This window comes from Nocardioides sp. (genome assembly GCF_030019515.1).
GTDB lineage: Bacteria > Actinomycetota > Actinomycetes > Propionibacteriales > Nocardioidaceae > Nocardioides.
Map to the genome: position 1 here is coordinate 108,490 of NZ_JASEEQ010000012.1, position 52,975 is coordinate 161,464.

The window sequence follows — 52,975 nt, forward strand, 5'->3', positions numbered from 1 at the left end:
CCGGCTCGACGCACCGAAGGTCCCGGCCGGCCTCCCGCGGCCGTTCACCCGCGACCAGTTCCACCAGCTCCTCACCACCCTCGAGAACGACATGCGCCGCGCGGTCGCGCTCGGCGGGTACGGAGGCCTCCGGGTCTCCGAGGCCGCGACCGCCGACTGGGGCAACTACGACGCCGAGCACCGCCGGCTCCTGGTTCGCGGCAAGGGCCAGAAGGAACGCCTCATCACTGTCGGCCCGATCCTGATGGACGCGATCGGCCCACCCGGGACCGGGAACATCGTCACCGCCGGCGAGAAGGCCTACAGCGAGGACGCACTCCAGCGGAAGGTCAATCGGGCGATCCAGCGCGCCGGCGTCGACGGCACGTTCCACCAGCTGCGGCACCGATGGATCACCGTGGGGCTCGCGGAGACCGGGAACCTCCTCGGCGTCTCCCGGGCGGCCGGTCACGCGTCGGTCACCACCACCACCCGGTACGCCGCCACCAGCGACGACGTGCTCGACCAGATCTCCGCAGCGGCTGAACGATGACCATTCGGACGGGCGCTAGACGATGACCACGCCAAGCTCTTCGGAGGCTCCGCGGAAGAGGGGCCGAAGGCGAAGGGGCGACACAAACTGGGGTGGTTCCAAGGTTCCGCTGAGTGACGTCAGACGGAGCGATTTGCGTGCGGATCCGCCACCAGGTGGGCCATCATCTGTCGGGACTATCACACGTGCAGGGGAGGTTCTCGGTGCCGGACTATGAGGTCGAGCCGATCCCGGTCTCGAGCGTGCTGCTGAACCCGAAGAACTATCGTCATCGCCCCGTGACCTCGCAGGACGAGTGCTTCCTGGCGCTGTTCAGCGAGCCGAAGGACCGCGACTACATGCTCAACCTGGCGACCGACATCGCCACTCGCGGTCTCGACCCGTCGAGCCTCCCGATCGTTCAGCCGGAAGGTGCCCGGTGGAGGGTGCTCGAAGGCAACCGCCGCATGGCCGCCTTGAAGGCGATGACCAACCCCGACGTGATTCCCGAGCTTCCTGGTGCGAGCGACCGTCAGATGAAGGCGTACCGGGGCCGCTGGGCCAAGCTCGGCGGCGTGGCGCCCATTCCTCGCACCGTGGACTGCGTCGTGACCTCGGACGTCGAGGCGAGCGATCACTGGATCACGATGAAGCATACGAACGTCGGCTTCCACAAAGGCGCCGGAACGATCGAGTGGGACGCCGAAGGCAAGGCCCGTCACGAGGCAGGTGGTGCGACCGGCGACGGGCGGGTCGCTGGCCGGCGCGCATCCAGCGAGCAATCCGGCCGCGCCGTCGACCTCCTCGATGCGCTCCGCCAGCAGTTCGCGGACGACGACGAGATGCTCGCCCTTGTCGACCGAGCCTTCAAGAAGGGGATCACCACGCTTGGCCGGGTGCTGATCCGGCCCGAGAACCGTCTCCGGCTGGGTATGCAGATCGATGGCCGAAGCGTCCGGTGGACGGTCTCGGACAATGCCCTTCGAGCAGCGATGCACCGGCTACTCTCCGATCTGGGCACCCCTGAGCTCAACAGCCGAAGCATCAACGTCGCAGACGACGTCGTCGGCTACCTCGACGCCATTGCGAGCGACCTTCCCACCAGCGACGACCGGGTAGAGGCGGCCCACCCCGCCGTCGGCGCCCCCGTCGGCGCGAGCGAGCGCAGCACCCGATCACGGCGCCGGAAGGCTCCCCAGCCCGCTCGGCGGCCCTACGGTTCCCTCCAGCTGACCCACGGGAGCGGCAAGACGCGCGCCGTCCTCGCTGAAATGAAGACCCTCGCGTACAAGGACTACGCCTACACCTGCGCGATCCTCAACCGCGTGCTCCTCGATCTCTACAGCTTCGATGTGCTCGACGCACTCGGGAAGAAGACGGGCGGCGGGTGCAACGCCCGAGTCCAGCGGTGCCTCCACCTGCTGGACCCCCATAACACCAAGCCGACGGACCGACGGTTCCCCCACATCTGGGACGCACTTGCCTCCGGCACCGGCGAGCTCTCGGTGGACTCCATGCACTTCTTCGTTCATCGGCATGACTACCGAGCACACCCCGACATCGCACGCACCCAGTGCGAGGCACACGAGCCGTTCCTGCGCGCTCTCGACGACCTGGTCGAAGACACCCTTCGTGGATCGTAAACACGCCGCGCTTGGGCTGGCCATCACGCCCGCGGACTGCCACGATGACGGCCATGCCCACCGGTGACAATGCCCCGACCAAGCCGGCTCTCGGGTACTACAGCCCCCTCCGCTATCCCGGTGGGAAGGCGCGACTCGCGAGATACATCGCCGACCTCATCCGAGCCCAGGATCCACGGCCACTCGCCTACGCAGAGCCATTTGCAGGAGGCGCGGGTGCAGCGCTCAAGCTGCTAGCCGAGGGCGTGGTCGACGAGATCCACGTCAACGACCTCGACCCAGGCATTGCTGCGTTCTGGCGCTGTGTGTACCACCGAACCGACGAACTGGTTCGGTCCATCGAGCACGCCGACGTCAGCATCGACACGTGGCACGAGCAACGAACCATCTACTCCGCGCCGGCCGACCGTGATGACCTCGAGCTCGGATTCGCGACCTTCTTCCTGAACCGCTGCAACCGATCCGGGATCTTGACGGCTCGACCGATCGGCGGCCTGGAGCAGACGGGACAGTGGCTCATTGACGCGCGTTTCAACCGCACGGACCTTGTCGATCGGATCCGCTATATCGCCGAGTTCCGCCACCGTGTCCACCTGACTGAGCTCGACGCCCGCGACTTCATCAGCTCCCTGGCAGAGGCTCCCGACGTGATGTTGTACGTCGATCCGCCATACATCGTGCAGGGCGACGCGCTCTACCTAGACAAACTGTCTTACGACGACCATCGCGGCGTCGCCGAGGTCCTTCGTGGGACCGACCTGCGGTGGTTCATGACCTACGACTGCGACGCCCGAATCACGGACGAGCTCTACCCAGACCTGCGATGTGCGCGGTTCAACATCAAGCACACCGCCCAGCACCAGCACGTCGGCAGCGAATACGCCATCTTCAGCGACCGCCTCGTCGTGCCGCACATCGGCATTCTCCCGAAGGACGAAGCAGACTGGGTCGTCGTCTAACCGATCGCCTGGGGAGCCGAGCCCGTTCCTACCGGGTGTGGCCGCGCTCGCGCTGCTCGGCTCGTGCGCGGGCTGCTCCCGGTCCATGACGCGGGACTGCCAGACCCGGATCGATTGGGCCGTCCCGGAAGCCCCACCGGCGTCCTTGGCCGCGCTCGCCCGGGAGCGAGACCTCTGGACGCAGCTGGCGGCCGAGCTCGAGTGCTACCTCGGCGCCGACGAGCGACCGGCCCTGTTCTAGCCTCCGGCCGCACTCGGTCGCCCTATGCTCCGGCACATGGACGACCCCGCCTCACCGCCTGTGCCCGCCGGCTCGGCCCCGCGAGCTCGCGTGGACCCGACGTTCGCGTGGACCGCGGCCACCTTGCCGCTCGCCTACGTCCCGATCGCGTACTTCGCGCCGGCCGCAGCGGTGGCCACCGGCGGCGTCCTGGCCCTGGCGGCCGCGGTCAGCTGCGTCCTGGACCACCGCCGGGTCCGGGCCGCCGTCGACGGCAGCGGCCGCGACTTCCCGCCCGTCAGCGTGCTGATCCCGTTCCTCTACCTGGTCCTCCGCACGATCAGGATCAAGTCGACGCCGGCGATCCCGGTTGTGGGGGTCGCCGCGATCGGGCTGGTGATCCTCGGCCAGCTGACGTTCGCGCAGATCGTCCAGTTCCAGGGCGACTCCATCGAGGCCGACATCGCGAAGTGGGCACGCGAACAGGGCGCCACCAGTGCCCACGTGGAGTGCCCGAACAAGATGATCCGCGCCGATCAGGAGGTCACCTGCATCGTCTCCGCCGGCGGCCAGCAGGCACCCGTGACCGTCAAGATCGGCGACGACGGCTACTACTGGTGGAACTGGGCGTAACCGCACCCGCCAGAGCGAACGCGCCCCGCTCAGCCGTCGCCGTTGTGGTCGTCCCCGAACTGGCGGATGTACCGCTCGAGCGCACGGATCACGACCGCGGTCACGTTCTCGCCGCGGTCGGCCGCGATGCGCCGTGCCTCCTGCCAGATCTCGTCGGGGATCCGCAGCGTCCTGTTCGGCGTCGCGGGCTGGTTCGGCACTCACCGGACGCTAGGACCAGGTGTATTTGCACCCGGTCGTGACGACACCCACCGCGGCCGCTCAGGCGGCGCGGCGCCGGGCCGGCCGGCCGGCCGTGGCGAGTGGGGGAGACGGGCCGGAGGCTCCGTTGACGATCCCGCGGAGTCGGTCGTTCTTGACCTTCGTGTAGAGCCGCGTGGTCGCCGGCGACGCGTGTCCGAGGAGCTCCTGGACACCGAAGATGTCGTGTCCGGAGGTCTCCTCCCAGATCGTCGCCGCACGGTGCCGCAGCTTGTGGATCGTCCAGTCGTCGGCCAGCAGCCGGTTGACCAGCTTCCCGACCCACCGCGGCGAGAGGTGGCCGTGGTCATCACCCGGGAACACCCACCCCGGCGGGAGGGACTGCAGGGTGGCGGCGACGTCGTCGAGCAGCGGGAGGATCCGCTCCTTCCCACCCTTGCCGTGCACGACCAGCGACCAGCCGTCCAGGTCCTCGAGCAGGTCACGCGAGTGCACGAGCGCGATCTCCCCGCGCCGCATCCCGTGGTCGGCGGCGAGCCGCAGCATGAGCCGCTCCCGCGGCCGCGCCGCGGCGAGCGCCGGCAGGTACACGGAGTCCGGCGCCGGCCGCGGGTTCGGCAGCCCGGGCTTCACCTTCGGCAGCGCCAGGGCCGGCGAGGACCCGATGTGACCGGACTCGGCGCCCCACCGGTAGAAGCCGCGCAGCGTGGTCCGGTACGCCCGACGGGTCTCGTTCGCCCACTGCTGCGACGCGAACCACGACAGCAGCTCGGGGCCGGTGACCTCCCAGGGGCTCTCGATCCCGATGCTGCGGGCGGTGCGCTGCAGATGCTGGCGCCGGGTGTAGGCGGTCTGGGACGAGTTCCCCTGCGCGAGGTTCCAGAGGATCCAGGCATCGATCGCGGCCAGCCACGCCGCGGAAACGTGAGCGCTCATCCTTCGGACGGTAGTGGTCCCTATCACAGTCGGAGAGGGCAGCCCCCAGGAGGTAGCGCCGGGGGCTCTGCTCACGCGGCGGCTGGGCGGCTCGCGGCCGCCGCCCGGACCCGCGCGGGGCTGGGTCGGCCCTCGCGGTGCGCGGCGAGCTCGCAGTGCTCGGGGCACTCCCCGCAGATGTGGTCCTCGGCCCGCCGGTTCTCCGCCCCGCACCAGCAGGTCTCAGGCAGGATCCGTCGCACCGGATAGATCTCGTTGAACTCGTTGATGGTCACCTTCACACCCCCAGCAGCCGGTTTCGGATCTCGCGGCGTAGGCCCTCGCGCTCAGCGACCAGGTCCTCGAACTCCTCGACCGAGAGGCTCGGGTCCTTCGTGCCACGCTCGACTGCCGACACAGCTTCCAGGAACGCCGTCACGATGTCCGGGCCCCGGGTCGTGCTCGTGGTCGTCATGCAGACTCCTCGGAACGGTGGGAACGGAAGGCGAGGACGAGGCCCGGCCCGTGGCCGTGCACTGCGGGCTCGTGCGAGCACCCCGGCCGGGCCTCGCCCGTGGATCCGAGGCGACGGCGCGCGGGCATGGGGATGACAACGCCCATCCGGCCGGCGGTCTCGGACGCCGCGGCAGTGGCGGCCGCGGGCGTCTCGGCGAGCGCGGGAACCACGCTCAGCGGGTACATATCAGAAGGTTTGGGGTTCGAATCCCTACGGGCGCGCCGAGTACGACCGGATCCGACACGGCTCCCGGACGGCGAATCCGCCGGCCAGGGGCCGTTCGTCATTCCCCGCCCTGCCCGGTCCGTCCCTCTCGTCACTCCGCTGCCGTCGGCTCGTTGCCAGCGGCATGGGGTCTCGACCGTCGCTGCCTGCCGTCCTCCTGGCCGTCCTGCTCGCGCTGTCCACGACCGTCCCGGCGGACGCGTCGTCCGCCGCGAGCCAGCCGGCGTCGAGGTCCCAGGCCGGCGACGGGGCGAGCGATCCCACCAGCCTCGTCAACGTCTTCACCGGCACCCTGTCCGGCCAGCCCGACTTCGGCACCGGTGGTGGCGCCGGCAACACCTTCCCCGGCGCCGTCGCCCCCTTCGGGATGCTCCAGTGGAGCCCCGACACGGTGCCGTCGCTGGACAACTTCACCGGTCGGTACACCTACTCCGACTCGCGGATCCGCGGCTTCAGCCTCACCCACCTGAGCGGTGCCGGCTGCGCCGCCTTCGGCGACGTCCCGATCCTGCCGGTGGCCGGGACGATCGACTCCTCGCCGGTCAGTGGCCTGTCCGCCGACTACCGCGCGGACCTGCTGCCGACGTTCAGCCACGAGCACGAGCACGCCGGCCCCGGGCGGTACGCCGTGACCCTCGACCCCGGGACCGACCGCGCGGTGGATGTCGAGCTCGCCGCGCGCACGCGCGCCGGTGCCGGGCGCTTCCACTTCGCCGGTGACCGCGGCACCTTCCTCGTCAACGCCGGCGGCAGCTCGATGGCCGACACTCTCGCCGAGGTCGACGTCGACCCCGGCCGTCGTACCGTCAGCGGCACCAGCGGCAGCGGCGCCTTCTGCTACCAGGACAGCCGCTACACCCTGCACTTCGCGATCACCTTCGACCGGCCCTTCGACTCCTACGGCACCTGGACCAAGGCGGTCCTGTCCCCCGGGTCCACGAGTGCCCGGGACCTCGGCGCCGACCCGCGGCTGAAGTACCAACAGCTCCAAGGACTGCCCAAGCAGCTGCCCGGCGACCCGTCCGGCACCGCCCAGGCCGGCGCGTACGTCGGCTTCGACACGGCCGCGGACCACGAGGTCCGGGCCAAGGTCGCGGTCTCCTTCGTCAGCGTCGACGGCGCCCGCCGGAACCTCGAGCGCGAGATCGGCGAACGCGGCTTCGGCGAGGTCCGCGCGCTGGCCGGCGCCGCGTGGCGCCGGGCGCTCTCCCGGATCGCGGTCCGCGGCAACACCCGCGAGGAGCGCCGTACCTTCTACACCGCGCTGTACCACGCGCTCATCCACCCCAGCACGTTCGACGACGTCGACGGCTCCTACCTGGGCATGGACGGCGAGGTCCACCACACCTCCCGGACCAAGTACGCCAACTTCTCCGGGTGGGACGTCTACCGCAGCCAGGTGCCGCTCCTGGCCATGGTCTGGCCGCGCCGCGCGGCCGACCTGGCGCAGTCCCTGGTGCTGGACGCCCGCCAGAGCGGCTGGCTGCCGAAGTGGCCGGTCGCGGCCGCCCACACCGGGATGATGGTCGGTGACCCGGCACCCATCAGCCTGGCCGGCATCAGCGCACTGGGCGCGACCGGCTTCGACCGGCGCGCGGCCCTCGACGCCATGGTGAAGGCCGCCACGGCCCAGGGCAGCAGCGCGAACTCGCGGTACGTCGAGCGGCCCGGGCAGGACGACTACCTGGCACGCGGCTACATCCCCTACGAGCGCGACACCGGCGTCTACTCGACCTTCATCGACCCGGGCCTGGTGTGGGGGCCGACCGCCACGACGCTCGAGTACGCCGTCGCCGACTTCGCCATCGCGCGGTTCGCGGCCGAGCTGTGCCGACGCGACGGCGACTGCCGGCCCGAGAGGCGGGCCATCGCCCGCCGGTCGGCCTCCTGGCGCAACGTCGTCAACCCCGACACCGGGGTGGCGCAGTCGCGCTCGGTGACCGGCGACTGGGTGGACCAGGACCCCGCCGACGGGACCGGGTTCGTGGAGGGCAACGGCGCGCAGTACACCTGGCTGGTGCCGCAGGACCCCGCCGGTCTCTTCGAGCGCATCGGCGGGCCGGTCGCGGCCCGCCGCGAGCTGGACCGCTTCTTCGCGAGGCTCAACGCCGGCCCGACCGCGCCGCACGCGTTCCTCGGCAACGAGCCGACCTCCGGTGCGCCCCACCTGTTCCACTGGCTCGGGCGCCCGGCCACGACCCAGCGCATCATCGACCGAGCCCTCTCCGACCTGTTCGGCGCGACCGTCGACGGACTTCCCGGGAACGACGACCTCGGGCAGATGTCGGCGTGGTACGTGCTGAACGCGATCGGCCTCTATCCGGCCGTGCCGGGCACCGACGTGCTCACCGTGCTCGCGCCCCGGTTCCGCCGCGTGACGCTCGACCTGCCCGGCGCCGACCTGACGATCCGGCTCACTCCCGGCTCTCCGGTCCGCGGGACCGGCCGCGCGGTGCGTGTGGTGCGGCTCGACGGGCACGAGTCACAGCGCTCGTGGTTGCCGTACGCGGAGCTGAGGTGCGGCGGTCGACTCGACGTCGCCGTCGGCGAGGCCAACGGCTGGGGACGCGCCGTGCGGAACCGCCCACCGTCCTTCGGGCCGGACGACATCGGCCGGATGCTGCCCCGCCGCCCGGCCTGCAGCTGACACCAGCACCTAGCTTCGCTAGGGGGACCGTCGCCCGGGACCGCGTCTCGGCGCATCGTGACCTTCGTCCCTGCCCACGGCCCGGCCGGGTGACCAGAGTGGACCCGGCATGACCATGGTGCTGCACCCGACGTTCCACCGCGACCGGGACGAGTCCTGCGTGGTCGCGGCCGACGTGGCAGTGGCCGCGCGGCTGGCGGTGCCGCTCGGCAATCTGCGCGGCACCGCCCGCGTTCTACGTCGTCGAGTGCGTCAGCGTGGCCAGCGACCAATGGTGGGGCGTGCGTGCCGATCCCGACCATTCGGCGGTGGCCTCGATGAGTGCCGTGCCCGGAGGCCTGGCCGTGGCCGCGCTCGCCGCCGTACCGTTGCTCTGGCTGCTGGCCCGCCTCCACGGCGCCGCCCGAGCCACCGGCTGAGCCAGGCGCCCGGCGCTCAGGTCAGGTCGGATCGGACCCGGCCGATGGGCCCCCCGCGACGAGCGTGGATCGGGCGACGGCCGAGTTGGCGAGCGGGCTGACAGGGGTGGATGCCATGGACCAGAGCGAGCGCCTGCGCCGCGCGTTGCGTCCCTTCGCCTGGGTGGATGGCGATCCGGACCCGCGCGGCCTGCAGGCGGGCTTCGTGCTGCTGGTGGTCCTGGACCGGCTGCTCCGTCGGGCCGGCGGCGTCCCTCTGGGTGACGGGAACTGGCCGTTGCGCGGGGCGGCGCTGGCGCTCCTGATCCTGCTCGTGGTGATGGTCCTCCCGAGGTCGTGGCGTCGTACGCCGGTGATCGCGGCGCTCGCCGTCGCCGATCTCGGCGTCGTCGGTGTCAGCTCGCTCGGGCCACAGGACGGCGGCACGTCCCTGCTGGTGGTGCTGCCCGCCCTCTGGCTGGGCAACCGGCTGCGGATGCCCGGGGCGCTGATCACGGTGGCCGGATCCCTGCTGCTGATCACCCTCCCGTCCCTGGCGGTCCACGGTCTCGAAGGCGAAGGGTTGTCCCGCGCGGTCCCGATGCCGGTCGCCGCCGGCCTGGTTGCGCTGGCGCTGGCCGCCGGCTTGGACCTTGCCGAGCTGGCCCGTCGTCAGGCCGAGGAGGGCGAGCAGCGGTTGCAGCGGACCCTCGAGACCCTCGAGGCGGAACGCCAGACCTCCCAGGAGGTGTTCGACGGTGCCGACGTCGGCCTGATGCTCCTCGACGAGCGCGGTCGGCTGGTGGGCATGAACCGTCGCTACGAGGAGTTCATCAGGCTCTCCCTCCCCGGCGACGACCTGCCCTGGCCGGGCGACACCTTCGCCGCCGACGGGACCACCCGGCTCACGGCGGACCAGCTGCCCAGTGCCCGGGCGGCGCGCGGCGAGGAGTTCGAGGACTACCGGATGTGGTCCGGCGCCGACCCCGCGACCCGGCGGGCGGTCTCGGTGTCGGGTCGCCGCTCCGTCAGCCCGGCCGGCAACGTCGTGGGGGCGGTGGTGGCGGCGACCGACATCACCGAGCTGATGCGGGCGCTGGCCGTCAAGGAGGAGTTCGTCGCCACCGTCTCCCACGAGCTGCGCACGCCCCTGACCTCGATCGTCGGCTATGTCGCCATCCTGCTCGAGGACGACACCCTGTCGGCCCAGGCGGTCGCGCAGCTGCGGGTGGTCGAACGCAACGCGGCGCGGCTCACCGCCCTGGTCGAGGCGCTCCTGCAGGAGGCACACCACGCGGGCGGGCCCGTGCCCCTCGAGCGCGAGGAGGTCGACCTCGCCCGGATCGCGATCGCGAGCGTCGACGCCGCGGCCCCGATGGCCCTGGCGGAGGGCGTCGAGATCGAGTGCGACCTGCGCGGCCCCGTCCTGGTCGTGGCGGACCCGCAACTGCTCGCACAGGTCGTCGACAACCTGGTGTCCAACGCGATCAAGTACACACCGCGCGGCGGTCGGGCGCGCGTCAGCGTGCGCCGGGACGGCGAGCGCGTCGAGCTGACGGTCGCCGACAACGGCATCGGCATCTCCGAGGCCGAGCGCGGCCAGCTGTTCACGAGATTCTTCCGGACCCGGGCCGCCACCGAGTCCGCGATCCAGGGGGTGGGGCTCGGGTTGAGCATCGCCAAGGCGATCGTGGAGAGCCACGGCGGCCGGATCGAGGTCGACAGCGAGTGCGGACGCGGCAGTGTGTTCCGGGTGTCGTTGCCGGTGGGCACCGAGGCCGGCTGAGCCTAGGCTGGCGGGATGAAGACCCGGCTGACCTGTCCGTGCGGCACGACCATCACCGGCGCCGACGAGGACGAGCTCGTCGAGCTGACCCAGCAGCACCTCGCCGCCGAGCACCCCGGGATGGAGTACGGACGCGACGAGATCCTGTTCATCGCGACCTGACCGCCCGGCTCGATCGGGGCGCTCAGCCCGGCGGGGCCGTGCTCTCCCGCACGACGAGCGCGGTGGGCAGCACGACGGGCTCCGGCCGGCCGCCCGAGAGCAGCTCCGCGATCGCGGCGACGGCCGCCCGGCCCTTGTCCGGCACCTCCTGGTGGATCGTCGTGAGAGGCGGGCGGCTGGCGGTCGCGAGCACGCTGTCGTCGAAGCCGACGACCGAGAGGTCCACGGGCACCCGGAGGCCGAGAGACTCGGCCGCCCGGATCGTCGCGAACGCGAACTCGTCGGAGAAGCAGGCCACGCCGGTGGGTCGGTCGGCTCGGTCGAGCAGTGACACTGCCGCGTCGTACGCCGCCGAGGGAGGCGCATACGGCGTCGTCACCAACGTCGGCTCCACCCCGGCCGGGTCGAGTGCATCGTGCCAGCCGAGCATCCGCTCGTGGGCTGGATAGTTGACGGCGCCCGGGTCGGTCGCGAGGGTGACCAGCCCGATCCGGCGGTGACCGAGATCGACGAGGTGCTGCGCGGCGAGCCGCGCGCCGCCGCGGTCGTCGACGTTGACCGACGCGATCGCGCCGCGGGTGTCGTGGTCGACGACGACCATCGGGATCCGGCGCCGCTCGAGCCAGCCGATGTCGGGCGAGGTCGGGTCGCAGACGTAGACCAGCGCACCGTCGACCGCGACGTCGCGCGCGGGGACGAACCGATCGTCCGACGAGGCGGGCAGCAGCGTGAGCGCCAGCCCGCGACTGGCGAGCTCGTCGGAGACCGAGGCGAGGAAGACCGCCGAGACGGCGTCCTCGAAAGCCTCGCTGAGGCTGCCGTTGATCAGCAGGCCGACGGACCCGGTGCGGCCCCGGGCCAGCGCCCGGGCGGCGGGATCGGGCCCGACGTACCCGAGCTCGTCGGCGGCGGCGAGGATCCGCTCGCGCAGCTCGGCCGAAAGCTGGTCCGGGCGCGAGAACGCGTTGGACACCGTCATCCGGCTGACGCCGACTCGGTCGGCGATCGACTGCAGGGTCACCTTGGCCATGGCGGACCCAGTATCGCCGCTCCGCCCGGCGGGCGCGGGCCTCACCCGGACCGTCAGCTCGGCTGGCAGGTCCCGACGGGCCGGGGCTCGACCCAGCCGGCGACCGTGCGCAGCTCGCTCGCGATCCGGGCCCGGACCGCGCGGGTCGCGGCCGGGCGCCGAGCGGGCTCGGTCACGACCGGGGCGTCCGGGCGGGCGCTGGACACGTGCAGGGTGGTGAGCCGGGTGGCGAGGCCGGCGGCCAGGACGTCGTTCATGACGCATCACTTTCATTCTGTACCAGTCAAGCTCTGTACCGATACAGTAGCGCCCTCTGCTTTACCGGTCAAGTCAGACCCTCGGGGTACTCCCTGACGAAGGGGCCCGCGAGATGGCCGATCGGGGGCCCGACCGTCGGGGAGCACCTCAGCCGGCGGGGGCCACCGAGGGCTCGTGGGTGACCTGGTCCCAGGTGAACACGTAGGACCCGCCACCGGTGGGGACGCTCAGCGGCAGGTTGCTGCCGCCCGCCGCGCCTCCGGCGCCGTAGTTGACGTCCCAGGAGTCGTCGATGGCGACCTTCCACTCGTAGTCGCCTGCCGGCAGCGTGAACGTGCCGTGCCAGCGCCCGTCGGTGCGGTCGAAGGCGAGGTGGGTGGCGGCGCAGTCGGGCTGCCAGTCACCGGGACAGCCGAGCTCGTCTTGGAGGCTGCCCGCCACGGTGACCGAGTCGACGGCGGGCGATGGCTCGGCGGTCGTCACCGTAACCGGGGCACTGGTGCGCTGCACGACCCGCTGCTCGCTCAGGGTGGCGCGGTAGCGCACCGTCGTGCCGAGCGGCAGGCCGGAGACGTCGTCGGTGATCAGGTAGACCGGCGCGGAGCTGTCGGTGCCGAGACTGGTCCAGGGGCCGCCGGCCACGCTGCGCTCGAACTCCACCGCCTGCAAGGACCGCTCCGGGTCGACGGTGGCGGTGATCGTGACCGGGTCGATGCTGCTCACGGTGCCGCCGTCGGCGGGCGCGGTCACGGTGACCTGCGTTCGAGGCACCCGCAACGTACGCACGGCCGAACCGCGGTGGTGGCCGGCGTTGTCGAGCACGGCAGCGCGATACTGCACCGGCAGGCCCGGCGGCAGCGCCGTGACTTCGTGGAAGACCTGGTACGGCGCGGAGTCGTCGACGCCGATGGTCCGCCACTTCCCGTGGCCGTCGAGCCGGCGCTGGAAGGTCACCTCGGCGAACGCGGACCCGGAGACCCGCGCGCGCACGTGCACCCGTCCCCACGAGACCGGGGACGGCGACGGCCGGGTGAGCGAGATCCGGGGAGCCGCCGCAGATCGCGGCATCGGGTCGGTGGCGACGTACACCGCGGAGGAGAGCCCGGGCAGGGCGAGGTGCAGGCTGCGGTCGGCCCGGCTGGTGAGGGTCGAGGGCCCGGACCCGTAGACCTTGCGGAACCCGCCGGAGCGCAGGTACGTCGGGACCGCCGCGCTCGCCCGGTCCTCGCTGTTGTTGAGCGCGACGACGTACTCCCGGTCGTGCCTGCGGTCGACCCGTGAGAACGCGAAGATCCCCGGGCCGTCCGAGGCGTAGCGGACCTGCTGGGCGCCGTTGCGCAGCGCGGGGTGCCGCGCGGTGAGCGTGGCGAGCCGGCTGATCGACCGGTACATCGGGGAGTCGGTGACGAAGTTGTCGTCGGCGCCGGTGCGGTCGGTGCCGATCTGGTCGTCGTCCTGGTACTCGGGCACCTGGCTGGCGAACATCGTCTGTCGCGCGAGCTGGTCGCCGCCGTCACCGGTGAAGCCCTGCTCGTCGCCGTAGTAGACGACCGGGTTGCCCCGCGAGAAGTACATGAGCTCGTGGGCGAGCCGGTCGCGGGAGAGCAGCTCGGCGTCGTCGGCGCCGGGGTTGTCGGCCTTCAGGAAGTGGCCGATCCGGCCCATGTCGTGGTTGCCGAGGAACGTCGGCAGGGAGTAGGCGTTCGAGTTGTAGTCGGTGTACCAGTCGTCGTTGGCGAAGAACCGGGCCAGACCCTGGTTGTCGGCACTGCGAGACGCAAAGCCGCGCGCGGCGTCCTGGAACGGGAAGTCGAGGACGGCCTGCATCCGGTCGAAGGTCGTGTAGTGCGAGGTGAACGCCTTGGCTGCCGCGTCGCTGCCGTCGAGCGCCACCTCGCCGAACATGAAGAAGCCCGGGTTCCCGTCGACCGCGGCGAGCTGCTGGATCCGGGTCCCGAACCGCTGCCAGAACACGTCGTCGACGTGCTTCATCGTGTCGATGCGGAAGCCGTCGATGTCGAAGTCCCTCACCCAGGTGCGGTAGATGTCGATCATGCCGGTCACCACCTCCGGCTTCTCGGTGAACAGGTCGTCGAGGCCGAAGAAGTCGCCGTACTGGCTGTCCTCGCCGGTGAACGTCGTGTTGCCCCGGTTGTGGTAGTTCGTGACGTCGTTGAGCCAGGCGGGGACCTTGAGGTCCTGCTCGTCGGGGTCGAGCACGGGGGTGTAGGGGAACGACGTGGCGGGGTCGAGGGCGGGGAACGGGTCGCCGATCTGGGCGGGGTCGCGGTCGTCGAACGGATCGCCGTCGGCGTCGCGGTAGGGGACGGCGTCCTTCGACACGTAGGCCGTCCGGTCGCCCTCCTCGTAGCCGATCACGTCCGCGGTGTGGTTGGTGATGATGTCGAAGTAGACCTTCATCCCGCGCTCGTGGGCGTCGGCGACCAGCGAGGCGAGGTCCTCGTTGGTGCCGAGATGGGGGTCGACGGTGGTGAAGTCCGTGATCCAGTAGCCGTGGTAGCCCGCGGACGGCCCGTCCTCGAGCTGGACCGCCTTGTTCTTGAAGATGGGCGTCAGCCAGATCGCGTCGGTGCCGAGCCCCTCGATGTAGTCCAGGTGGGATCGCAGGCCCTCGAGGTCACCGCCGTTGTAGAAGCCCTTCGCCGTGGGGTCGAAGCCGGTGGTGAGCCGGTCGCCGGTCAGGCCGCCCTCGTCGTTGGTGGCGTCGCCGTTCGCGAACCGGTCGCCCATCACGAAGTAGAAGTCCTCGTCGGTCACGCCCGGGCGTGGGGCGTGCTGGGCGTAGCCGGCGGGGTGCCGGCCGACCGCCCCCGGGCTCTCGGTCGCGCCGGCCGCACCGGACGGGACGGCGAGGGCGAGACCGAGGACGGCGACGACCGGTGCGGAGAGCAGGATGCGCATGGGGTCCCTCCCGAGGACGTGAACCAGATCACAGGTGGGAGCAACCTAGGCCGATCCCGACGGAGCGGCAAGGGACCCCGGGCCGGGCCGCGCGACCGGCGGCGAGACGGTCCAGGCCGGGCGCACCGGGGCGCTGATCTTCTCGGTCCCGCGCGGCATCGCCGCGCTCTCGCAGGTCCTTCGGCCCCCGACCGGCGCGCCCTGGCCCGTTCGGGCCAGGGGCGGAGACCGCGGAAGGTGGCCGCTGCGGGCGACGCGCGGCCCGCACGCCTGCGCGAGCGTTGCTCCAGGCGCCCACCGGGGGTGCCGGGACCGAGAGGGAACGTCATGCCACTGATCCAGGTCAAGGTGATCGAGAACGTCTTCACCGACGAGCAGAAGCAGGAGATCGTCCGCAGCGGCTGGGCGAGCCGGACGTGTCGAGGCGCCGGCGCCAGCGGGAGGCCGCGCTCGCCGCGCAGGCGGAGGAGATGTCCCACGTGGTCGACCACCTGATCGCGACCGACGACTCCGAGATGCGCGTGATATCGATGCTGCGGGTCGAGGACCTGCAGGGCGCGCTGGTCGACGAGGACGCCGTCTCGAGGCCCGACCCGGACCTGCTGGCCGGGCCGTTCGCGCACGTCGTGGTGGACGAGGCCCAGGAGCTGACCGACGCGGAGTGGCAGATGCTGCTGCTGCGCTGCCCCTCGCGCAGCCTCACGATCGTCGGGGACCGCGCCCAGGCCCGGCACGGGTTCGCGGAGTCCTGGGCGGAGCGGCTGCACCGGATCGGGCTCGATCGGGTCGAGCTGGCCTCGCTGAGCATCAACTACCGGACGCCGGAGGAGGTGATGGCCGAGGCGGAGCCGGTGATCCGCGCGGCCCTGCCCGACGCCAACGTCCCCGTGTCGGTCCGGAGCACCGGCGTGCCGGTCCAGCACGGCCCGGCGGCGGACCTGGCCACGGTCCTCGGCTCCTGGCTCGCCGCGCACGCCGAGGGCATCGCCGCCGTCATCGCCGCGCCCGCGGTCGAGGGGCTCGGCCCGACCGGGCGGGTCCGTTCGCTGACCCCGGAGCTCGCCAAGGGCCTCGAGTTCGACCTCGTCGTGCTCGTCGACCCCGACACCTTCGGCGCCGGCGTCGAGGGCGCCGTCGACCGGTACGTCGCGATGACCCGCACCACCCAGCGACTCGTCGTCCTCACCAGCGCACCGCCACCGGGCTCGACGGGCTGGAGCCCGAGCGGTCACTGATCGCTCCGGACGATTTCCCACCCGTCGGGGTGGGTCCCCGTAGCATCGGCCGCGTGCAGGTACCGGCGCCGATCGAGTACGAGCGCGCGACCAGCGTCGAGCATGCGATCGGGCTGCTGACGCGGCTCGGCGACGAGGCGCGGCTGATCGCCGGCGGGCACAGCCTGCTGCCGATGATGAAGCTGCGGCTGGCCAACCCCGAGTACCTCATCGACATCAACGACCTGCACGGCCAGCTGAGCTACATCGACATCGGCGCGACCCGGGTGCGGATCGGTGCGATGACCCGGCACCGGGAGCTGCTCGAGTCGGTCGCGCTCGCGGAGGTCTGCCCGATCTTCCGCGACGCCGAGCGGGTGATCGCCGACCCGCCGGTCCGCAACCGGGGCACGCTCGGCGGTGCGCTCTGCCAGGCCGACCCCTCCGAGGACCTCTCCTCGGTCTGCACGACGCTCGACGCCAGCTGCGTGATCCGCGGCCGCGACGGCGAGCGGGTGGTGTCCATGGACGACTTCCACCGCGGGCCGTACGAGACGGCGGTCCGGCACGACGAGATGCTGATCGAGGTGCGCATCCCGATGCGCCCGCACGGCAGCAGTGCCTACGCGAAGGTCGACCGCCGGGCCGGTGACTGGGCGGTCGCCGCGGCCGGCGCCGCGCTCTGGCTCGACGAGCACGGCACGATCGCCGACGCCCGGGTCGGCCTCGCCGCGGTCGGACCCAACACCACCGGGATCCCTGCGATCTCGGAGGCGCTGCGCGGGCGGGCGCCGGGCGAGGACGCCTGGACCGAGGCCGCGGCGATCGCGGAGGCCGCCTGCCGGCCGGTCACCGACAGTCGGGGGAGCGCGGACTACAAGCGCCACCTGGCCGGCGAGCTCACCCGGCGTACCCTCCGCACGGCCTGGGAGCGGGTGGTCGCGTGGAGGTGACGTTGAGCGTCAACGGCGAGCCCGTCACCCGCGACGTCGAGGCGCGGCTGCTGCTGGTGCACTTCCTGCGCGACGAGCTCGGCCTGACCGGCACGCACTGGGGCTGCGACACGAGCAACTGCGGCAGCTGCGTCGTCCTGTACGACGACGAGCCGGTCAAGTCGTGCACGGTGCTCACCGCGATGGCCGGGGGGCACGACGTCCGCACCGTCGAGGACCTCGAACAGGACGAGGTTCTCGACCCGGTGCAGCAGGGCTTCATGGAGTGCCACGGCCTGCAGTGCGGGTTCTGCACCCCGGGGATGCTTATGTCGGCTCGGGCGCTGCTCGACCGCGACCCGGACCCGAGCGAGGACGTGATCCGCGAGGCGATCTCCGGGCAGATCTGCCGGTGCACCGGCTACGCGTCCATCGTTCGGTCGGTGCGCTGGGCCGCCGTGCACCCGGAGGGGAGGAGCGAGGCATGACGACGGTCGACCGGGGCCCGGTCGGGCACGGCCGGATGCTCCGCAAGGAGGACCGGCGGTTCGTGCGCGGCCGCGGGAAGTTCCTCGACGACATCGCGCTGCCGGGCATGCTGCACCTCGCCGTGCTCCGGTCGCCGGTCGCGCACGCCCGGATCGTCTCCGTCGACACCCTGGCCGCCGAGGCGCACCCGAAGGTCAAGGCGGTCGTCACCGGCGCGATGCTCGAGGAGCGCGGTCTGGCCTGGATGCCCACGCTCTCCGGCGACCGGCAGGCCGTGCTGGCCACCGACAAGGTGCGGTTCCAGGGCCAGGAGGTCGCGTTCGTCGTCGCCGAGGACCGGTACTCCGCGCGCGACGCGCTCGAGCTGATCGACGTCGAGTACGACGTGCTCCCGCCGGTCGTGGACGCCCGCCGCGCGCTCGACCCGGACGCGCCACTCATCCGCGATGACGTCGCGGGCAAGGCCGACAACCACTGCTTCGACTGGGAGACCGGCGACGCGGCCGCAACCGCGGCGGTGTTCGACCGGGCCGAGGTCGTCGTCCGCCAGGAGATGGTGTTCCCACGCGTGCACCCGGCGCCGCTGGAGACCTGCGGGGCGGTCGCCGACTACGACCGGGTCGAGGAGAAGCTCGTCCTCTGGGCGACCACCCAGGCGCCGCACGCGCACCGCACGCTGTACTCGATGTTCGCCGGCATCCCCGAGCACCGGATCCGGGTGATCTCGCCGGACATCGGTGGCGGCTTCGGCAACAAGGTGCCGATCTACCCCGGCTACGTCTGCGCGATCGTCGGCTCGATGCTCACCGGCAGGCCGGTGAAGTGGACCGAGGACCGCACCGAGAACCTGATCGCGTCCGGCTTCGCCCGCGACTACGTCATGCAGGGCGAGATCGCCGCGACCCGCGACGGGCGGATCCTCGCGCTGCGCAGCCACGTGCTCGCGGACCACGGCGCGTTCAACGGCACTGCCGCGCCGCGGAAGTTCCCCGGTGGGTTCTTCGGCGTGTTCACCGGCAGCTACGACATCGAGGCGGCGTACTGCTCGATGACCGCGGTGCACACGAACAAGGCGCCGGGCGGGGTCGCGTACGCCTGCTCGTTCCGCATCGCCGAGGCCGTCTACCTCGTCGAGCGGATGGTCGACCTGCTCGCCGACGAGCTGGGCGTCGACCCGGTCGAGCTCCGGCTGCGCAACTTCATCCGCAGCGATCAGTTCCCGTACACCTCCCGCACCGGGTGGGTGTACGACTCGGGCGACTACGCGACGACGATGCAGGAGGCGCTGCGGATCGCCGGGTACGACGAGCTCCGCGCCGAGCAGGCCGCGCGGCGGGAGCACGCCGGAGACGGCCAGAGCCTGATGGGGATCGGTGTCTCCTTCTTCACCGAGGCCGTCGGCGCCGGGCCGCGCAAGGACATGGACATGCTCGGCCTCGGCATGGCCGACGGTTGCGAGCTGCGGGTGCACCCGACCGGGTCGGCGGTGCTGCGGATCTCGGTGCAGACCCAGGGGCAGGGGCACGAGACGACGTTCGCCCAGCTGGTCGCCGAGGAGCTCGGCATCCACCCCGAGAACGTCGACGTCGTGCACGGCGACACCGACAACACGCCGTACGGGCTGGGGACCTACGGGTCCCGGTCGACCCCGGTGTCCGGGGCGGCGGCGGTGATCGCGTCGCGGCGGGTGCGCGAGAAGGCGCGGCTGATCGCGGCCGGGATGCTCGAGGTGGCGCCGGAGGACCTGGAGTGGACCAAGGACAGCTCTGGGGGACGGTTCGACGTGCGCGGCGTGCCGGACTCCGGGGTCACGATCGAGCAGGTCGCGATGCGCGCGCACGGCGCCGGCGACCTGCCCGAGGGCGTCGAGGGCGGGCTGGACGCGCAGGTGTCCTACAACCCCGACAGCCTCACCTACCCCTACGGCGCCTACATCTGCGTCGTCGACATCGACCCCGGCACCGCGGTCGTGAAGGTACGGCGGTTCATCGCCGTCGACGACTGCGGCACCCGCATCAACGAGATGATCGTGGAGGGCCAGATCCACGGCGGCCTGACCGACGGCGTCGGCATGGCCCTGATGCAGTTCATCGGCTACGACGAGCACGGCAACTGCCTCGGCGGCTCGCTCATGGACTACCTGATCCCGACCGCCAAGGAGGTGCCCGACTGGGAGACCGGGATGACGGTCACCCCGTCACCGCACCACCCGATCGGCGCCAAGGGCGTCGGCGAGTCCGCGACCGTCGGCTCGCCGCCGGCGGTCGTCAACGCGGTGATCGACGCGCTCGCGCCGTACGGTGTGCGGCACGCCGACATGCCGCTCACCCCGTCGCGAGTCTGGGAGGCGATGCAGGGCCGTGCCACGCCTCCTCAGTGACGTCACCGCGCTCGTGCTGGCGGCCGGTGGCTCGTCCCGTCTCGGCCGGCCCAAGCAGCTCCTGCCGCTCGGCGACGCGACGCTGCTCGACGCGACGCTGTCGGTCGTGCGCCGGTGCGGGTTCGGCCAGGTCGTCGTCGCCCTGGGCGGCGCGGCCGACGACGTCGCCGCGACCGTCGACCTCACGGGCGTGGACGTGGTGCGCAACCCGGACTTCGGCGCCGGCTGCTCGTCCTCGATCGGGGCGGCGCTGCCTGCCGTCAGCTCGGCCGCGGGCTTCGTGCTGATGCTCGGCGACCAGCCGGAGATCTCCGAGTCCGCGGTGCGGGCGGTGGCCGCTGTCGACGCGGACCTCGCGGTGTGCCGGTACGACGACGGTCTCGGCCACCCGTTCTGGCTGGGGCGCGCCCTGTTCGGCGAGCTGGCGAGCCTCCACGGCGACAAGGCTGTGTGGCGGCTCGTGGACGCCGCCGGACCCTCGCTCGTGACCGTGGACGTCGATGGGCCTGTCCCCGCCGACGTCGACATCGAGGCCGAGTACGAGGCGCTGCTGGCGAGGTGGGCCCGGTGACCCCGACCCAGCTCCGCGCGTTCGCGACCGTCGTACGGCTCGGCTCGGTGAAGGCGGCGGCAGCCGAGCTCGAGGTGTCCGAGGCCGCGGTCTCGCTGCATGTCGGCCAGCTGCGCAAGGAGCTCGGCGACCAGCTCTTCAGCCGCACCGCGTCCGGCCTCGCGTTCACACCCGGCGGGCTCCGGCTCGCCAGCCGCGCGGTCGAGCTGCTCGGCCTCCAGGACCGCACCGTGCTCGAGGTGCGCGAGGCCGGCGTCGGCCGCCGGATGTTGCGGCTGGGCACCACCGCGCTGTTCGCGGAGTACGCCGCGCCGGGGCTGATCGGCCTGTTCGCCGACCGCGCCCACGACCTCGACGTCGAGCTCAGCGTCCACCGCGCCCGGGACTTCGAGCAGCTCCTCCTCACCCGCACCGTCGACGCGACCGTCGGCCCGCGCCCGGCCACCGGCGACCCGGCGCTGACCAGCAAGCTGTTCCTCAACTACCAGGTGCTCGCGGTCGTGAGCCCCGAGCACCCGATCACGCGTGGCCAGCCCGGCATCGCCATGCTGCGCGACCAGACCTGGCTGGTCGGACCGTCGGCGGCCGACGACTCCGGAGTGATCCCGGGGCTGTTGCAGCGGATCGGCGTACCCGAGGAGCGACAGCAGATCTTCCAGTCCCACGCCGCGGCGCTCGAGGAGGCCAAGCGCGGCGCGGGGATCACCCTCGCGGTGGCGTTCGCGGTCGCCCAGGACCTCGCCGCCGGCGCGCTGGTCCGCGTGCCCGGCCGCCCGGTCCAGGGCCAGGGCACCTGGAACATCTCGATCCTCGGCGGCGAGCGGGCCACGCCGGCCGCTGCGGAGATGGCGCGCTTCGTCACCACGCCCCGCGCCACCCAGGCGATGCTGCGCGGCCGCGGCGTCACCCACGGCCGGTTCAAGCCCGCCGTGCACGTGACGCTCTGGAGCTGAGGCCGCGCCCCCGCGCCCCGCCGGGACGTCATACGGACAGTGTGTCCCCCTCCACCCTCCGTATGACGTCCCGGGGAGGCGAGGGGAGCGCGAGCCCGGTCGGCGTCCACAGCCGCGGCGGGGTGCAGGGACATCCACCGTGAACGTCGCGCGGCGAGCGCGATGTCGCACCGACGGTCCACGGTGGTGCGACATGACTCGAGGACCCTCGTACGACGACGACCGCTTCGCCGCCGCCCGCGAGCTGGCGGAGCGGCAGGGCGGTGTGCTCTCCCGGCCGCAGCTCTACGCGCTCGGGATCACCCGCTGGGAGATCTCGGGGCAGGTACGAGCTCGGCGCTGGCAGCTGATTGGTGACCAGTCCGTGCAGTTGCACAACTCCGAGCTGTCCGGCGAGGGCGAGAGGTGGGCCGCGGTCTTCCAGGGCGGGCCGCGGGCCTGCCTCGACGGCGGGTCCGCACTCGTCGCGGCAGGCCTCGAGCGCTACGAGCTCCATCCCGTCCGGGTATCGGTGCCGCGCGGCGCACGAGTCCGGCGCAACCGGCGCTTCAACATCCGGCAGACCCGCCGTTGGGAGGCAGCCGACATCGTCGGCGACGGGATCCCGCGGACCCGCGTCGAGACCGCGACGATCCGGGCCGCGCTGTGGGCGCGCACCGACCGGGAGGCGACCTACGTGCTCACGATCACCGTGCAGCAGGGGCTGGCACCGCCGACGACGCTCGGCGAGGAGATGCTGCGGATCAGGCGGGACAAGCGCCGGCTCCTGCTCCACGAGATCCTCAACGAGCTGCTCGACGGAGCCCGGTCGTTGGGCGAGATCGACGTGGCGCGTGAGCTGCGCAGGCGGGGACTCCCGACTCCCGCGCGCCAGGTGCTGCGCCGAGACGGGCGGAACCGCTACTACCTCGACCTGTACTGGCCCGAGTTCGGCCTGGTGCTCGAGATCGACGGCATCCACCACACCTGGGCCGAGAACGTCGTCGGTGATGCGCTGCGACAGAACGCCGTGGTGCTCCAGGGCGAGACGTTCCTGCGGCTGCCGTTGCTGGGGCTCCGCCTCCGGCCGGCCGAGTTCTTCGCACAGGTCGAGCAGGGCCTCCGGGACGGCGGCTGGCGGCCGGCCGCCGCCTGACCCACCCCGCCCCCGCCTCCCCGCCGCCCGCACCCCGCCGGGACGTCATACGGACAGTGTGTCCCCCTCCACCCTCCGTATGACGTCCCGCAGGCAGCAGCACGCGGGGGCCACCTAAGCGAACCCTTGATCCGCTGTAGACGCCCCCTGTGACGGGGAGCACAGTGACGCCACCACTCACCCCGAGGAGGCGGCCTGTGCCTGTCGAGTCCGATGGTCACAGCCGGGGTAACCCCCGGATGTACGAGCTGATCGCCAACGCGCCCAAGACCGGCAAGAGCCCGACCGTGTGGGCCTTCCCCGAGTTCGTCGAGTTCCTCAAGGTCGCCGGGCAGCCGGTGCAGGGGCCGTGGCCGCCGCACCAGCACCCGCGCCCCGACCCCACGGACGTCGAGTCGCTGCCGGTCGCGATCCCGGACCCGACGGCGCCGCAGCACCGACAGGAGGGGGACTGATGTACCCCTCCCGGTTCCGGTACGAGGCGCCGCGCACGATCGACGAGGCGATCCAGCTCCTCCACGAGGGCGGCGCGGAGGCCAAGGTCCTGGCCGGCGGCCAAAGCCTGGTCCCGCTGATGAAGCTGCGCTTCGCGGCGCCCGAGCTGCTCGTCGACATCAACAACCTGCCCGGCCTCGACCACCTGGACGTCGCAGCCGACGGGGGCATCCGGGTCGGCGCGCTGTGCCGGCACCGCGACCTCGAGCGGTCGCTCGACGTCGCGCAGGCCCAGCCGGTGATGGCCGCCGCCGCTCCGCTGATCGCCGATCCGGTCGTACGCACCCGCGGCACCCTGGTCGGCTCGCTGTGCCACGCGGATCCCCAAGGTGACTGGGCCGCGGTGGTCACCGCCCTCGGCGGTCACGTCGTCGCGCAGGGCCCGGGCGGTCGGCGGGACATCGCGATCACCGACTTCGTGACCGGGCCGTTCCAGAACGTCCTCGCGTACGACGAGGTCGCGGTCGAGGCCGTCCTCCCGCCGCCCCGCGCCCGGGTCGCCGGCGGCTTCCTCAAGCTCGAGCGCCGGGTCGGCGACTTCGCCACCGCCGGGACCGCCGTCGCGCTGGAGATCGACGGCGATCGGGTCGTCCGGGCCGGTATCGCCCTCACCGGGGTCGGCAGCCGCACCGTCGACGCCCGCGCCGCCGCCGACTCGCTCGTCGGGCAGGGCCTGACGGGCGAGGCGATCATGCGGGCCGCCGACCTCGCGGCCGAGGCGGCGCAGCCGACGTCCGACCACCGCGGCAGCGCGGCGTACAAGCGGCACGTCATCCACACGTTCGTGACCCGGATCCTGACCCGGGTGTCCCAGACCAGCGAGGCGGCAGCATGACGAGCCTGTACGAAGAGATCCCCCAGGCCGCAGCCGAGGACGTGCCGGTACGCCGGATCACGGTCAGCGTCAACGGCCAGCGGCGTACCGCAGACGTCGAGCCGCGGCTGCTGCTCGCGCACCTGCTTCGCCAGGGGTTCAAGCTCACCGGCACCCACACCGGCTGCGACACCACGAACTGCGGCGCCTGCACCGTGCTGGTCGACGGGCTGCCGGCGAAGAGCTGCACGATGCTCGCGGTGCAGGCCGACGGCCACGAGGTGACCACGGTCGAGGGGCTGGCCGGACCGAGCGAGCTGCACCCGCTGCAGGAGGGCTTCAAGGACGAGCACGGCCTGCAGTGCGGCTTCTGCACCCCGGGCATGATGCTGGCCGCGAAGGCGCTGCTCGAGGAGAACCCCGACCCGACCGAGGACGAGGTGCGGTTCGCGCTGTCTGGCAACCTGTGCCGTTGCACCGGCTACCAGAACATCGTGAAGTCGGTGCTCTGGGCCGCCCAGAAGATGAACACCGCGAAGACGCAGGGCGGTGAGAGCGAGTGACCGCCACCGAGCCCGCACCGACGACCAGCCGGGCCCTGGACGAGATCAAGATCGGCGGGATGGGCGCGAGCCGCAAGCGCGTCGAGGACAACCGCTTCCTCCGCGGCCGGGGCCACTACGTCGACGACGTGGTGCTGCCCGGAATGCTGCACATGGAGATCCTGCGCAGCCCCGTCGCGCACGCCAGGATCGTCTCCATCGACGCCAGCAGGGCGTGGGACATCCCCGGCGTACGCCTGGTGCTCACCGGCGAGATGATGGCGACCCGCAACCTGGCCTGGATGCCGACGCTGAGCTACGACACGCAGGCCGTGCTGGCCACCGACAAGGTGCGCTTCCAGGGCCAGGAGGTCGCCTGCGTGATCGCCGACGACCCGTACATCGCCAAGGACGCCTGCGAGGCGATCGAGGTCGAGTACGAGCAGCTGCCGGTGATCGTGAACCCGACCCAGGCGACGGCCCCCGACGCCCCGATCATCCGGGACGACAAGGAGGGCCAGGCCGACAACGTCATCTTCGACTGGGAGGTCGGCGACCGGGCCGGCACCGACCGTGCGTTCGCGGAGGCCGACCACGTCTCGACGATCCGGATGCACTACCCGCGCTCGCACCCGTCGCCGCTGGAGTGCTGCGGATCGGTCGCCGACTTCGACCGCGCCACCGGCAAGCTGACCGTCTACATGACCACCCAGGCGCCGCACATCGTGCGGGCCGCGGTCGCGCTGATCGCCGAGCTCCCCGAGCACTTGATCCGGATCGTCTCGCCGGACCTCGGCGGCGGCTTCGGCAACAAGGTGCCGGTCTACCCGGGCTACGTGATGTCGATCCTCGCGTCGATCCTGCTGGAGCGGCCGGTCAAGTGGATCGAGGACCGCAGCGGCAACCTGATCTCCACCGGGTTCGGCCGCGACGTCTACCTCGAGGGTGAGATGGCGCTGCGCCGCGACGGCAAGATCCTCGCCGTCCGGATGCACACCGACTCCGACCACGGCGCGTTCTTCGGCGACGCCCAGCCGAGCAAGTTCAAGATCGGCCTGCTGCACTCGACGTTCTCCTGCTACGACATCCCGACCGCGCACCTGACCGCGCGCGGCGTCTACACGAACAAGGCGCCGGGCGGCGTCGCGTACCGGTGCTCGTTCCGCGTCACCGAGGCGATGTTCTTCCAGGAGCGGATGATGCAGGCGGCCGCCGACGAGCTGGGCATCGACCAGGCGGAGTTCCGCCGGATGAACTTCGTCCGCGACGACGACTTCCCGCACCGCACCCCGTTCGGCTTCCTCACCGACTCCGGCCAGTACGCCAAGTGCCTCCAGGTCGGCCTCGACGCGATCGACTACGAGGGCTTCCGGCGCGAGCAGGCCGAGGCCGCGAAGCAGGGGCGGCTGCTCGGGATCGGCATCTCCTGCATGACCGAGCCGCTCGGCGCCGGCAACAGCCGCGAGTACGACATCCTCGGCATCAAGATGTTCGACTCCGCCGAGCTGCGGGTCCACATGACCGGCAAGGCGATCCTGCGCACCGGCGCGAAGTCCCAGGGCCAGGGCCACGAGACCACGTGGGCGCAGATCGTCGCGCACGAGCTGGGCATCCCGGCCGAGGACATCGTCGTCGAGGAGGGCGACACCGACACCGCGCCGTTCGGCATGGGCACCTACGCCTCGCGCAGCACGCCGGTCGCCGGCGCGGCGGTCGCGATGGTGTCGCGCAAGATCCGGGCCAAGGCGCGCAAGCTCGCCGCCCACCTGCTCGAGGTGTCCGAGGAGGACGTCGAGTGGGAGCTCGGCCGGTTCTACGTCCGGTCCGCGCCGGACCGTGGCGTCACGATCCAGGAGTGCGCGATGGCGGCGTACTCCAACATGCCCGACGGCCTCGAGCCCGGGCTGGAGGCCAACGCCTACTACGACCCGCCCAACCTGACCTGGCCGTTCGGCTGCTACATCGTCACGGTCGAGGTCGACCCGATGACGGGCGTGTGGGACGTGCTCCGCGTGGTGGCCGTCGACGACTGCGGGGTGCGCATCAACCCGATGATCGTCGAGGGCCAGATCATGGGCGGCCTCACCGAGGCGTACGCCATGTCGTCCATGCAGTTCATCACCTTCGACGCCGACGGCAACTGCATCGGCTCGAACTTCATGGACTACCTGCTCCCGACCGCGTGGGAGACGCCCGGCTACGAGCTGCACGAGGTCGTCACGCCGTGCCCGCACCACCCGATCGGCGCCAAGGGCATCGGCGAGTGCGCGACGGTCGGCGGCCCGGCGGCGTTCGTCAACGCCGTCATGGACGCGGTCAAGCAGTACGGCGTGCGGAACGTCGACATGCCGCTGCTGCCCGACCGCGTCTACGAGGCGATCACCCAGCGCCACGACGTGTCCGGCGCTCCTCCGATCAGGACCGACGCATGAACGAGCCCGACATCTCCGCCGACCTCGGAGGCCAGGAGTACGCCGTCGCCACGGTCGTCTGGCGGCAGGCGCCGTCGTCCGGCCAGATCGGGTCGCGCGCCTACGTCACCGCCGACGGCCAGGTGCACGGCTGGATCGGTGGGGCGTGCGCCGAGCCGACCGTCATCCGCGAGGCGCAGCGGGTGATCCGCGAGGGCGAGCCGCGGCTGCTGTACCTCGGCGCGAGTGACGAGCTGGTGCTGCCCGAGGGGATGACCGCGATCCCGATGTCCTGCCAGAGCGAGGGTGCGTTGCAGATCTACATCGAGCCCGTCCACCCGCCCGTGCACCTGGTCGTCGTCGGCCGCTCGCCGATGGCCCAGACGCTGGCGCAGCTGGCCCGGGCCCTCGGCTGGCGGACCGAGCTCATCGACGGCTCGGACTTCGTCGGTGCCGAGGTCGACCAGCGCTCGGTCGTCGTGGTCGCCACCCAGGGGCACGGCGACGAGGACGTGGTCCGTCACGCGGCCTCGGCGATGCCGGCGTACCTCGGCCTGGTCGCCTCGCACAAGCGCGGGGAGGCGGTGCTGGGCTACCTCGGCGAGCGCGGCGTCCCGCAGCACCTGCTGGAGCGGGTGCGCACTCCGGTCGGCCTCGACCTCGGCCGCACCACCCACCAGGAGATCGCGGTGTCGATCCTCGCCGAGCTGGTCCAGGTGCGCGCTGCCGGAGGCTTCGCCGTCGAGCCGGTACGCCGGGCGCTCCCCCTGCTCACCGTGGCGGACGTGGTCGACCCGGTGTGCGGGATGACCGTGCCGGCCGACGCCGCGCACTTCCCGGCCGAGGTCGACGGCACGACCTACCACTTCTGCTGCGTCGGCTGCCGCGACGCGTTCCTCGCGAAGGCGGAGGCCTGACATGCTGCTGCGCAACGACTTCGAGGTCGGCCAGCCGATCGAGAAGGTGTGGGCGTTCTTCGGCGACGTGCCGCAGGTCGCCGCCTGCCTGCCCGGGGCCGAGCTCACCGAGGACCTCGGTGACGACACGTACGGCGGCGGCGTCGGGGTCCGGATGGGCCCGGTGAAGCTCGAGTTCGACGGCAAGGCGCGCATCGTCGAGCGTCACGACGCCGCGAAGCGGATGGTCATCGACGCGTCCGGCGCCGACAAGAAGGGCCGTGGCCAGGCGTCGATGACGGTGACCGCCGTGCTCACCTCCGAGGGGCGCGGCACCAAGGTGTATCTCGAGCAGGACCTCCAGCTCTCCGGCGCCGCGGCGCAGTACGGCCGCGGCATGATCTCGGACGTCACGGCCGTGCTGATGGGCCAGTTCGCGGCCAACGCGCAGCAGCGCATCGACGCGCTGGAGCGTGGCGAGACCGTGGCCGCGACGGCGAAGCCCGCCAGCGGGTTCGCGATCGGGCTGCAGGCCGCCCGGATGGCGCTGATGCGCGTCTTCCGCCGCTTCTTCCTCCCCTACCGACCCGAGCTGAGGAGCCGCTGATGCTGTGGTGGATCGGCAACATCGTCCTGCTGGTCGCGGTCGTGCCCGTGCTGGTGGCGCTGCTCAACCGCGTCCTCGCCGCGCTCGAGCGGATCCGGGGCGCGGCCGACGACATCCTCGCGGGGGGCGGCGCGCTCGCCGCCGACCTCGAGGAGGTCCCCGAGACGCTGGCGACCACCGGCGCGACCGTCGCGGCGGTCTCGCAGGGTGCGGTCAGGTACGCCGGCTCCGTCGCGAAACTGTTGAACTGAGCCTGTTGGGGTGATGTGAGATGCCATTGGTTGCCTGGGTGACGGTCGTCCTCGCCGTCCTGATCATCGCCGCCGCGGCGCTCGGCCTGATCCGCGTGATCGGCCACCTGATGGCGGTCACGAGGACCCTCGACGGCGTGCTCGCCGGCGTGGGCGTCGTCGCCGACCGGACCGCGACCGTGCCCGCCTCCGTGGCGGCCGTCAACGCCAGCCTGAAGCCGGTCCGCGACTTCTGCGAGGCGGTGTAGCGATGACCGTGATGGCGGAGACCGGATGGACGATCGGCTACACGGTCGGCATCGTCGTCGTACTCGTCGTGGTGGCGCTGGTCGTGCCGATCCTGCTGCTCGCGCACAAGATCGGGAAGCAGGCGGCGGCGATCGATGCCTCGCTGCGACGGTCGGTGACCAACACCGCCGGGCTGGCCGGGCTGAACACCACGATCGAGAGCGCCGGAACCATCGTCGCGGGCCTGAACCGCGGCCGGAAGCGCCTGGGAGGCTGACGGATGAATGGCATGGTCGCGATGCTGACCGACACCCAGGAGAACCTGTGGTGGGGGGCCGTGATCGGGGGCTTCGTCGTCGTCCTCGCGGTCGCGGCGCTGCTGACGATCCTGGTGGTCGAGGTGCGCACCATCGACACCCGGGTCGCGTCGGTGAAGGCGACGCTGCTCGAGGCGGAGACCAACACGAACGACACGGCACTGATCGCCACCACCGCGGCCGGGGTGGACGCGGTGCTCGCGGAGGGTCTCGAGCACCACCTGTTCCTCGGCCGGGTCCTCGGAAAGGTGCGGATGTGACCACGCTCGTCGTTCTCTCCGTCGTCGACATCCTGCTGCTGATCGCGGGGCTCGCGTTCTACCTGTACGTCGTCGGCACCCAGCTGATGCGGATCGCGGTGAACCTCGAGGAGTGCGCCGAGATCGTGCACCGCATCGAGGCGAACGCGCAGCCGATCCTCGGCGGGCTCGAGCACATCAACCGCACCGGCGGCGTGGTCGCCGGCGCGCTGCCGCTGCTGTACGGCATGGCCGAGGGCATCGTCGCCGGCGCGACGTACCAGCCGTCGACGACCGCCCGCCCGCCCGCCGCACCCGCGTCGGGCCACCGACGGTCGCGGCTGCACGACACCGTCGGCTACGAGCCGGTCGGGGGCTGACGCCCGCGGCGGGCGGTGACCTGCCCGCCTTCCCCGGTCAGGATCCGGGGGAGGAGTCGCCGCCGCCCGGGGAGCGCCGCGTCGTGAGGGGACCGGTGGTCGGCGCCCGGTACGTGCCGATCCACTCCTCGCGCCAGGTGGCGTCGAACTGCCGGTCGTTGCACTGCGGCCGGTAGATCGACACCAGCTCCTCGGCGAGCTGGGCCCGGTGCCCGGGCAAGCCGCCCGGGATCTCGTACGTCGCGACGTGCACGCCGAACCGCCCGCCTGCGCGCTCCACCCAGCACGGCGCCGCCGGGTGGCGGAACGGGAATCCCTCCGCGGACAGGTCCTCGCTGTGCCCGACGTAGATGACGGCGTACTGCTCCCTGCCGGTGTCGGGCCGGTAGAGGACCGCGTAGACCGCGGCGACCGCGGGCGGCGCCCAGCCCGCCAGCACCCGCGGGCCGTCGAACGGGTAGCCGGCCAGTGAGCCGAGCCTGATCATGACGCAGTCACGCCAGGCTCCTGGCGAACTCCTCGAGGTCCGCCAGGCTGCGGGCGGTCAGGATGTCGTCGACGTACGGCGCAGCGACCGCCATGCCGAGCGAGGCCGGCTCGGTGCCGTGCGGGTTGAGCCAGACCACCCGGTGGGCGAGCCGGGAGAGCCGCTGCATCGCGGACTCCAGCAGCGCCGGGTCGCCGCGGTCCAGGCCGTCGGAGCAGATCACCACGATCCCGCCGCGGCCGGTGCCACGCCGCCCGAAGTCGCGGACGAACGCGTCGAGGGACGCGCCGATCCGGGTGCCGCCCTCCCAGTCGACGACCGCGCGGGCAGCGCGGTCGAGCGCCTGGTCGGGCCGGCGGTGCTCGAGCTCGCGGGTGATCCGCGTGAGCCGGGTGCCGAAGCAGAACACCTCGACCCTGCTGGTGGCGCGTGAGGTGACGTGGGCGTACTGCAGCAGCGCCCGCGAGTGGTCCGCCATCGACCCGGACACATCGAGCACCAGCACCAGCGGCCGCGGCCGCTCCCGCCGCCGGCGCCAACGCAGCGTGGCCGGGTCACCGTGGGTGCGCATCGCCTCCCGGACCGTGCGCCGCAGGTCGGGTCGCGGCCCGGTCGCCGCGGGCGCAGTGCGCCGCGAGCGGCGGCGGGGCGGGGTCAGCCGCACGGTGCGCATGATGCGGCGCAGCGCGACCAGCTCCTCCGGCGTACAGGACGCGAACGCCTTGTGCTTCAGCGCGGACACGTCCGAGGCCATCAGCCCGAGGATCGCCTCCTCGTCCTCCCGCTCCTCACCGCGCTTCTCGGTCTCGGGCAGCTGGAGCGCACTGCGTGCCTCCTCGCGCTGCGGGACCGTGAACGGCCGGGCCTCGTCGGGCTGGGGCGCCGGGTGGTCGAGGAAGTAGCGCAGGAACGTCTCGTGGTACGTCGGGATCTGCTCGCGGCGGCTCACCAGCGACGCCCGGCCGCCCCAGTACAGGTCCATCAGGTCGGTCGGGTCGAGCGGCTCCATCGCGGCGCAGAACGTCACCACGTCGCCGGTCCCCACCGGCAGCCCGGCGGCCCGGAGCTCGCGGCCGAAGCCGACGAGGGTCTCGACGAACGCTCCCCCCGAGTCCGGGTCAGCCACCGGGGGCCAGCTCGTGGACGTGGCGACGCACGACGTCGAGGTCGTCGCGCTCCTTCACCACCGCGCCCAGGGTGTCCTCGATGGTCTGCGAGTCGAGGTCGTCTGCGCCGACCACCTCCAGCGTCCGCACCCAGTCGATGGTCTCCGCGACGCCGGGCGCCTTCGCCAGGTCGAGCTGGCGCAGCCGCTGCACGGCGGCGACCACCTTGCGGGCCAGCGACTCGGCGACGCCGGGGACCCGCACCAGCACGATCTCCAGCTCGCGCTCGGCGTCGGGGTAGTCGACCCAGTGGTAGAGACAGCGCCGCTTCAGCGCGTCGTGCAGCTCGCGAGTCCGGTTCGAGGTGAGCACGACGAGCGGCGGCCGCTCGGCCACGATCGTCCCGATCTCGGGGATGGTGATCTGGAAGTCCGACAGCAGCTCGAGCAGGAACGCCTCGAACTCGTCGTCCGCGCGGTCCACCTCGTCGACCAGCAGGACGGCGCCGTCGCCCGCGCGCACGGCGTCGAGCAGCGGCCGTTCCAGCAGGAACTTCGGCCCGAACAGTGCGTCCACCGCGGCCTCGTCGTCGAGGCTCCGCTCGGACAGCGCCCGGATCTGGAGGAGCTGGCGGGCGTAGTCCCACTCGTACAGCGCCTGGTTGGTGTCGATCCCCTCGTAGCACTGGAGCCGGATCAGGCGCCGGCCGAGCACCCGGGACAGCGCCTTGGCGATCTCGGTCTTGCCGGTGCCGACCTCGCCCTCGAGGAGCAGCGGGCGGTCGAGCGAGAGGGCGACGTACGTCGCCGTGGACAGGCCACGATCGGCGAGGTACCCGTCACCGCGGAGCGCGTCGGTCAGCTCGGCGACGCCCCCCGGTTTGCTCATGCACGTACTCGCTTCGCTCCGTGCGCGCATGAGGCACATCCGGCGCTGTGTTGAACGATGAGCTCGCTGCGCTCGCTCATGCACGTACTCGCTTCGCTCCGTGCGCGCATGAGGCACGTCCGGCGCTGTGTTGAACGATGAGCTCGCTGCGCCCGCTCATGCGTCGCGGCCGAGCACCAGGTCGCGGATCGTCTCGCCGGTGCCGAGCTTGCCCTCACGGGCCAGCCGGTCGCGCCACGCCTCACGCAGGTCCGTGCCGGGCTCGGCGAAGCCGTCGAAGGTCATGCCCTGCGTGCGCTTGCAGACCTTCGCCGGGGCGGCGTGCTCGAGCTCGACGGCGGCCTGGGTCGCCTCGTCGACGTCCCAGAGCGCCCGCAGCACCTCGGTCGGCTCGGCCATGTCCCCCACTGTAGGTCGGGGCGCCGTCCTCGGCGAGGGCCGATTAAGCGAACCCTGAGGTGCGCGTCGACCCCGGCCGGGCGGCCGCTGCCGCGGCCGTGCGTGGCCGGCTCGCCTCGCGGTGTGACCGCGACCTTCGGGTGGGAGCTCGGCCCGGGCTCCTCAGGGCGCGACGGTGAGACCTCCCGCGTCCCCGCGGTCCAGGGCGCGCGCGATCACCATCCGCTGGATCTGGTTGGTGCCCTCGAAGATCTGCATCACCTTCGCCTCGCGCATGTAGCGCTCGACGGGGAAGTCGCGCGTGTAGCCGTAGCCGCCGAGCACCTGGACGGCGTCGGTGGTCACCCGCATCGCGTTGTCGGTCGCCACCAGCTTGGCGATCGAGGCCTCGCGCCCGTAGGGCAGGCCGGCGTCCTTGAGCCGCGCCGCGTGCAGGGTGGTGGCGCGGGCCGACTGCACCGCCGCCTCCATGTCGGCCAGCACGAAGGCCAGGCCCTGGTGGTCGATGATCCGCCGGCCGAAGGTCTCGCGCTCCTGGGCGTAGGCGACGGCCCGGTCCAGCGCGCCCTGAGCGAGCCCGGTCGCGACCGCGGCGATGCCGAGCCGGCCCGCGTCCAGCCCGGCCAGCGCGATCTTGAGGCCGTCGCCCTCCGCGCCCAGGAGCCGCTCGGCCGGCACCCGGACGTCGTCGAAGCGCATCGTCGCGGTCGCCGACCCGGTCAGGCCCATCTTGTGCTCCGGCGGGTCGGCGGACAGCCCGGCGGTGTCGGCCGGCACCAGGAAGCAGGAGATGTCACCCCGCGCGTCGCCGGTACGCGCCATCACCTTGTAGAAGTCGGCGTACCCGCCGTGGGTGGTCCACGCCTTGGCGCCGTTGAGGACGTACTCGTCGCCGTCGCGGCGGGCCCGGGTCCGCATCGCGGCGGGGTCGGAGCCGGCGTGCGGCTCCGAGAGGCAGTAGGCCCCGAGCAGCTCGCCACCGAGCATCGCGGGCAGCCACTCGGCCTGCTGGGCCGGGGTGCCGACGGTCGCGAGGCCGAAGCAGCTCAGGGCGTGCACCGAGATGCCCACCCCGATGCTCGCCCAGACCGCCGCGACCTCCTCGAGGACCTGGAGGTAGACCTCGTAGGGCTGGCCGCCGCCGCCGTGCTCCTCCGGGTAGGGGAGGCCGAGCAGGCCGGTCCGGCCGAGCATCCCGAACACGTCCCGGGGGAACGTCTCGGTGGCCTCGGCCTCGGCCGAGCGCGGCGCCAGCTCGTCGGCGGCGATCTGGCGGACCAGGGCGATCAGGTCGACGGCCTCGTCGGTGGGCAGCTGGCGCGATGCAGGCATGAGTACCACGTTACGCCGATTGGTACTGATAGCGTCAACGCCGTGCCACCCCCGCGCCATCAGCTCCTCGACGAGCTGATCGAGCTGTTCCTCGCCGAGGGCTTCCTCGAGTTCGGGATCGGGGACCTGGCCGCCCGGCTGCGCTGCTCGCGCACGACGATCTACCGGGTCGCCGAGACCAAGGAGCAGGTCGTGCTGGCGGCGGTGCGCGGCTTCTTCCGGCGGGCCGCCGAGCGGATCGAGGCCCAGGTCGCGGCCGAGGCTGACCCGGGCGCTCGGCTCGCGGTGTACTTGACCGCCGTCGCCGAGGAGCTGGCGCCGGCGTCCGAGCGGTTCTACGTCGACCTCCAGGCGTACGCGCCCGCGGCGGAGATCTACGAGGCGAACACCCGGCTGGCCGCCGAGCGGGTGCAGGACCTGGTGAGCGCCGGCGTCGCGGTGGGCTCGCTGCGCCCGGTCGACGCGTCCTTCGTCGGTGCCGCGGTCGCCCAGGTGATGACCGCCATCCAGGGCGGCCGGATCGCGGCCGCGTCCGGGCTGGTGGACGCGGCGGCGTACCGCGCCCTCGCCGACCTGGTGGTGCACGGTGTGGGCGGTTCCACTCCCTGAGCAGGTCCCGGTGGCGCGCGCTGCCCTGACAGAGTGCAGGCCATGAGCAACCTTCCTGAGTCCCTCGCCGGCAAGACCGTGTCCGTCCTCGGCGGCACCGGCCCACAGGGCCGTGGCCTGGCCCGCCGGTTCGCCGCAGCAGGGCTGCCGGTCGTGATCGGCAGCCGCAGCGCCGAGCGGGCCGCGGCGACCGCGGCCGAGCTCGCCGCGGCCACCGGCGGCGACGTCACCGGCGCCGACAACCCGGGCGCGGCCACGGCGGGCGACCTGGTCGTGGTCGCGGTGCCGTGGGAGGGCCACGGCGAGCTGGTGGCCGGCCTCGCCGCGGAGCTGACGGGGAAGGTCGTCGTCGACTGCGTGAACCCGCTCGGCTTCGACAATCAGGGCGCCTTCGCGCTGGCCGTCGAGGAGGGCTCGGCCGCCCAGCAGGCGCAGGCCCTGCTGCCCGCGAGCACGGTCGTCGGCGCGTTCCACAACGTCAGCGCGGTCAAGCTCGAGGATCCCGAGGTCACCTCCGTCGACACCGACGTGCTCGTGCTCGGCGACGTGCGCGAGGCCACCGACCTGGTCCAGGACCTGTGCGCCACGATCCCCGGGGTGCGTGGGGTGTACGGCGGCCGGCTGCGCAACGCCCACCAGGTCGAGGCACTCACCGCCAACCTGATCAGCGTGAACCGCCGGTATCGGTCGCACGCGGGGGTCCGGGTCACCGACCTCTGACTTCCGCCTCACCTGTGCCAAAGATCACGCCGTCCATGAGTGTGCAGGCCGCAATATTGTTCGCCATTTCTTGATTGGACGGGTAATCTTTCTGTAGCACGCCTCCAGATCCACTTCACGTCGCGACCGCCGCACGTTCCTCGTGCCGCGGTCGCGTCGTACGTTCGCGCGCCCGCGCTGAAAGCCAGAGAAAGCTGTGAACCTGACCCTCGCCACCCTCGTCGGCCTGGCCGGCACCCTGCTCGCCGCCGGCTACACCGTCCCGCAGTTCCGCAAGCTGCGACGGATGACCACGGCGGCCGGGGTGAGTGTCGCGGCGCTCGCGAGCTCGACGATCAGCGGGGTCGCGTGGACGGTCTTCGGCGTGCTCGAGCGCGACCTGTGGGTCGCGCTGCCCGCGGCCGTCGCGGTGCCCGCGACCGCGGGCGCGGTGGTGCTCGCCTGGCTGCGGGGCGGGTCGCGCGCGCGACTGTGGCTGCCCGCGGTGTGGGCGGCGACGGTGTCCCTGGCCGGCCTCTCGGCGCTCTGGGTCGGCCCGGCGCCGGCGACGGTCGTGCTCGGGTTCTCGGTGGCCCTGCTGGTGACGCCCGCCGCGCTCACCGCGTGGCGCAGCCCGGACGTCTCGGCGATCGCGGCCTCCGCGTGGGCGCTGATGATCCTGGACGCGTTGCTCGCCGGCGCGTACGGCGTCCTGGCCGACGTGGACGCGAACCTGATCTACGCGGCGGTCGCCACCCTCGGCTCGCTGGCCGTGCTGCTGCGCATCTCCATCCCGCCGCACCTGCACGCCCGGCTGGTCCCGCTGTCCACCGTGGACGCCGACGTGGTGCTCGAGGACCTCAGCCTGGTCGCCTGACGGGGTCGGAGCCGAAGAGGCCCTCGAGGACGGGGCGTACACCGCCGCGGGAGTCGACCCAGCCGACCTCGGGCTCGAGCCGGCGGACGACGCGCGCCGGGTTGCCGGCCACCACCGCGAAGTCCTCGACCTCGCCGCGGACCACGGCGCCCGCGGCCACCACGACGTTGCGGCCGATTCGCGCGCCGGGCAGGATCACCGCGCCGTGGCCGATCCACGACCCGGACCCGATGGAGACCGGCTGGTGCGCGCCGAACTGCTCGCCGATCGGCCGGGTCGGGTCCTGGTAGCCGTGGCTGGCGTCGGTGACGAACACGCTCTGCCCGAAGAACACCGACTCGCCGATCGTGATCGAGGCGTGCGCGGTGATGCTCACCCGCGCGCCCAGGATCGAGCGGTCGCCGATCACCAGCGCGCGGTCGGGGATGTGGGGGTCGTCCTCGCCGTACCCGGCGGAGAGCGTCGCCTGGCGGCCGACGAGCACGCCGGACCCGAGGTGGATCGAGCGGCGGTTCAGCAGCGTGGCGGGCGGGAAGTCGATGCAGCTGTCGGCGCCGAAGCTGCCGAACGCGGCCGCGGCGCGGGTGCCGGGCACGATCTCGCCGGCCCGGTCCAGCCATCGCCAGACCGCATGGACGCCCCGGTTGAGGACGCCGTGGGTGAGAGCGCGCGCGAGGGGATTCACGGGCGAGACGCTAGTGGGTGGGACGCGCGGCGGGCGTTCGTGTCAGAGTTCTGGCCATGAAGGCGGTCGTGCGCCGGGTCGCGGTGGAGGTCCTCGGCTGGGTCCTGGTGGTCGCGGGCGTCGCCGCCCTGGTCCTCCCCGGGCCCGGCCTGTTGATGATCTTCGCGGGCCTGGTGGTGCTCTCCCAGGAGTACGAGTGGGCCGAGCGCCGCCTCGAGCCGGTCAAGATCCGGGCCCTCCGCGGCGCCGCCGAGGGTGTGGAGAACCGGCGCCGGATCGCGTTCTCCACCACGATCGCCGTCGGCCTGATCGGGTGCGGCGCGCTGTGGATCTGGGGGCCGGCCGCTCCCGGCTGGTGGCCGCTGGGGGAGCAGTGGTGGCTGCCCGGCGGCGCGGCGACCGGTGTCACCCAGGTCGCCTCGGGGCTGATCGCGATCGGGCTGATCGTGTACAGCTACCGCCGGTTCAGGATCCGCGGCGAGCCGGTGCCCGAGCTGTCGGACCGCAGGGACGACGAGGCCGACAGGGACGACGAGGCCGGCACGGCCGACAGGGACGCCGGGAACTGACGGTCGGCGGCGAACGCCGCGCCGAGGGTCCGGCTCAGCGCGCGGAGCGCGTCGGTGCGCAGGCGCGCGACCTCGCGCTCGTCGAGCCCCAGGTCGGTGGCCAGGTCGGCGACCTCCCGCTGCCGCAGGAAGTAGCCCTCGACCACCGTGCGACGGTCCTCGGGTAGCACCGCCAGCGCATCGCGCAGCCGGTCGGCCCGGACCGGGTCGGCGGGGGTGAGCGGCTGTCGGCCGCGCGCGTGCCAGTCGATGGACCGGAGCGTGTCGACCAGCGCTCCGCGGATCCGCGCCGCGGCGTAGCGCTGGAAGCCCCCGTCGTGGACGGGGTCGTGCTCGCGGCTCGCCGCGGCGAGCGCGGCGCGTCCGGCGGACCTCAGCTCCTCACGGGTGACCGACCCGGGCACCCGCTGCATCGTCTCGCTGACCAGGTGCTCGACCAGCGGCTCGTGCTGCCCTTCCCCGGCGCTTCCGCCCGAGGACCCCCCCACGGAGCTCTTCATGCGGTCAACTTAGAGGGACAACGGCCTATTGTCACGGGATGAACCGGAATTAATACGAACCGGTCCGGACCGGTCCGGACCCGGTCAGTCTGCGGCGCGTCAGCCGGCCGGGAGGGTGACCGTGAAGGTGGTCCCCTCGCCCGGGCGGGAGCGCACCCGCACCTCGCCGGCGTGACGGTCGACGATGGTGGCCACGATCGTCAGGCCCAGCCCGGTGCCGGGCTCGCGGAGCGCGTCGGGGTTCGTAGTGCGGAAGAACGGCCGGAACAGGCCGACCTGGTCCTCCTCCGAGATGCCCATCCCGTCGTCGGCGACCGCCAGGACGGCGTCATCCCCCCGGCGCTCCACCGCGACGGTGACGGTCCCGCCCGACGGCGTGTACTTGACCGCGTTGCTGACCAGGTTGGTCAGCAGCCGGTCGAGCTCGGCCGGGTCGCCCGGGACCAGGAGAGGGTCGGGCGCGCACTGCAGGCGCAGGTCCAGCCCCTTCGCGAGCGCGGACGAGGCCAGCAGGTCGACGGTCGTGCGGGACACCGCGTGGAGGTCGACGGGCACCCGCACGAGCGGGTGCTGCGGGTCGCTCACCCGGGCCAGGAGCAGCAGGTCGTCGACCACCTTCTGCATCCGGGTGGAGCCGCGGGTCATCGCCACCTGGTAGTGCCGCGCCGCCTCGTCGAGGTCGAGGTCGCCGAGCAGCTCCAGGTTGCCGGAGATCACGGTGAGCGGGGTGCGCAGCTCGTGGGAGAGCGTGGCGATCAGCTGGCTGCGGTAGTCATCGAGCTGCTGCAGCTCGCGCACCAGGCCGCGCTCGCGCTCCAGCGCGAGCACGGTCATCAGCGCGGCGCCGAGGTCGTAGCCGATCTGCAGGGCCGACCCGATCTCGACCGACGACCAGGGCGGGTCCTGGGCGCGCCGCGAGAGCACCAGGAACCCGAGGCACTCGGCACCGGCGCCCAGCGGGACCGCCATCGCGGAGGCCAGGCCGAGCTCGGCGATCTGGCGGCGCGCCTCCTCGAGGAGCGGCCCCGCGCCGGACTTCGCCGACAGCGACGGCTCGACGCCCTCGGCGACGACGAGCACCTGCTGCGCCTCCCACAGCCGCGGTGCCAGACCGTGCGCCAGGTCGATCATCCGGTCCGAGAGCGTGACCACGTCGCCTTCGTGGGTCCGGGCGTAGCCGACACCGCCGCTCTCGGGATCGAGGACCTGGATCCACGAACCGGCGGCGCCGAAGCCCTCCACCAGCGGCCCGTGAGTGTGGTCGAGCACCGCTTGCAGCGATGCCTGGGCCGGCATCGAGGCCGATCGGATCAGCCGGCGAGCCGCCTCCGAGTGCGCGACCTGCTGCACCAGCTCCTCCCGCTCGAAGGCCGTCACCACGGCACGCTCGGCCTGCGCGGCGTACCTCTCGAGGAGCCGTCGTTGAGCCGGGTCGGGCCGCCGGCCGGAGACCGGCCGGTCCACCGACATCGCGCCGACCAGCCTGCCGTCGTCGTCGGTGAGCAGCCCGACCAGGACATCCATCGGGTGCCAGGCGTCGGGTACGTCGGCCTGCTCCTCGGCGACCACCATCCAGTGCCCCTCGAGGGTGGCGGCGTCGTAGTCCTCGGCGGCAAGGAACCGGAACCGGCCCCAGCTCTCCGCCCGGGCGAGGACCGGGTCCAGGACCGTGACCGGGTCCGAGGCCGAGAGGTAGTCGCGGAACTCCTCGGGGCCGGTGTAGGCCATGGTGGCCAGGTTGCCGTCGAGCACCACCGACAACGCGGCGACCTCGAAGCCGACCATCTCGGCCACCGACTCCACCATCAGCTGGAGCACCGCCCGCGCGGCGGAGTCCGACCAGCCGGCGCGCGTGTCCTCCTGGTGCGCGGTCGCGCCGCCCTCCACCATCGTGCCTGTCCTCCCGCCGAGCCGCCGGCCTCCCGCCGGCTCCCCGCAGTATGCCGGTCGAGACGGCGATGCCCGCCCGGCTGGGCCGGCGGGTCGCGGCCGCCCCGGGGGGTCGGCTGGTCGGGGGCGCCGCCCCTGGGGCTGTTCGGGCAAAGCTGTCACTTCTAGGCCGAAGTTTCGGCCGAACAGTGCAGGTTTCCCCGGGTACCCGGGGAAACCGCCGCGCGGCGCGGCCCGGGTCAGTCCGTACGCCGCAGCCGATCCGCGGAACCCGGGGCGACCCCGGGTCGAGTACCAGGGTCGGGCCCGGGGTGCTCCCCGATGCGCGGACCGGTGCGGCCGCCGCAGGGTTGACCCCATGATCCGTGCCCACGCACTCACCAAGCGCTTCGCCACCGAGAAGGGGCAGAGCCGGGTCGCCGTCGACGGCATCGACTTCGTCGTCGAGCCCGGCCGGGTGACCGGCTTCCTCGGCCCCAACGGCGCCGGCAAGTCCACGACGATGCGGATGATCCTCGGCCTCGACGCCCCGACGTCCGGGACGGTCAGCGTCAACGGGCACCGGTACGCCGCGGCGCCCGCGCCGCTGCGCGAGATCGGCGCCCTCCTCGACGCGCACGCCATCCACCCCGGGCGGTCCGCACGTGACCACCTGAGGTGGATGGCGGCGTCCAACGGCATCCCGACGACCCGGGTCGGGGAGGTCCTCGAGCTGGTCGGCCTGGAGGCCGTGGCCGGCCAGCGGGCCGGCCGCTACTCCCTCGGCATGGGCCAGCGCCTCGGCATCGCCGCCGCCATGCTCGGCGACCCACCCGTCGTCGTGCTCGACGAGCCCGTCAACGGCCTCGACCCAGAGGGCATCCGCTGGGTCCGCACCTTCGCCCGGCAGCTCGCCGACGAGGGCCGGACGGTGTTCATCTCCAGCCACCTGATGTCCGAGATGGCCCTGATGGCCGACCACCTGCTGGTGATCGGGCGCGGCTCGATCCTCGCCGACTGCTCGATGAGCGAGTTCATGAGCGACCACGCCGCGTCGTACGTGCGGGTCAAGGCGCCCGCGCTCGGCGACGTCGGCAACCTGCTCACCGGCCGCGGTCTCGAGGTGAGCCGGGTCGAGGACGAGCTGCGGGTGGTCGGCCTGGACGCGTCGGCCGTCGGGGAGCTGGTGTTCCGGCACGGCCTCGTGCTGCACGAGCTGACCCTGGTGCTGTCCTCCCTCGAGGACGCCTTCATGGCCCTGACCGCCGACAGCGTGGAGTACCACGCCGCCACCGAGCCCACCGCCACCGAGCCCACCGCCACCGAGCGCGCCAGAAGTGGAGCCCGGCGATGACCGCCACCCTGACCGAGTCAGGCTCGCTGGTCGTGGCGCCGGACGCCCGGCGACCGGGCTTCGTCGAGGCGCTGCGCGCGGAGTGGGTCAAGCTGCGCACGGTCCGCTCGACCTGGTGGACGCTGATCGCGGCCTTCGTCCTGGGCGCCGGGCTGACGATCCTGATGTGCTGGGGGAACGCCGACTGGCTGGCCTCGCCCGAGGCCGACGAGTCCCCGGGATCGTTCATCACCTGGGGGATGATGATCGCCCAGATCACCGCCGTCGTCCTGGGCGCCCTCGTGGTCACCACGGAGTACGGCACCGGCATGATCCGCTCGACGTTCGCCGCCGTACCGTCCCGCGGTCGGGTGCTGGCCGCGAAGTCCGTCGTGCTCGTCGCCGTGCTGTTCGTCGTCGGCACCGTGACCGCGCTCGCCGGGTACCTCGGCGGCAACTACTTCCTCGACCGCGAGGGCATCGGGATGGCGCTCGAGGGCGACGTGCTGCGCTCGATGTACGGCTCCGGGCTGTTCCTCGCCGGGATCGGCCTGTTCACCGTCGCCGTCGGCTTCCTGCTGCGGCACACCGCCGGCACCATCTCGGTGGTGCTCGCGCTGATGCTGATCCTCGGCAACATGGTCAACCTGGTGCCGGGGACCTTCGGCGAGTGGCTGACCAAGCTGATGCCGGGCAACGCCGGCTCCGTGGTGGCCACCCCGGTCTCCTTCAACCCCGACCTGCTCGACGCCTGGACCGGGTTCGGGGTCTTCGTCGCGGAGATCGCCGTGCTGCTGGCCGCGGCGTACGTGGTGCTGCGCCGGCGCGACGCGTAGCTTCACGAGCGGGTTCCCAGTTTCATCGGCCGGCCGATGAAACTCGACCCTGGACGATGAAGTTGCATCGTCCAGGCACGAGGTCTGTCGGCCGGCCGATGAAACTCGACACCGGCCCCGCGCTGTCCCCACGGCCGCATAGGGTCGCGGCGTGACCCTGCAGATCCACCGAGCCCCGCGCACCGACGTGCTCGCGGACGCGCTCGGGGAGCTGCTGAGCACCCCGCTGGCCGACCCGTTCGCCGAGGAGGTCGTGGTCGTCCCGGCCAAGGGCGTCGAGCGGTGGCTCACCCAGCGGCTCAGCCACCGCCTCGGCACCGGTCCACGAGGCGGCGACGGGGTGTGCGCCGGGGTCCGGTTCCTCAACCCCCGCAGCCTGGTCAGCCTGCTGCTCGGCCGCGAGCGCGACGACCCGTGGGACCCCGAGCGGCTGGTCTGGCCGCTGCTCGCGACCATCGACGAGAGCCTCGGCGACCCGCAGTTCACGACGCTCGCCCGGCATCTCGGCCACGGCGTGGAGGGCGCCGACGGCGAGCTGCGCCGCAACCGCCGCTACTCCGTCGCGCTGCGGCTGGCCCGCCTGTTCGCGTCGTACGCCGTGCAGCGGCCCACGCTGGTGACCGCCTGGCGCGAAGGCGGCGCCGGCGAGCACGGTGACGAGCAGGGGCTGCCCCCCGACCTGGCCTGGCAGCCCGAGCTCTGGCGCCGGCTCGTCACCCAGGTCGACGCACCACCCCCCGACGTCCGGCACGCGCAGACGTGCGCCGCGCTCCGGGCGGGCGGGGACGGGCTGCCGCTGCCGGACCGGCTCTCGCTGTTCGGCCACACCCGGATCCCGGTCACCGAGGTCGCGCTGCTGAAGGCGCTCGGCGAGCACCGCGACGTGCACCTGTTCCTGCCGCAGCCCTCGCCGGTGCTCTGGGACGACCTGGCCGACCTGGGCGGGGTGGTGCCCCGCGAGGACGACGACTCGGTCGAGCGGGTCGGTCACCCGCTGCTCGCCTCGCTCGGCCGCGACGCGCGCGAGCTGCGCCGGCTGCTCGACGGCATTCCCGCCCAGGGGCTGGCTCCGCCTGCGGAGGTCTCGACGGGCTCGACCGCCGGCGGCGGCACGCTGCTCGGCTGGCTCCAGCACGACCTGCGCGCGAACCAGGCCCCGTCGTACGACGAGCGCGCCGCCCGCCACCTCGCCGACGGGGACCGCACCCTGCAGGTGCACGCCTGCCACGGACCGGCCCGCCAGGTCGACGTGCTGCGCGAGGTGCTGGTCGGCCTGCTCGAGGACGACCCCACGCTCGAGCCGCGCGACGTGCTCGTGATGTGCCCGGACATCGAGACCTACGCGCCGCTGATCTCGGCCGGGTTCGGCCTCGCGACCCTCGACGGGCACCCCGCCCACCGGCTGCGCGTGAAGCTCGCCGACCGGGCGCTCACCAGCACCAACCCGCTCCTCGCCGTCGCCAGCGGCCTGCTGGGCGTGGCCGGCGGCCGGGTCACCGCGTCCGACGTGCTCGACCTGGCCGGCACCGACCCGGTGCGCCGCCGGTTCGGGTTCACCGACGACGAGCTCGACCGGGTGTCGCGCTGGGTGGCCCGCGCCGGGGTGCGGTGGGGCCTCGACGAGCAGTCCCGCTCGGCGTTCCGGATGGAGCGGTTCCCCCACAACACCTGGCGGACCGGGCTCGACCGGATCCTCCTCGGCGTCGCCATGAGCGGCGACGACCACCACCATCTCGGCCGGGGACTGCCGCTCGACGACGTCGCCAGCTCCGAGATCGACCTCGCGGGTCGGCTCGCGGAGCTGGTCGAGCGCGTCGACCGCACGCTCACCGCGTTCGCCGGGGCGAGCACCGTCGCCGACTGGACGACCGGGCTGCGCGACGGCGTCCGCTCGCTCGTCGACGTGGCGGCCGACGACGCGTGGCAGGTGCCGCAGTTCGAGCGCGAGCTCGCCCGCGCCGCCGCGTCGTCGCACGAGGGTGGGCTCGAGCTGCGGCTCTCCGACGTGCGCGCGATGCTCGAGTCGCGGCTGGCCGGGCGCCCGACCCGCGCCAACTTCCGCACCGGCAGCCTCACCGTCGCGACCATGGTGCCGATGCGCTCGGTGCCGCACCGGGTCGTCTGCCTGGTCGGCCTCGACGACGGGGTGTTCCCGCGCGCCGGGGTCGTCGACGGCGACGACGTGCTCGGCCGCCACCCGCTCACCGGCGAGCGCGACGCACGCAGCGAGGACCGGCAGCTGCTCCTCGACGCGGTCCTCGCCGCGACCGAGCACCTCGTCATCACCTACTCCGGTGCCGACGAGCAGTCCGGCGCGAGCCGCCCGCCCGCCGTACCCCTCGGCGAGATCCTCGACGCCGCCGACCGGACCGCCGCCGAGGCCGTCCGCGACCGGGTCCTGACCCGGCACCCGCTCCAGCCCTACGACGCGCGCAACTTCGTCCGCGAGACCCCGTTCAGCTTCGACACCGCGGCGCTGGCCGGCGCACGCTCGGCGTGGGGCGTACGCCGCGAGCCGCCGCCGCTGCTCGACCGGGCGCTGCCCCCGCGGCTCGGCCCGGACGGGAGGCCACCGGACGTGTCGCTCCAGGAGCTGCGCGACTTCCTGGCCCACCCGGTCCGGACCTTCCTGCGCGGCCGGCTCGACGTGGCGGCCCCGTTCGAGCCCGACGACCTGGCCGACGCGATCCCGGTGACGCTCGACAGCCTGGAGAAGTGGCAGATCGGCGACCGGCTGCTGCGCGAGCTGCTCGCCGGCCAGGACCCGGTCGCGGTGCTGACGGCCGAGCAGCTCGCCGGCACCCTGCCGCCCGGCCGGCTCGGCACCATCGCGCTGCACGAGGTCGCGGAGGAGTGCCAGCGGCTGTGGTCACGCACGGCCGAGGTGCGCGAGGGCGAGCGTCGCTCGGTCGACGTCGAGGTGGACCTCGGCGGGGGACGCCGGCTCACCGGCACGGTGCCCGGCGTCTACGGGAGCCGGGTCGTCAGCCTGGGCTACTCCCGGCTCAACGCCCGGCAGCGGCTGCACGCGTGGGTCGACCTGCTCGCGCTGTCGGCGACCTACCCCGACCAGCACTGGACGGCCCACGCGATCGGCAAGGACCGGGCCGGCCCGAAGCGTGCGCTCAGCGGCCCGATCGACCACCGCGCGGCCGACCGGCTGCGCGACCTGGTCGAGCTGCGCGACCGCGGCCTGTGCGCGCCGCTGCCGGTGCCGGTGAAGACCGGCGCCGCCTGGGCGGAGGCCCACGCGCGGGAGCTGATGGGCCAGGACACCCCGCCGATCGAGGCGGCCCGGCGCGAGTGGGCGACCGACCCGCACAACCGGTTCGGCATCACCGGCGAGGACGCGGATCCCTACCACCAGCGGGTCTACGGCGCCTCGGCGCCCGTCGAGGCCCTGCTCGACGCCGGTCTCGGCGAGCTCGCCTGGGCGATCTGGGAGCCGCTGCTCACCAGCGCCGAGAGGGTGGGCCCCCTGTGAGCACCCCTGTGAGCACCCCTGTGAGCACCATGGCGCCGTTCTCGATCGCCGACCCGCTGCCCACCGGCACCGTCCTCCTCGAGGCCAGCGCCGGCACCGGCAAGACCTGGACCATCGGCGCGCTCGTGACGCGCTACGTCGCCGAGGGTGTGGCGAGGCTCGAGCAGATGCTCGTGGTGACCTTCGGCCGCGCGGCCAGCCAGGAGCTCCGTGAGCGGGTGCGCGCCCAGCTGGTCGAGGCCGAGCGGGTGCTCAGCCCGGACCCGGTCGCCGGCGACGTCGGGGACTCCGACCTGGTGACGCTGCTGCGCTCGTGGAGCGCCGAGGAGCGGCGACTCGGTCACCGCAGGGTCACCGAGGCGCTCGCCGGGTTCGACGCCGCGACCATCGCCACCACCCACCAGTTCTGCTCGATGGTGCTCGACTCCCTCGGCGTCGCCGGCGACACCGACTCGCGGGCGCGACTGGTCGAGGACCTCGACGACCTGGTCAAGGAGACGGTCGACGACCTCTACCTGCGCGCGTTCGCGTTCGGCGACGGGCCGCCCGCGTTCGACCTCGCCGAGGCGCTCGCCATCGCCCGGGCCGCGGTCGGCGACCCGCAGGCCACCCTCGAGCCCGCCGACGAGGACCGCACCACGCCGGCGGGCCGGCGGGTCAGCTTCGCGCGCACGGTCCGCGACGAGCTCGACCGTCGCAAGCGCCGGCTCGGCATCCTGTCCTACGACGACCTGCTCTCCCAGCTCGCCGACGCCCTCGAGCAGCCCGAGAGCGCCGCCGCCCAGCGGATGCGGGCCCGGTGGCGGATCGTGCTGGTCGACGAGTTCCAGGACACCGACCCGGTGCAGTGGGACGTCCTCGACCGGGCCTTCAGCGGGCACGCGACCATGGTGCTGATCGGCGACCCGAAACAGGCGATCTACGCGTTCCGCGGCGGCGACGTCACCACGTACCTCCGGGCCGCGGAGACCGCGACGACCCGACAGACCCTCGCGGTCAACCGGCGCAGCGACGGCCCGCTGCTCGACGCCTTCCAGGCCCTGCTCGCCGGCGCCGAGCTCGGCGACGAGCGGATCGTGGTGCGCGACGTGACGGCGCACCACCGCGAGTCCCGCCTGCAGGGTGCGCCGGCCCCGCACCCGTTCCGGCTGCGGGTCGTGCGGCGCGACACGTTCGGGCGCCGCGGCAGCAGCACGCTCACGGTCGGGCAGATCCGTCCGCACGTCGCGACGGACCTGGCGCTCGACGTACGCCGACTGCTCGCGTCGGGCGCGACCTGGTGCGGCGAGCCGATCCGGCCGCGCGACGTCGCGGTGATCAGCTACCGCCACGCGGACCTCGCCGCGGTCCGCGAGGCGCTGCTCGAGGCCGGCGTGCCGGCGGTGATCGCCGGCGGTGGCAGCGTGTTCGCGACGCCGGCCGCCGTCGAGTGGCTCACGCTGCTGGAGGCGCTGGAGCAGCCGCACCGCAGCACCCGGGTGCGGTCGGCCGCGCTGACCTGCTTCTTCGGACACACCGCGGCCGACCTCGACGCCCGTGGCGACGACCTCACCGACGAGGTCGCCGACACCCTGCGCGGCTGGGTCGAGCTGTTCGCCACCCGCGGCCTCGCCGCGGTGCTCGAGGCGGCGGCCATCGGCACCGGCGGGGGCGCCGGGCTGCCCGAGCGGGTGCTCGCCGAGGTCGGCGGCGACCGGCGGCTGACCGACCTGCGCCACATCGGCGAGGCGTTGCACGAGGTCACCCTCGTCGAGCGGTACGGACTGCCCTCGCTGCTCACCTGGCTGCGCGGGCAGGTGACCGAGGGTCGGGCCGGCCGCGGCGTCGAGCGCACCCGCCGCCTCGACTCCGACGCCGCCGCCGTCCAGCTCGTGACGATCCACGCCAGCAAGGGCCTCGAGTACCCCGTCGTCTACCTGCCGGCGCTCGCCGACCGGTTCGTCCCGAAGCCGACCCGCCCGCTGTTCCACGACGACGCCGGCACCCGCTGCCTCGACGTCGGCGGCAGCGGCGGGCGCTCCACGGACAGCTGGGCCGAGCACTCCCGCCGCTGGGCGGACGAGGAGGCCGGCGAGTGGCTGCGGCTGCTCTACGTCGCGACCACCCGGGCCAAGTCGCAGGTGGTCGCCTGGTGGGCGCCGACCAAGAACGCCGTCGCCTCGCCGCTGCACCGGATGCTGATGCGCGACCTCGAGGGTCCCGACGGTGCGGTGTCGTCGGCCGTCCCGCAGTCGCCGGCCGTGCCGGACGACGACGCCGTGATCGCCCTGTTCTCCGCGTGGCGCGACCGCGGCGGGCCGAGCCCCGAGGCCGCGATCCACGCCGACCCGGGCGCGGACCCGCCCCTGCCCGCAACGCCCGACCTCGCCGCCCGGACGTTCACCCGCACGGTCGACACCGAGTGGCGGCGAGCGTCGTACTCCTCGCTCAGCAGGGTCGAGGCCCCGACGCCCGTCGGCGCGGTCGCAAGCGAGCCCGAGGTGACCGCCAAGGACGACGAGCAGCTCGCCCCCGAGCCCGCGCCGGTCCCGCCCCCGGTCGCCGGCGACGTGCCCTCGCCGATGGCCGGGCTGCCGGTGGGGGCGACGTTCGGGTCGCTCGTGCATGCGGTGCTCGAGCACACCGACCCCGAGGCCCCGGACCTGCGTGCGGAGCTGCTCGGCCACATCGACGAGCAGCTCGGCTGGTGGCCGGTCGACCTCGACCGGGAGGAGCTGGCCGATGCCCTGGTCGCGGTCTGCGACTCGTCGCTGGGCCCGCTCGCCGACCACACCACGCTGCGCCAGGTGCCGCTCGGCGACCGGTTGCGCGAGATGGAGTTCGAGCTCCCGCTCGGCGACGGCCTGCTCGGCGACCTCCGCCCGCTGCTGGAGCGGCACCTGCCGGCCGGCGACCCGGTCCGCGCCTACGCCGCCCACCTCGAGGGCCCCCTCGGCGAGCAGACGCTGCGCGGCTACCTCACCGGCTCCGTCGACGTCGTCCTGCGGCTGCGGTCCGAGGGCGGGCCGCGCTACCTGGTCGTCGACTACAAGACCAACTGGCTCGGTCCCACCGACGAGCCGCTGACCGCGCACAGCTACGCGCCGGACGCGCTCGACGCCGCGATGGGCCACTCCGACTACCCCCTGCAGGCGCTGCTGTACGCCGCGGTCCTGCACCGCTTCCTCCGCTGGCGTCAGCCCGGCTACGACCCCGAGCGGCACCTCGGCGGCGTCCTCTACCTCTACCTGCGCGGCATGTGCGGACCGGACGCCCCCGCGGTCGACGGCGCCCCGTGCGGCGTCTTCGCCTGGCGGCCACCGGTTGCCCTGGTCGAGGAGCTCTCCGACCTCCTGGACGGGGGTGCCGACCGATGAGCGAGCTGTTCGAGCCGGCCGACGAGCACGACTGGCGGATCGCGACCGGCGCCACCGGCCTGCTCGCCACCTTCAACGCGGCCGGCGTGCTGACCTCCAGCGACATCCACGTCGCGACCCGGATCTGCGTCCTGGGGGGCGAGGCCGACGAGCGGATGCTGCTGGCCGTCGCGCTCGCGGTGCGCGCGGTCCGGCGCGGCTCGGTCTGCCTCGACCTGGCGACCGTCGCCACGACCGCGCCCGACCTGCCCTGGCCGGAGGCGTGGCCGATCGCCGCGTCGCCGCTCGTGGACGCCGGCGTGGTCCGCTTCGACCACGACCTGCTCTACCTCGACCGGTACCACCGGCTCGAGCGCCAGGTCCACGACGACCTCGCCGCCCGGCTGTCGCTCGCGCCGCCAGCGGTCGACGAGGAGCGGCTCGTGGCGGCGCTGGCGAAGGTCAGCGGCGGGCACTTCAGCGAGGAGCAGCGGGCGGCGGTCGTCGCGGCCGTGCGTCGCCGTACCACCATCCTGACCGGCGGGCCCGGCACCGGGAAGACGACGACGGTGGCCCGACTGCTCGCGCTGCTCGCCGACCAGGCCGCAGGACAGGGGAGCGGGCTCTCGATCGCGCTCGCCGCGCCGACCGGCAAGGCCGCGACCCGGCTCCAGGAGGCGGTGGCCACCGAGCTCGCCGCCGTCGCGGTCGCCTGGCCCGAGGCGCCGGCGCTGGTCGGCCGCCTGGACGGGCTGACGCTGCACCGGCTCCTCGGCTGGCGCCCGGACAACGCGACCCGGTTCCGCCACGACCGCGCCAACCGCCTCAAGTACGACGTGGTCGTCGTCGACGAGTCCTCGATGGTCGAGCTGACGATGATGGGCCGGCTGCTCGAGGCGCTGCGAGCGGACTCCCGGCTGGTGCTGGTCGGTGATCCGCAACAGCTCACGCCCGTCGGTGCGGGTGCGGTGCTGAGCGACCTCGTCGCCGGCTACGACGGCCGACCGGACTCCCCGGTCGCCGCGCTGAGCACCAACTTCCGGTCCGAGGAGGACATCGAGGCCCTGGCCGCCGCGCTCCGCTCCGGCGTGGCCGACGAGGTGGTCCGCGTGCTGCGCACGCCGTCGGACCAGGTGTCCTGGGTCGAGACGTCGGACCAGGCCGAGGTCGAGGCCGCGCTGCGGCCCGACTCGCTCGCCGCCGCGCGGGCGATCTGGGCGGCCGCCCACGACGAGGACGCCGGCCGCGCGCTGGCCGAGCTCGACCGCTACCGGCTGCTGTGCGCGCACCGCGAGGGCCCCTACGGCGTGCGGCGCTGGAACCGCCTCGTCGAGCGCTGGCTCGCCGAGGACCCGGAGGTGGACCTCTACGCGGAGTGGTACGTCGGTCGGCCGCTGCTGGTCACCAGCAACGACTACGCGCTCGACGTCTACAACGGGGAGAGCGGCGTGGTCGTGCGCCAGGGCCAACGGCGTCGGGTGTTCGTCGCCGGGTCGGAGCGACTCAGGGAGTTCGCGCCGGGCCGGCTCGAGGCGGTCGAGACGATGCACGCCATGACGATCCACAAGAGCCAGGGCAGCCAGGCCGACCGGGTGACCGTGCTGCTCCCGGACGAGGGCTCCCGGCTGCTCACCCGCGAGCTGTTCTACACCGCGGTCACCCGCGCCCGCCAGCACGTGCGCGTGGTCGGCTCCGAGGCCGCCGTACGCGCTGCCGTCGACACCCTGGCCGAGCGCGCCACGGGTCTGCGGCTGCGTCTCGCGCGCCGCTGACGTAACCCCGACGCAACGTGGGGAGACTAGGGTCGAGGGTGGATTGGAGTTGTGATGCCCTACCTGCTGCGCGTGGAGCTGCCCGACGTCCCGGGGTCGCTGGGGCGGCTCGCCACGGCCATCGGTGAGGCCGGCGGCGACATCGAGGCGATCGAGATCGTCGAGAAGCGCCACGATGGCACGGCCGTCGACGACGTGTTCCTGGAGATGGATCCCGGCGCCATGCCCGACTCCGTGGTGTCGACGCTCCACGGCCTCGACGGCGTCCGGGTGCTGTGGATCGGCCGGTACCCCGCGGGCGGAAACCTGTTCCTCGACCTCGAGGCCGTCGAGGAGCTGACCGCGGACCCCGAGCACGCGCTCGGGCGGCTGATCGACCGGCTACCGGTGGTGTTCCGCGCCGACTGGGCCGCCCGGGTCAGCAAGGCCGACGGCATCGTCCACGCGACCGGCGCCGCCCCGAAGGACCTGGCCTGGCAGCCGATCGAGCGCGCCGAGACGATCGACTCCGAGGACGAGAACAACCTGCACTGTGCCGCCCGGCTGAACAAGTCCGAGATCGTCGTCCTCGGCCGGCGTGGCGGCCCGGCCTTCCTCGACTCCGAGCTCGCCCGCCTCGGGCACCTGACCGGCCTCGCGATGTCGATCTCGCGCGCCGCCCGCGCCACCACTCCCTGAGCCGGGGGGTCGCACGACGTCATCGGGACGGAGCAACGGGTGACACTGTCCTGAGACACGGCAGAGCAACGAGTAACACCCTCCGCATGACGTCTGTGGGCGACCCGCAGCAGGGGCGTCCGCCTACGGGACCGAGCGGATCCTGGTCACGAACACCGAGCCGAGGATGGCGACCAGGAACGCCACGGCGTACAGCACGAAGTAGCCGACCGAGAAGCGCTCGCCGTCGGTCTCGGTGACCCCGCCGGCCGCCTCGACGACCAGCAGGATGAGCGCGGCGATGAACGGCGCGAACACCTGGGGCAGCGCGTTGGCGATGTTGATGACGCCCAGGTCCTTGGCGCGGTCCTCGGCGCCGGGCAGCACCTGGGTGATCAGGGCGAAGTCCACCGAGGTGTAGATCCCGTAGCCGATCCCCATCAGCACCGCCGCGGCCACCGCGGCCGGCCAGGTCTGGCCGACCGCGAGGAGCAGCGACGCGAGCGAGCCCACGACGCCGGACCAGATCACGAACACCTTGCGCTTGCCGGTCCGGTCGCTCCAGATGCCGAAGACGACGGTGGTCGCCATGATCACCGCCGCGTAGATCGCGGTCAGCAGGAAGACCCGGTCGTCGGCCTCGTCCTTGTCGACGCCGATCACGTCCTGCAGGTAGTAAAGGAGGTAGAGCAGGCCGAGCGCGTTGCCCAGGTTGACCAGGAAGCGGGTGATCCAGGCCCACGCGAAGTCGGGGTGCCGGCGCGGCGAGACCCAGAACGACCGCAGGAACCCGCCCCAGCCCGACCACGACGGCCGCTCGTCCGGGGTGAGGGGGACGTCGCGGGAGCCGAAGCAGTACGGCAGCGTCAGCACGACGAGCACGCCGGCGGTGACGGCGTACCCCGTCGCGATGCTGCCGGTGGCCGACGCGATGCCGGTGCCGCCGACGACGCCGACGGTCTGGGCGACCGCGAGGATGCCCCCGACCCGGCCGCGCTCGCCGACCGGGACCTGGTCGGGCACCGTCGCGGTGACCGCGGCGAGCATCGCGTTCAGCGTCGCCTGCACGCCGCACCAGCCGATCGCCATCACGACGACGTTGTCGGCGACCGAGAGGAGCAGCAGCGACAGCGCGCCACCCACGGCGCCGCCGGCGACCCAGGGCAGCCGGCGGCCGGCGCGCAGCGTGGTGCGGTCGGAGAAGGCGCCGAAGACCGGGTTGCACACCACGGACACGAACGCGCCCAGGCCGAGCACGACCGAGAGCACCACCAACTTGTCGTCCGGCGAGATGGCCTCGGCCTGCTGGGCGAGCAGCACCTGGATCGGGCCGAAGAAGCCCGCCCAGAGTCCGATGCTCGCCAGCGTGATCGCGGCGATCCAGCGGCCCGGCGGGTTCGTGGTCGGCTCGGCCAACGCGGAGCGCGGGGCCGGGGTGGTCGCGGTCACCTCCGCATGGTGCAGCACCTCCCCCGTCGAGTGACGGGAAATGGCTGGGAAACCCTCTGCGGGTCAGCCACCACGCGTCACTCGACGGGCAGCCGACCCGGGGGGGGGGGGGGGGGGGGGGGGCCGGGGGGGTGGGGGGGGGGGGGGGGGGGGGGGGGGGGGGGCCGGCGGCGGGGGGGCGCGCCGGGCGCCCGGGGGGCGGCGGGGC

General features: G+C 72.9%; 52 protein-coding genes (1 of these 52 cut by a window edge). 36 read left to right on the forward strand and 16 right to left on the reverse strand.

From position 1 onward, the window contains the following. From QMC84_RS16870 to QMC84_RS16890, 5 genes are all read left to right on the forward strand, one after another. Window positions 1-532: the 3' portion of a tyrosine-type recombinase/integrase gene (locus QMC84_RS16870; protein WP_300376686.1), read on the forward strand. Its footprint begins 275 nt before the window's first position; 532 of the gene's 807 nt are visible here — the last part of the coding sequence; its start codon lies off the left edge, out of view; it ends in the stop codon at window positions 530-532. 113 nt (window positions 533-645) lie between these two features. Beyond that, window positions 646-2,154 carry a hypothetical protein gene (locus tag QMC84_RS16875; protein ID WP_300376688.1) on the forward strand — a complete coding sequence of 503 codons (1,509 nt, stop codon included), beginning with the start codon at window positions 646-648 and terminating at the stop codon, window positions 2,152-2,154. Window positions 2,155-2,207: 53 nt separating this feature from the next. After that, entirely contained in the window at window positions 2,208-3,113 is a 906-nt protein-coding gene (locus QMC84_RS16880) for a DNA adenine methylase (RefSeq protein ID WP_300376690.1), read from the forward strand. A gap of 37 nt (window positions 3,114-3,150) precedes the next feature. Beyond that, on the forward strand, window positions 3,151-3,354 hold the full coding sequence (locus QMC84_RS16885; RefSeq protein ID WP_300376692.1) for a hypothetical protein: 204 nt from the start codon (window positions 3,151-3,153) through the stop codon (window positions 3,352-3,354). Between the two features lie 36 nt (window positions 3,355-3,390). After that, entirely contained in the window at window positions 3,391-3,966 is a 576-nt protein-coding gene (locus tag QMC84_RS16890) for a hypothetical protein (protein WP_300376694.1), read from the forward strand. Window positions 3,967-3,995: 29 nt separating this feature from the next. Here the strand turns inward: QMC84_RS16890 and QMC84_RS16895 are convergent, their stop codons facing one another. The 4 genes from QMC84_RS16895 to QMC84_RS16910 form a co-directional block, all read right to left on the reverse strand. After that, complete coding sequence (locus QMC84_RS16895; RefSeq protein ID WP_300376696.1) at window positions 3,996-4,166, reverse strand: hypothetical protein; 171 nt, start codon at window positions 4,164-4,166, stop codon at window positions 3,996-3,998. A 61-nt stretch (window positions 4,167-4,227) separates the two neighbouring features. Next, on the reverse strand, window positions 4,228-5,103 hold the full coding sequence (locus tag QMC84_RS16900; RefSeq protein WP_300376698.1) for a tyrosine-type recombinase/integrase: 876 nt from the start codon (window positions 5,101-5,103) through the stop codon (window positions 4,228-4,230). Window positions 5,104-5,174: 71 nt separating this feature from the next. Further along, window positions 5,175-5,378, reverse strand: a complete 204-nt coding sequence (locus QMC84_RS16905; protein ID WP_300376700.1) for a hypothetical protein — start codon at window positions 5,376-5,378, stop codon at window positions 5,175-5,177. Between the two features lie 2 nt (window positions 5,379-5,380). Further along, complete coding sequence (locus QMC84_RS16910) at window positions 5,381-5,557, reverse strand: hypothetical protein (protein ID WP_300376702.1); 177 nt, start codon at window positions 5,555-5,557, stop codon at window positions 5,381-5,383. A gap of 391 nt (window positions 5,558-5,948) precedes the next feature. On the opposite strand from QMC84_RS16910, the gene QMC84_RS16915 reads away from it, so the two are divergent. The 3 genes from QMC84_RS16915 (at window position 5,949) to QMC84_RS16925 (ending at window position 10,817) form a co-directional block, all read left to right on the forward strand. Then, window positions 5,949-8,471, forward strand: a complete 2,523-nt coding sequence (locus tag QMC84_RS16915; RefSeq protein ID WP_300376704.1) for a GH92 family glycosyl hydrolase — start codon at window positions 5,949-5,951, stop codon at window positions 8,469-8,471. Between the two features lie 534 nt (window positions 8,472-9,005). Beyond that, the gene (locus tag QMC84_RS16920; RefSeq protein ID WP_300376706.1) at window positions 9,006-10,655 is read left to right on the forward strand and encodes a PAS domain-containing sensor histidine kinase; all 1,650 of its coding nucleotides are present in this window, start codon (window positions 9,006-9,008) and stop codon (window positions 10,653-10,655) included. A gap of 15 nt (window positions 10,656-10,670) precedes the next feature. Next, window positions 10,671-10,817, forward strand: a complete 147-nt coding sequence (locus QMC84_RS16925) for a DUF1059 domain-containing protein (protein ID WP_011753691.1) — start codon at window positions 10,671-10,673, stop codon at window positions 10,815-10,817. Between the two features lie 22 nt (window positions 10,818-10,839). On the opposite strand, the gene QMC84_RS16930 is transcribed toward QMC84_RS16925, so the two are convergent. The 3 genes from QMC84_RS16930 to QMC84_RS16940 all read right to left on the reverse strand — a co-directional run bounded on the left by QMC84_RS16930 (window position 10,840) and on the right by QMC84_RS16940 (window position 15,027). Next, window positions 10,840-11,847 (reverse strand): LacI family DNA-binding transcriptional regulator, encoded by a 1,008-nt coding sequence (locus QMC84_RS16930; RefSeq protein WP_300376711.1) that lies wholly within the window; start codon window positions 11,845-11,847, stop codon window positions 10,840-10,842. 53 nt (window positions 11,848-11,900) lie between these two features. After that, window positions 11,901-12,104 carry a hypothetical protein gene (locus QMC84_RS16935; RefSeq protein WP_300376713.1) on the reverse strand — a complete coding sequence of 68 codons (204 nt, stop codon included), beginning with the start codon at window positions 12,102-12,104 and terminating at the stop codon, window positions 11,901-11,903. 148 nt (window positions 12,105-12,252) lie between these two features. Next, window positions 12,253-15,027, reverse strand: a complete 2,775-nt coding sequence (locus QMC84_RS16940) for an alpha-amylase family glycosyl hydrolase (protein ID WP_300376715.1) — start codon at window positions 15,025-15,027, stop codon at window positions 12,253-12,255. Between the two features lie 416 nt (window positions 15,028-15,443). Here QMC84_RS16940 and QMC84_RS16945 point away from each other — a divergent pair, with 416 nt between their 5' ends. From QMC84_RS16945 to QMC84_RS17030, 18 genes are all read left to right on the forward strand, one after another. Continuing rightward, window positions 15,444-16,262 carry a hypothetical protein gene (locus QMC84_RS16945; RefSeq protein WP_366145760.1) on the forward strand — a complete coding sequence of 273 codons (819 nt, stop codon included), beginning with the start codon at window positions 15,444-15,446 and terminating at the stop codon, window positions 16,260-16,262. A gap of 53 nt (window positions 16,263-16,315) precedes the next feature. Then, a complete protein-coding gene (locus QMC84_RS16950) occupies window positions 16,316-17,194 on the forward strand; it encodes a xanthine dehydrogenase family protein subunit M (protein WP_300376716.1) in 879 nt (292 codons plus the stop codon). Further along, on the forward strand, window positions 17,185-17,661 hold the full coding sequence (locus QMC84_RS16955) for a (2Fe-2S)-binding protein (RefSeq protein ID WP_300376717.1): 477 nt from the start codon (window positions 17,185-17,187) through the stop codon (window positions 17,659-17,661). Before QMC84_RS16950 ends, QMC84_RS16955 begins: the two co-directional genes overlap by 10 nt. Continuing rightward, a complete protein-coding gene (locus QMC84_RS16960; RefSeq protein WP_300376718.1) occupies window positions 17,658-20,042 on the forward strand; it encodes an aerobic carbon-monoxide dehydrogenase large subunit in 2,385 nt (794 codons plus the stop codon). Before QMC84_RS16955 ends, QMC84_RS16960 begins: the two co-directional genes overlap by 4 nt. After that, on the forward strand, window positions 20,023-20,613 hold the full coding sequence (locus QMC84_RS16965) for a nucleotidyltransferase family protein (protein ID WP_300376719.1): 591 nt from the start codon (window positions 20,023-20,025) through the stop codon (window positions 20,611-20,613). The genes QMC84_RS16960 and QMC84_RS16965 overlap by 20 nt, the downstream gene beginning before the upstream one ends. After that, window positions 20,610-21,566, forward strand: a complete 957-nt coding sequence (locus QMC84_RS16970; RefSeq protein ID WP_300376720.1) for a LysR family transcriptional regulator — start codon at window positions 20,610-20,612, stop codon at window positions 21,564-21,566. Before QMC84_RS16965 ends, QMC84_RS16970 begins: the two co-directional genes overlap by 4 nt. 193 nt (window positions 21,567-21,759) lie before the next feature. Beyond that, on the forward strand, window positions 21,760-22,701 hold the full coding sequence (locus QMC84_RS16975) for a hypothetical protein (protein WP_300376721.1): 942 nt from the start codon (window positions 21,760-21,762) through the stop codon (window positions 22,699-22,701). A 197-nt stretch (window positions 22,702-22,898) separates the two neighbouring features. Then, entirely contained in the window at window positions 22,899-23,156 is a 258-nt protein-coding gene (locus tag QMC84_RS16980; RefSeq protein WP_300376722.1) for a hypothetical protein, read from the forward strand. Continuing rightward, on the forward strand, window positions 23,156-24,031 hold the full coding sequence (locus QMC84_RS16985; protein ID WP_300376723.1) for a xanthine dehydrogenase family protein subunit M: 876 nt from the start codon (window positions 23,156-23,158) through the stop codon (window positions 24,029-24,031). Before QMC84_RS16980 ends, QMC84_RS16985 begins: the two co-directional genes overlap by 1 nt. Further along, window positions 24,028-24,573 (forward strand): (2Fe-2S)-binding protein, encoded by a 546-nt coding sequence (locus tag QMC84_RS16990; protein WP_300376724.1) that lies wholly within the window; start codon window positions 24,028-24,030, stop codon window positions 24,571-24,573. Before QMC84_RS16985 ends, QMC84_RS16990 begins: the two co-directional genes overlap by 4 nt. Beyond that, entirely contained in the window at window positions 24,570-26,984 is a 2,415-nt protein-coding gene (locus QMC84_RS16995; RefSeq protein WP_300376725.1) for an aerobic carbon-monoxide dehydrogenase large subunit, read from the forward strand. Before QMC84_RS16990 ends, QMC84_RS16995 begins: the two co-directional genes overlap by 4 nt. Then, window positions 26,981-27,880 (forward strand): XdhC family protein, encoded by a 900-nt coding sequence (locus QMC84_RS17000; protein ID WP_300376726.1) that lies wholly within the window; start codon window positions 26,981-26,983, stop codon window positions 27,878-27,880. Before QMC84_RS16995 ends, QMC84_RS17000 begins: the two co-directional genes overlap by 4 nt. Window position 27,881: 1 nt before the next feature. Next, a complete protein-coding gene (locus tag QMC84_RS17005; RefSeq protein WP_300376727.1) occupies window positions 27,882-28,466 on the forward strand; it encodes an SRPBCC family protein in 585 nt (194 codons plus the stop codon). Further along, window positions 28,466-28,717, forward strand: a complete 252-nt coding sequence (locus QMC84_RS17010) for a hypothetical protein (RefSeq protein WP_300376728.1) — start codon at window positions 28,466-28,468, stop codon at window positions 28,715-28,717. Before QMC84_RS17005 ends, QMC84_RS17010 begins: the two co-directional genes overlap by 1 nt. A 38-nt stretch (window positions 28,718-28,755) precedes the next feature. Beyond that, window positions 28,756-28,965 (forward strand): hypothetical protein, encoded by a 210-nt coding sequence (locus tag QMC84_RS17015; protein WP_300376729.1) that lies wholly within the window; start codon window positions 28,756-28,758, stop codon window positions 28,963-28,965. 2 nt (window positions 28,966-28,967) lie between these two features. Further along, window positions 28,968-29,222, forward strand: coding sequence for a hypothetical protein (locus QMC84_RS17020; RefSeq protein ID WP_300376730.1), 255 nt, complete (start codon window positions 28,968-28,970; stop codon window positions 29,220-29,222). Window positions 29,223-29,225: 3 nt separating this feature from the next. Then, on the forward strand, window positions 29,226-29,522 hold the full coding sequence (locus QMC84_RS17025; protein WP_300376731.1) for a hypothetical protein: 297 nt from the start codon (window positions 29,226-29,228) through the stop codon (window positions 29,520-29,522). Beyond that, window positions 29,519-29,881, forward strand: coding sequence for a hypothetical protein (locus QMC84_RS17030; protein ID WP_300376732.1), 363 nt, complete (start codon window positions 29,519-29,521; stop codon window positions 29,879-29,881). Before QMC84_RS17025 ends, QMC84_RS17030 begins: the two co-directional genes overlap by 4 nt. A gap of 37 nt (window positions 29,882-29,918) precedes the next feature. Here the strand turns inward: QMC84_RS17030 and QMC84_RS17035 are convergent, their stop codons facing one another. The 5 genes from QMC84_RS17035 to QMC84_RS17055 form a co-directional block, all read right to left on the reverse strand. Next, window positions 29,919-30,368, reverse strand: a complete 450-nt coding sequence (locus QMC84_RS17035) for a hypothetical protein (protein ID WP_300376733.1) — start codon at window positions 30,366-30,368, stop codon at window positions 29,919-29,921. A 7-nt stretch (window positions 30,369-30,375) separates the two neighbouring features. Beyond that, complete coding sequence (locus QMC84_RS17040; protein WP_300376734.1) at window positions 30,376-31,494, reverse strand: VWA domain-containing protein; 1,119 nt, start codon at window positions 31,492-31,494, stop codon at window positions 30,376-30,378. Beyond that, window positions 31,487-32,362, reverse strand: coding sequence for a MoxR family ATPase (locus tag QMC84_RS17045; RefSeq protein WP_300376735.1), 876 nt, complete (start codon window positions 32,360-32,362; stop codon window positions 31,487-31,489). Before QMC84_RS17045 ends, QMC84_RS17040 begins: the two co-directional genes overlap by 8 nt. 156 nt (window positions 32,363-32,518) lie before the next feature. Continuing rightward, window positions 32,519-32,761 (reverse strand): hypothetical protein, encoded by a 243-nt coding sequence (locus QMC84_RS17050; protein WP_300376736.1) that lies wholly within the window; start codon window positions 32,759-32,761, stop codon window positions 32,519-32,521. A 162-nt stretch (window positions 32,762-32,923) separates the two neighbouring features. After that, window positions 32,924-34,093 carry an acyl-CoA dehydrogenase family protein gene (locus QMC84_RS17055; RefSeq protein ID WP_300376737.1) on the reverse strand — a complete coding sequence of 390 codons (1,170 nt, stop codon included), beginning with the start codon at window positions 34,091-34,093 and terminating at the stop codon, window positions 32,924-32,926. Between the two features lie 42 nt (window positions 34,094-34,135). Here QMC84_RS17055 and QMC84_RS17060 point away from each other — a divergent pair, with 42 nt between their 5' ends. From QMC84_RS17060 to QMC84_RS17070, 3 genes are all read left to right on the forward strand, one after another. Next, window positions 34,136-34,702, forward strand: a complete 567-nt coding sequence (locus QMC84_RS17060) for a TetR/AcrR family transcriptional regulator (RefSeq protein WP_300376738.1) — start codon at window positions 34,136-34,138, stop codon at window positions 34,700-34,702. Between the two features lie 42 nt (window positions 34,703-34,744). After that, entirely contained in the window at window positions 34,745-35,422 is a 678-nt protein-coding gene (gene npdG / locus QMC84_RS17065; protein ID WP_300376740.1) for an NADPH-dependent F420 reductase, read from the forward strand. 196 nt (window positions 35,423-35,618) lie between these two features. Next, entirely contained in the window at window positions 35,619-36,278 is a 660-nt protein-coding gene (locus QMC84_RS17070; protein WP_300376742.1) for a hypothetical protein, read from the forward strand. On the opposite strand, the gene QMC84_RS17075 is transcribed toward QMC84_RS17070, so the two are convergent. Then, window positions 36,262-36,963 carry an acyltransferase gene (locus QMC84_RS17075; protein ID WP_300376744.1) on the reverse strand — a complete coding sequence of 234 codons (702 nt, stop codon included), beginning with the start codon at window positions 36,961-36,963 and terminating at the stop codon, window positions 36,262-36,264. The two genes, QMC84_RS17070 and QMC84_RS17075, sit on opposite strands and share 17 nt — an antisense overlap. Before the next feature lie 56 nt (window positions 36,964-37,019). Here QMC84_RS17075 and QMC84_RS17080 point away from each other — a divergent pair, with 56 nt between their 5' ends. Then, window positions 37,020-37,532, forward strand: coding sequence for a PGPGW domain-containing protein (locus QMC84_RS17080; RefSeq protein ID WP_300376746.1), 513 nt, complete (start codon window positions 37,020-37,022; stop codon window positions 37,530-37,532). Here the strand turns inward: QMC84_RS17080 and QMC84_RS17085 are convergent. Together QMC84_RS17085 and QMC84_RS17090 are read right to left on the reverse strand one after the other, a co-directional pair. Then, complete coding sequence (locus tag QMC84_RS17085; protein ID WP_300376748.1) at window positions 37,418-38,032, reverse strand: hypothetical protein; 615 nt, start codon at window positions 38,030-38,032, stop codon at window positions 37,418-37,420. The genes QMC84_RS17080 and QMC84_RS17085 overlap by 115 nt on opposite strands. 99 nt (window positions 38,033-38,131) lie before the next feature. Then, entirely contained in the window at window positions 38,132-39,922 is a 1,791-nt protein-coding gene (locus QMC84_RS17090) for a GAF domain-containing sensor histidine kinase (protein WP_300376750.1), read from the reverse strand. 358 nt (window positions 39,923-40,280) lie between these two features. On the opposite strand from QMC84_RS17090, the gene QMC84_RS17095 reads away from it, so the two are divergent. The 6 genes from QMC84_RS17095 to QMC84_RS17120 all read left to right on the forward strand — a co-directional run bounded on the left by QMC84_RS17095 (window position 40,281) and on the right by QMC84_RS17120 (window position 51,339). Then, on the forward strand, window positions 40,281-41,255 hold the full coding sequence (locus QMC84_RS17095) for an ATP-binding cassette domain-containing protein (RefSeq protein ID WP_300376752.1): 975 nt from the start codon (window positions 40,281-40,283) through the stop codon (window positions 41,253-41,255). Further along, window positions 41,252-42,070 carry an ABC transporter permease subunit gene (locus QMC84_RS17100; protein ID WP_300376754.1) on the forward strand — a complete coding sequence of 273 codons (819 nt, stop codon included), beginning with the start codon at window positions 41,252-41,254 and terminating at the stop codon, window positions 42,068-42,070. Before QMC84_RS17095 ends, QMC84_RS17100 begins: the two co-directional genes overlap by 4 nt. A gap of 151 nt (window positions 42,071-42,221) precedes the next feature. Further along, window positions 42,222-45,554, forward strand: coding sequence for an exodeoxyribonuclease V subunit gamma (gene recC / locus QMC84_RS17105; protein WP_300376756.1), 3,333 nt, complete (start codon window positions 42,222-42,224; stop codon window positions 45,552-45,554). A gap of 8 nt (window positions 45,555-45,562) precedes the next feature. Beyond that, window positions 45,563-48,910, forward strand: a complete 3,348-nt coding sequence (locus QMC84_RS17110; RefSeq protein ID WP_300376758.1) for a UvrD-helicase domain-containing protein — start codon at window positions 45,563-45,565, stop codon at window positions 48,908-48,910. Further along, window positions 48,907-50,661, forward strand: coding sequence for an exodeoxyribonuclease V subunit alpha (recD, locus tag QMC84_RS17115; protein ID WP_300376760.1), 1,755 nt, complete (start codon window positions 48,907-48,909; stop codon window positions 50,659-50,661). The genes QMC84_RS17110 and recD overlap by 4 nt, the downstream gene beginning before the upstream one ends. A 54-nt stretch (window positions 50,662-50,715) precedes the next feature. Next, window positions 50,716-51,339: an ACT domain-containing protein gene (locus QMC84_RS17120; RefSeq protein WP_300376762.1), complete on the forward strand. Its 624-nt coding sequence runs from the start codon at window positions 50,716-50,718 to the stop codon at window positions 51,337-51,339. 123 nt (window positions 51,340-51,462) lie between these two features. Here QMC84_RS17120 and QMC84_RS17125 read toward each other — a convergent pair whose 3' ends face one another. Further along, a complete protein-coding gene (locus tag QMC84_RS17125) occupies window positions 51,463-52,767 on the reverse strand; it encodes an MFS transporter (protein ID WP_300376764.1) in 1,305 nt (434 codons plus the stop codon). Window positions 52,768-52,975 lie beyond the last annotated feature (208 nt).

Bases quoted from the DNA above. Each gene is read 5' to 3' on its own strand.
- QMC84_RS16880 (WP_300376690.1), top strand. From the start codon at position 2,208: ATGCCCACCGGTGACAATGCCCCGACCAAGCCGGCTCTCGGGTACTAC.
- QMC84_RS16890 (WP_300376694.1), top strand. From the start codon at position 3,391: ATGGACGACCCCGCCTCACCGCCTGTGCCCGCCGGCTCGGCCCCGCGA.
- QMC84_RS16900 (WP_300376698.1), bottom strand. From the start codon at position 5,103: ATGAGCGCTCACGTTTCCGCGGCGTGGCTGGCCGCGATCGATGCCTGG.
- QMC84_RS16910 (WP_300376702.1), bottom strand. From the start codon at position 5,557: ATGACGACCACGAGCACGACCCGGGGCCCGGACATCGTGACGGCGTTC.
- QMC84_RS16915 (WP_300376704.1), top strand. From the start codon at position 5,949: ATGGGGTCTCGACCGTCGCTGCCTGCCGTCCTCCTGGCCGTCCTGCTC.
- QMC84_RS16920 (WP_300376706.1), top strand. From the start codon at position 9,006: ATGGACCAGAGCGAGCGCCTGCGCCGCGCGTTGCGTCCCTTCGCCTGG.
- QMC84_RS16925 (WP_011753691.1), top strand. From the start codon at position 10,671: ATGAAGACCCGGCTGACCTGTCCGTGCGGCACGACCATCACCGGCGCC.
- QMC84_RS16930 (WP_300376711.1), bottom strand. From the start codon at position 11,847: ATGGCCAAGGTGACCCTGCAGTCGATCGCCGACCGAGTCGGCGTCAGC.
- QMC84_RS16935 (WP_300376713.1), bottom strand. From the start codon at position 12,104: ATGAACGACGTCCTGGCCGCCGGCCTCGCCACCCGGCTCACCACCCTG.
- QMC84_RS16940 (WP_300376715.1), bottom strand. From the start codon at position 15,027: ATGCGCATCCTGCTCTCCGCACCGGTCGTCGCCGTCCTCGGTCTCGCC.
- QMC84_RS16960 (WP_300376718.1), top strand. From the start codon at position 17,658: ATGACGACGGTCGACCGGGGCCCGGTCGGGCACGGCCGGATGCTCCGC.
- QMC84_RS16975 (WP_300376721.1), top strand. From the start codon at position 21,760: ATGACTCGAGGACCCTCGTACGACGACGACCGCTTCGCCGCCGCCCGC.
- QMC84_RS16985 (WP_300376723.1), top strand. From the start codon at position 23,156: ATGTACCCCTCCCGGTTCCGGTACGAGGCGCCGCGCACGATCGACGAG.
- QMC84_RS16990 (WP_300376724.1), top strand. From the start codon at position 24,028: ATGACGAGCCTGTACGAAGAGATCCCCCAGGCCGCAGCCGAGGACGTG.
- QMC84_RS17000 (WP_300376726.1), top strand. From the start codon at position 26,981: ATGAACGAGCCCGACATCTCCGCCGACCTCGGAGGCCAGGAGTACGCC.
- QMC84_RS17005 (WP_300376727.1), top strand. From the start codon at position 27,882: ATGCTGCTGCGCAACGACTTCGAGGTCGGCCAGCCGATCGAGAAGGTG.
- QMC84_RS17010 (WP_300376728.1), top strand. From the start codon at position 28,466: ATGCTGTGGTGGATCGGCAACATCGTCCTGCTGGTCGCGGTCGTGCCC.
- QMC84_RS17020 (WP_300376730.1), top strand. From the start codon at position 28,968: ATGACCGTGATGGCGGAGACCGGATGGACGATCGGCTACACGGTCGGC.
- QMC84_RS17025 (WP_300376731.1), top strand. From the start codon at position 29,226: ATGAATGGCATGGTCGCGATGCTGACCGACACCCAGGAGAACCTGTGG.
- QMC84_RS17035 (WP_300376733.1), bottom strand. From the start codon at position 30,368: ATGATCAGGCTCGGCTCACTGGCCGGCTACCCGTTCGACGGCCCGCGG.
- QMC84_RS17045 (WP_300376735.1), bottom strand. From the start codon at position 32,362: ATGAGCAAACCGGGGGGCGTCGCCGAGCTGACCGACGCGCTCCGCGGT.
- QMC84_RS17050 (WP_300376736.1), bottom strand. From the start codon at position 32,761: ATGGCCGAGCCGACCGAGGTGCTGCGGGCGCTCTGGGACGTCGACGAG.
- QMC84_RS17055 (WP_300376737.1), bottom strand. From the start codon at position 34,093: ATGCCTGCATCGCGCCAGCTGCCCACCGACGAGGCCGTCGACCTGATC.
- npdG (WP_300376740.1), top strand. From the start codon at position 34,745: ATGAGCAACCTTCCTGAGTCCCTCGCCGGCAAGACCGTGTCCGTCCTC.
- QMC84_RS17080 (WP_300376746.1), top strand. From the start codon at position 37,020: ATGAAGGCGGTCGTGCGCCGGGTCGCGGTGGAGGTCCTCGGCTGGGTC.
- QMC84_RS17085 (WP_300376748.1), bottom strand. From the start codon at position 38,032: ATGAAGAGCTCCGTGGGGGGGTCCTCGGGCGGAAGCGCCGGGGAAGGG.
- QMC84_RS17090 (WP_300376750.1), bottom strand. From the start codon at position 39,922: ATGGTGGAGGGCGGCGCGACCGCGCACCAGGAGGACACGCGCGCCGGC.
- QMC84_RS17095 (WP_300376752.1), top strand. From the start codon at position 40,281: ATGATCCGTGCCCACGCACTCACCAAGCGCTTCGCCACCGAGAAGGGG.
- QMC84_RS17100 (WP_300376754.1), top strand. From the start codon at position 41,252: ATGACCGCCACCCTGACCGAGTCAGGCTCGCTGGTCGTGGCGCCGGAC.
- recD (WP_300376760.1), top strand. From the start codon at position 48,907: ATGAGCGAGCTGTTCGAGCCGGCCGACGAGCACGACTGGCGGATCGCG.
- QMC84_RS17120 (WP_300376762.1), top strand. From the start codon at position 50,716: ATGCCCTACCTGCTGCGCGTGGAGCTGCCCGACGTCCCGGGGTCGCTG.